Below are 57,470 nucleotides of genomic sequence, written 5' to 3'. Positions count from 1 at the left end.
TCGCAAAGATGGAAGACGCCACCGCAGCTTCCGCGTTGGCGGGCTTCTCCGCCAAACTCAATTCGATTGTCACGCCACTGCGCCAGAGCTTCACTTATGACCAGGGCAAAGAAATCTCGCGCCATAAAGAGCTCGCTGCCGCAACCGGCGTGAACGTGTACTTTTGCGACCCGCACAGTCCCTGGCAACGCGGCACTTGCGAAAACACCAACGGGCTGCTGCGACAGTATCTGCCGTGAAGGCACAGACCTTTCGGTCTACAGTCAGGACGAACTCGACGCCATCGCCGACAGTCTGAATAGCCGGCCTCGTGCAACTCACAACTTCCATTCACCCTTCGAGGTCTTCGCCGCGACCCTCGCATCAGCAAGCCAACCTCAAGGCTCTAAACATTAATCCCGCTGTTGCGCTTCACCCTTGAAACCGCCTTTCCAAATCTTATCGGGTTCGCGGGCGGTAGGATCAGAAACCCAGCACGGCTATTCGCCGGGTCACCATTCAGTGCCCCTAACGGCCAATGTGTTGGCTAATTCGGCCATGTAATACTGACAACAGAATCAGATCTATAGCATGTTCCGATAAGAAAAAATCAGAGTCTTGGGGACAAGACTTTGCAGACCACACATTTCCGGGGAAAAATGAATGGACTTGGTAGATACTCTGCGGCATAGCTCGCGGCAAAGTGCCGTGCCGATGCAAACGACCGCGCTGACTCGCGTCGACATCGCACTGTTCAATGGATTTGCACTGCCTACGGTCGCAGCAATCATCGAGATCTTCCAGAAGGCAAACTCGCTCACCGCCGCGCAGCGATCGGGCCGTGCCCGCTACGACGTCTCGCTGCTTTCCGCTGCGGGCGGGCGCATCGCCAGTTCGTCATCGGTATTTGTCTGGACCGACGACGTCCAGTCGCACCGAGGCACGAACGAGACGCACCTGTTGTTCATTGCCGGCGGTACGGGCGTACAGCAGGCATGCCGCGACGAGCGGTTGAGCAACTGGCTGCGCCGCCGGCATCCGGTCAGCGAGATCGTGCATCCGATCGCAGAGGGCCAACTGCTGCTGCAAGCTGCGGGGTTGCCCAGTCGCTACTGCCCGCTTTTCTATGGCGGTAGCGAAGTGCAGGCCCTGCCTCCGGCGCGGTCGCTGACAGAACCGCCTGGTGCCGTATCCACGGCGTTACGCATTGTAGAAGAGGATCTCGGCGCCGATCTGGCACAGCAAGTCGCCGAATCGATCGCCCCGCAACCCACGACACCTTTCAGTTCGGCAGCCACGTTTGGCCTGACGCCACAGGTCAGTGAGAAGATCCTGGCGTCGGCGCGCTGGCTGGATGCGAACGTCGATCGCCCCATCTCAATCGACGATGCGGCGAAGGTTGCGGCGATGAGCGAGCGGAACTTCCTGCGCCGATTCAAGAACGAGATCGGCATCACGCCCTCCGACTATCTGCTTCGCGCACGTTTGAACATGAGTTGCCGGATGCTTGTTGAGTCGCGTTTGCCGGTCGACAAGATCGCGCGCCGCTGCGGTATCGGCAGCGGCGGGCAGTTGTCGAAGCTCTTCAGGAAATATCTGGCGACGACGCCGACGGACTATCGGATGCGCAACGAAGTGGCACCGTAGAAGGGTGGTGAACAGGGGCATGGATACCCGCCGCCGTTCTACGGGCGGTGGCCCTTGACGATATCGGCCATTATTGTGGTTCTTTCAGCCGCGCTTTCATTGCGCGGGTGCGGCTTCGGTAACATCAAAACCAGTCGACTCATTCTCCACTTCCGAAGAACGGTAGTCACAAGCGATGGCCGTCCGATGGCAACGTTCGAATCGGTGGCTCTCAATTTCAGGCTTGCTACTCTACCGGGTGCACAGGGAGTTATGGGCGAGTTTATTCCAGAGTATCTGGTCCGCGAACAGGCAGCTGTGGGTTCACTCGTGTTGTTCGGCATTCTGCGCATCGTCGCCGCTGCTGTTGCCTTTGAGAAGGGCTGGCGTATATCGACCGTGCAAGGTTATTGCATTGCGATGGCGGCGCTCTACTGCCTACCTCAGCTATTCGATCTGTTCACGCACCTGTATGGAATGCGGGCCGCGGTTGCGGCCGCGGAGTTCGAGGGCAAGGCAGCGGGCGCGGCGATAGCACTCTTTTTCGCGCCCATCCTGAGTCACAAGCTCGGCTACGAATAGTTGTCGTTCGCGTCTCAAGCCCATGTTGTACGGTGCCTGGCTTCGCGCGGCCGAATCGCAAGGACCGTGGGTAACCAATCGAGACTATCGCGACGCGAAGTCTCAAATATTTTCAGGCTCATTTGAGCGCCGACAGCCCGATCTCCCGCTTCCGCAGGTGAAAGCTATTTCGTTGTGGTTCCCGTGCCGCCGTGGCCGCAGCGGCTGGCCAACGAAGCCGCCGGCTGACCATTCGCGGTAATCGCGCCAGCAGTTTGCAAAGTGTCCAGATCCGCGTCTGCGCCGGGCTGTCCTGGGCTTGAACGAAACCGTCAAGAACGATGATGACGAAAGCGTTATCCCATACTGGGTCTTAGTCAACTGGGCGACAGCCGCCTGTGCGTTCGCGATTACCGTGCTGTTGGACAGCGCGCACTGAAACGCTGTGTTGCTAGAGATTCCCGACGGCTGTCCGCTAACGGTGGTTCGAAGCTGCCCCGCCGGATAGCTCGAAAGCAATTCGGTCAAGGGCGTCACGTTGTACGCGCCCGCGCCGGCCGCAAACGAATGGAGCGCGATGGCACCGCTCGACGCAGTGATCGCACACGGTCCGTCAAACGCGAACGTCGCCGCATACCCACCATTGGAATTAGCCGTCGCGGTACCTGAACCGTTCTTGCAAGTCAGCGTGATACTTGCGTTAGCGAGCGCCGCGCCAACCGCGGCCGTAGCGCTCACTGTCGACGTCGGCGAACTGCCGCTACCGGTCCCGCCACCGCATGCAACCAGTGCACTGGTCGCAAGCACTATGGATTCGAACAGCAGCGTGCTGCAGCGTGGCGCCGTTTAGAAGCTTCATCGCCTATCTCCAAAGAAAGTTATTCACAATTGACCGGCACCAACGCCCGTCCGCCGCCTACACGCTGAAAACCGCTTCCGCAGTCACCACGTGAAAGCGCGGCGCCAGTCGAAACAGCAGGCACACTCGCTTACGGCTTCGGCTTCGGCTTCGGCTTCGGCTTCGGCTTCGGCTTCGGCTTCGGCTTCGGCTTCGTTGCGTCACTTCCGGGCCGCCCGCAACGCAGGTATGCATCACGCATCCGGTAAAGCTGAGTCGAGAAGTACTCGCCGCTAAAGCGGCCTTGATTCAGCAGGAACCGCTGCGTGCTATACGGAAAGGTCACGTTCTCGGCCGCGTTAGTCGCCAGATAATTCGTCGATCCCACCCGCGCGTCAAGCAGAGGCACTCGGCCTCGGGCACGCCGTGCTTTGCGTTGAGAAGTTGGTGGGTGACCACCCGTTCGCCGTCATTCTCGCAGACGACCTTCTATACGGTACGCCCCCTGTCATGACGCAGATGATCGAGGTGTTCGATCACTATCACAGTTGTGTGATCGGGGTTGAGGAGATCGCACCGCAAGACACCAAGTCGTACGGGATCATCGATGGTAACGCGTGGGAGAAGGCGATCATCAAGATGTCGGGCATCGTCGAAGAGCCGGACCCGAGTGTGGCGCCGTTGAATCTCGGCGTGGTGGGCCGCTACGTGCTGAAGCCGCGCATCTTCGAACATCTGCACGCGCTGAAGTCGGGCGCGGGCGGCGAGTTGCAGCTGACGGACGCGATTCAATCGCTGCTCGCCGATGAACAGGTTCTGGCGTACAAGTACCACGGCACGCGTTTCGACTGCGGCAGCAAGCTGGGTTATCTGAAGGCAACAGTGGAGTTCGCGTTGCGGCACCCCGAGGTAAGCGTCGACTTCAGAACGTATCTGGAGGAACACCTCTCTCTGACGCTTGACTGACGGCGCCGAGCGCGCTCCACAGAAAGCGTCTCGAGATCGATTAAAAGAGGTTCTTTGCCATCGCCTGGTTGACTTGTCAGGGCGTGTCGCTGGAGTCGTGGTTCCACTCAATCTTCATGGATATGTGTCTCGGGCTGCGCTACGTCGCGCGACCTTTTTGTTGCTTCGATCAAGCAATTTCAGATTGCATAGGACCGCGATAAGTTGTCGAAGTAAGATTAGTCGTTGCAAGGGGCGCAGCCTGTAACGCCGCAATTCGAGTCGTCTGCTGCGATTTGTCCTCGATCGCCAACGTATCATCCTAATCAGCCATCTAGCGACGCTATGCGCACTGCATATGTACGATTCTCGAGGCAGTTGAAACGGCTCGAAACGTAGCTGTAGGAGGCCACTTATTTTCGGGGGATGGCTGGATGGCAGTTTTTTTGCTCGCGCTAGTCGCGATGCGGCTCAGCGTCAGGTTGTGCACGATGTGCGAGCAGTAAAACGTATCTGAATCGCACTGTTTAACGGCTTCGCGCTACCAGAGGCAGCCACGGTTGTGGAGATTTTTCAGTCAGCCAATGTGCTCGGTCCGTCAATGCGTATCAATGGACCACGTTACGATGTCCACTTGCTGTCGGTCGGCGGTGGCAGGATAGCGAGCTCGTCATCGATGTTCGTTTGGACTGACAGCATCGAATCACGCGGTCACGCGGGCGATCTCCACGCGCTCTTCATTGCCGGCGGCGCTGCTGTTCATAGTATGCTCACCGAAGAGCGCATGGTCGACTGGCTGCGCCGGCTCGACTTGCGCCACGAGCAGATTTTCCCCATTGCGGAAGGGCGCTTGCTGCTCGATGCAACTGAATCCCCGGAAACATCCCGCAAACTGCGGCGCGGCGAGGCCGCTCATGCGATTGCGTGGGACGGATTGAAAGTGTCTGCATCCCAACGATCCAGCACCCCACTGCGAGCTGCACCAACTTTGATTTAAAAAGACTTCGGTGCGGCAGTGGCGCTCGAAATTACTGGAGTGGTGAGGTTGCGCTTCGAGGCGCAATTTTTTTGCCGCCGCTCCGAATCAAAACGCGTTTGGAGCTCCGAGTGAAAAAATTCAGGCATCCGCGCAGTGGTTGGAAATGAACTGCGGTACATCGATCACGATCGAAGAAGCCGCGCAATTCGTCGCGATGAGTGAGCGGAATTTCCTGCGTCGCTGCAAGGTGAAAATGGGTGTGACGCCGTCTGACTACCTTCTATACGTTCGCATTGGCAAGTGCTGCCATCTTCTTTCTGAAACCGGCCTTCCAGTTGACAAGATTGCGCGGCGTTGCGGAATGAGCAGTGGCGGACAACTTTCCAAAAATTTCCGCAGATCTTGGTGTAACGCCGACTGAGTACCGGGCTAGCAAACGGTCTTTTAGCGAGACGCGACGAGAGCTGATTTGAAAATCATTCGAGGTGCTCCGGTGGAACGACCTGAAGTTGATCTACCGCGTGCGTGTCATTCGCCCATGAACAACGATGACTCTCAATACACCTCAGCCATACTGAAGCTTGTACCCGCCGCATCGCGTGCGGACATGATCGGCGCCTTGTCCAGCTCCCAGGCAATCGCGATATCGGGATCGTCCCACTGCAACGTGCGTTCGTGCTCGACAAAGCCACGCTCAGTTGTCTTGCAAAGTATCTCCGCGACATCCGACAATACCAGAGAGCCATGCGCGAATCCCGGCGGGATCCATAGTTGACAGCAGTTTGATGCCGATAGCCGCACACTGATCCAGCGGCCGAATGTGGGCGACCAGCGTCGCAAATCAACTGCCACATCGACCACCTCACCGTTCAGCGCCCGCACCAGTTTTCCCTGCGGGCGCTGGATCTGATAGTGCAGGCCGCATAGCACATTATGGGAAGATACGGAGTGGCGCTCCTGCACGAACTGGTAACCGCGCGCTACGTGCTCCTCGAATTCTTCTTGGTCGAAGCTGACAAAGGAAACGCCTCGCTTATCGGAGAGAATCGATGGCTCGATCAGCTTTATGTCGCGAATTGCCGTGTGCTTAACCCGAATTGGCATCTGTGGAAGATAGGATGAGAGATTGAATTGAACTTACAATGCTTGCCGCTCGACGGATGACGGTGAGCACAGCGCGTTGGCCAGCGTCTCGTCAGTACGAGTGGGGTGTTGTGAGTATGACGCACACCGGTCTAGCCGTTTCGCCACCGCCAAAATCTGGTTCTGTCGCGCTAACGATTACAGCTTGAGTAAAGCGTGATCGGTAGGACTACTTACACTGCCAACGAGTAGAATTGTTCGGCTGCAGTCGAGGCGACGCCATCGTCACACAACTGCCCCTTGCGGATCATGTGTGCGATCTCTATGCCAGACAGGATGATGAGCGCACAGCGGAAAGTCTTGAACCCCATCATCGGTTTGATGATGCGTTTGATGGCACGGTGATCCTGCTCGACGACATTGTTCAGGTATTTGTTTTGACGGACCTTGATCGGTGTTAAACGCTCGGCATTGAGCACTTCAAGCGCAGCCAGATCCGCTCCTCTCCTGTCCACGGTGATTGTCTCGGGCTCGCCGTTCTGTTCAATCGCCTTCTCGAAGTAGCGGCGCGCCGCGGCCTTGTTCCGATGGGCGCGCAGCAGGAAATCCACCGTGTTGCCTGTCTTGTCGACGGCACGGTACAAGTATTTCCATTGGCCTTTGACCTTGACATAGGTCTCATCGACGCGCCAGCTCTTGCCCACAGGCCGTTTGCGTTTGCGCAATGCTTTTTCAAGCACCGGCAGCAGCATGATAACCCACCGGTGCACGCTCGAATGATCCACCTCAATACCCCGCTCGGCCATCATTTCCTCGAGGTTACGCAGGCTCAGCGAGTACGCCACGTACCACCGCACGCACAGCAGGATCACGTCCAGCGGGTAGTGCAGCCGCTTCAGTACCTTGCCAATACCAGCGGGCAGCGTCTTGCGTGGCGCCTTCGTCTTTGCCATCATGCTTCTCATGCGTTGCGGTCGACGGATTTTACTTGACCGCGTTAATGCGACAAAACCCTATCTCGATCTCCGCTTCTGTCGACGAACCGATCCGCTCCGCCAGCGAATCGGATAGACCCAGCGCGTGCTGCGCCTGCGCCCGGTCTTCCCTGAGCATGCGTTGGGCAAGCAGGAGAAACGATTGGTTGAACGCGGCGATCGCCTGGAGGCTATCTGAATTTTTGTCCAAAAGATTGCGCCTCATAGGCAAAGGTTGACAGTTCCATCGCGCGCTGCGCGCCTGGCGATGCACGTTGCTGGAAGCTTACCTTCGGCGGCATTGGCGGGACTGACAAAACCTTGGTCCCATCCGCCACGAGTCCGAACCCGCTGCGCCCGATCCGCACATCGAATTTCAAAGGACACTTCCCCGAATGCGATTCGTGAACATGCCAGGCAAAGTACTGTGCCGTTCCGTCATTTGATTAGTGCGATCGGACAAGTCTTCACCTGAATAGACCATTGAACGGCAATACTTGCTATGGATTCGTCAACCCCGGTCGATCCGAACTGCCTCGGTTCAACTCGCCCGGCCTCGACATCGAGCGGGCGGGTTCTTTTTTATATCGGGCGCCGGCATTTCTGAATAGACGACTGATCATTCCACACGCGAGATTTAAGTCCAATGCTTAAAGTAACGAAAGCCGTTTTCCCCGTTGCAGGGCTCGGCACCCGATTTCTGCCGGCGACCAAAGCAAGTCCGAAAGAAATGTTGCCGGTTGTCGATAAGCCGCTCATCCAGTACGCGGTAGAGGAAGCGATGGCAGCAGGCATCACGGAGATGATCTTTGTGACGGGGCGCAGCAAGCGGGCCATCGAGGACCATTTCGACAAGTCGTATGAGATAGAGGCGGAGCTGGAGGCGCGCGGCAAGGAAAAGTTGCTGTCGCTCGTTCGCAGCATCAAGCCTAGTCACGTCCACTGTTTTTATGTTCGACAAGCCGAAGCGCTCGGTCTCGGGCATGCGGTACTGTGCGCTGAAAAACTCGTCGGGGATAGCCCCTTTGCAGTGGTACTGGCCGACGATCTGCTGGATGGAAAGCCACCGGTGTTGCGGCAAATGATCGACGTATTCGACCATTACCATACGTCGGTTCTGGGTGTCGAAGAGATCGCGCTGGAGGAGTCGAAGTCGTATGGCGTTATCGACGGCAAGCAATGGGAAGACAATATTTTCAAGCTGTCGGGTATCGTCGAAAAGCCGGCACCTTCGGATGCGCCTTCCCGCTATGGTGTGGTCGGTCGCTATGTGCTCAAGCCACGAATCTTCGAGCATCTGCGCGCGCTGCGCCCAGGTAGCGGTGGCGAGTTGCAACTGACCGATGCGATCCAGTCGTTGCTCGTTGACGAGCAGGTGCTGGCCTACCGTTACGAAGGCACGCGTTTCGATTGTGGCAGTAAGCTCGGCTATCTCAAGGCGACGGTGGAGTTCGCACTGCGACACCCCGAGTTGTCGGCGGACTTCGCCGCGTATCTGGCTACGCGACAAGTCGAATTGCCCGCGTAACATTTGCCTACGGAGATCGCGCCGTTACTTCCGTTGGTGCGTGGCGGCGAGACCGGTGACGGCGGCGCATCGCCTTCCGCCACCCGCCCGACGCGTCCTTGCGGCGCTTGTCCAACGCTCTTCGAGTGGCTAACCCGCGCCAATCTCCGTCCGGCCGCGGCCAATCCCTGTAATGAAATGTTTGAACTGATCGAGGTGCCATCCCGCCCGCGAATAGCGTTGTTCGCGGCCGCCACTGAGTAGCTCCGTGACATGCCCGACGCACGCTTCATCCGATGGCTGGGGCTCCTGAGGTCCGCGCAATGCGTTGTCCCGCAGGAATTCGGCGCACTTGGCCTGATAGCAGAACAGCATCACCGGGACGTCGTACACGAAGCTGACGATCGCTCCGTGCAGTTTCGACGTCACGACACAGGTTGCGCCCGCGAGCAGATCGACCACCTCGGTAATTGAATTGCCGTACTGGAAGCGGCTCACGCTGACGTTGGCCGGCGAGAACAGGCGGGCAATGTCCCCCGTGACCGCAATGCTTTCGTCATCCAGCGAAACGAACAGCACATGGTCGACGAGGCGTTGGCTGTCCACCGTGGCGAGTATCGCAAGCACCGCATCGATGTATTGCCGCAGATGAATGGACACCACCAGCGTGCGTGGCTCATCCGGTTTTCGTTTTGGCGTATAGATGGCGGGCAGGGCGAAAGCGAGATCCTTGAGGTTGAGGGGCGCCGATCCCGTCGCGTCGGCGACGGCGAGGACCGACGCTTCGTCACGGACCGCGATGCTCGGCATCGCTCTCAGCAGGTTCGCGAACGCATGGCGCCGTTCCGTCGTGGAAAAGGGGCCGACCGACACGCCAAGCGCGGAGACGGGGCGATTGAATCGACGCCCCGTGTTGACGATCAACCTGGCAAATTGCAAGGAGGCATTGGCGCCGAACAGGGAGCCGCCACCAAAGACCGCCGCCCTCGCACGCAGAACGGCTGCCACATAAGTTACTGACCGCGCAGCGGCGCCCATCGGCCCCCGGCGTGTCCACAACGCCCGCGCAATCGGTAAATGAAACAGATGCGTCAACTCCTGCGCGGACGATGCGCCGACGATCAGTGGCTGAATCCCTGGCGTTCTCGCCGCTATCGACTGCAGCAGGTAGCCGAACAGATCATCGCCAAAGTTGTGCCGCCCATAGAATCCGAAGAAGGCAATGCGTGTTTCGCGGACGCCGGTCACGGGTCGATCATCGACTTCGGTTGCATTCATTTGAGTACCTCATATGAAACTGCGGGCGTCGCGGTGGCAAGGTGGAGAGCGGGAACCGGCGTGAGCAGTCGGCGGTAGAGTCCGACATACGAGCGGAACAGCTGCTTGTCGCCGAACCGCGCGCGGGCGTGTGCGCTCGCGGCGGCACCCATGCGCTCGCGCAGGTCCGCATCGTCGATCAACCGGCGGATGTAGTGCTCCAGCTCGGCGTCGTCATTCGCGAGGAAGCCGGTCACGCCGTGAACGATCACATCGCGGTTGCCGACGATGCGGCTGGCGACCGCCGGCAGACCCGCCGCCTGAGCTTCAATCAGCGCGATCGGCATGCCCTCCCATAACGAAGGTAGAACAAAGATGTCGCAACCCAGCAGTCGTCGCCGGAGTTCCTGTGCCGGAATCCAGCCGCTCAGCTGCATCGCGTCGCGATCGATCCATTGGTCGATTGCTTCGGCCTCGCCATCGCCGAACCACATAAAGCGGGCATTGGATGTCGCGAGTCGTTGCGCGATACGCGTGAATCGCCAGGGTGCCTTCTGGTACGTGACGCGCGCCGATGTGCAGACGACTACCTGTTCGGCCATCCGGCTGCGGCTACCGTGATCGAATTCATCGAGTTTCACTGCGTTCTCGACCAGGCTCGTGCGCTCAGCGCGCTGAAGCAGCATGCGCGCGTAACGCAATTCGCTCTTCGAGCAGGCGACGATATGTCCACCCGACGCGTGCAGCAATCGCTCAACCAGCAAATACAGCTTGGCCTTGATGGGCGAGATATCTTCCTTGAGGAAAGCGAAGCCGTGCGGCGAGTAAATCGTATGTGCCGTGATGCCGAGCAGATGCGTCGCAATGCGCCCCAACGCCGCCGCCTTCGATGAGTGAAGATGGACGATGTCCGGCCGCTCACGCGACAGAGCGATGACGAGCCGGACTACGCTCGCAATATCGTGAGCGCCGATGCTGGTACGCATGCCCACCACCTGACGACGCACCCGTGGATCGAACAGGCCATCGAGCTTCTCTGACGGCGGTGTGTCCGGCCGCACCGAATGCAGCACGACGACGTCGTCACCGGCGGCGACCTGACGATTGGCCAGCAGCAAGACGCAATGCAACACGCCGCCGCCCAGTGCTTCCGTTACGTGTACGATTTTTTGTCGCATGGCCGGTCACCCTAATTCCTGGATTGCTGGAGCGGTCTGATATGGCAGGAACGGGGATTGGCCCTGGCCTTCCTCATCGGACATGTTGTGGATTCGTCCCGCTAGCCCGACCAGTCCAATGAGGAACAGCCACGCCGCCAGATTGGATGGCATGCGCCCGCTGCCTGGAGAGAACTGGCGCCACAGCACGACAAGCATCAGGTTCACGAGAATCAGCTGAAAGCGGATGCCCGCGTAGGTCACCTGGGTCACGCCGTATAGCGCCACCGCCAGCAAAGCGCAGATCAGCCAGCCGATGGGAGGGATCGTGAACTGCCGCCGGTAGACGATCATCACCGACAGCATCAGGATCTGGATCAGCAGGAAGAGGAGCCCCGACGACGCATTGGGGGCGGCTATGCCGGTGTAGAGACTGGTTTTATCGGAGAAGTAATCCGGCATCACCAGCGATATGCCGATTACGCCAATCGCCACGCCGACGATCATCAGTGTGTGTCCGCGCCGGGTCGTCGCGATATAGAGCAGGAAAAGCAGTGCGGATGAAAAATGGAAGCAGGTGCCGATCATTGCGTAAATGACGTATCGAACCGGCTTCCGATGCGGCGCGATGCGGGTCGCGAGCAGGAAGATCGCCGATGCGAGACCGAAGCGCATCACGTTCATGGTCAGCTCGTAGAACATGGCCGGCACGAGCACCAGGCCGCCGAACCAGATGCCATAGCGGCTACGGGAAATGGACCACAGCAAGAGCAGCGCGGTCGTCATCGAAATACTATTGACGACGAAGCGCGGGTCGGGATAAACCGCCCAGAGAAGCTGCGCGTAGGCATTAAAGAGCGGCTCCGCGCCGTATCCATTGCCTTGGCCCAGGTCTGTAAAGGCTTGGTAGTACGCTGCGGTGTCGGTGCCGCTGTGGCCGCGCAAAACGGCGAGCGCGACGATCGGTAGCGAGCAGGTGAGGATCACCGCGGGATTGGTGCCGCCATACGCTATGCAAAGCGCTACGCCGAAGTAGAAGATCAGAAGAGGCAACAGATAGTAGCTCATTGCACATGCCTGGCCGGGTGATGCTGCTGATTAGCGGAGTGCGTCTGATTCACGTGAATCTCCGCGACAGCAGGCAGCGCCGGAAATACTTGGCCGCGCTCAACAGCGAAAAGCACAACCACTCGACAGGACTGATCACGCCACGTTGGCGGAAGCCAAGGTAGTTGTCCTGTTCGCCTTTCTGGATTTTCCAGAGTTGTGCGCTCAGGCCGGTTTCCGCGCCAAACTGGGCCTTGTAGACATACGAGAGCGGAGAAGGAAGCAGATAAGCCTGGCCGCCATCCACCAGCACTACTTCGAGCAACATGAAATAGTCTTCGGCATACCGCTTGGCTTCGTCGAAACGGGCGCCGACATCCGTGCGCATCAGGATGCTGGAGGGCGTGAAGCGGTTGGAGAAAAGGATCCGCCGACGCGACATCGGGCGCGGCGCGCAAACCTCCGGCCACGGCTGGCCGTCGGCCCGTTCGCCGGGGTCGAGTTGCGCGACGGGATGACCGGTGATGGTCGCCTCCGGATGGGCTTGCATCCATCCGTACTGGATCGCCATCTTCGCCGGATGCCAGCTGTCGTCCGAGTCAAGAAACGCGATGTAGGGCATCGTTGCCGCCGCCCACGCCGCATTGCGGGCAGCGCCCGGACCGGCATTGCGAGGCTGCAGAATGACGCGGATCCAGTTGGCGGGATACTGATTTGCCAGTTCGCCGAGAAGCTCACGCGTGCCGTCGGTGCTGCAGTCGTCGACCAGAATCAATTCCTGTGGACGGGTCGTTTGCTGGAAGACGGACTGAACGGCTCGCCCGACCGTGTCGCGACAGTTGAAGCACGGAATGATGACGCTCACCGGAATCGGCCGGCTTCGCAGAAGCGGCGTGTCTTGGGAGAATGGCTGATTGCCGGCGGCCGATTCTGGCTTGCGCCGCGTAGCGGCCAGGAAATGGCGCGCGCACAGCACGGACAGCACTGCCCACACGATCTCGCCCGAGACGGACGCGACCGCGGCGCCCATGATTCCTGCGACCGACACACCAATAACCGTCGCTACCACGCTGAATAGCAGCGCGATCGTCGCGCAGCAGTTACGCACGCGAATCAGATTGCGGGTCGTCATGACGGAGGACGCGCTCACCGTCAGGAACCGGAACGGCGTGCTCAGCGCCATCAGCATGACGACATTCACCGATTGTCCGTATTGCCGGCCGAACACCAGCGGAACCAGCACCGGCGCGAGCAATATGGCCATGCCGGCGAGGACGACACCGGTGCCGAACATCCATTTGTTGCCGCCCCGATACATCCGTTCGAGACGTTCGTCACCCGACGCGGCCCAGCGATGCAGACGCGGCATCAGAAGTTTCTGAAACAGCACGGTGGGCAACAGATATAGAGCGCTTAGAATAGTCACGGCGACGCTATAGATGCCGACATCCGGCGACGTGCCGAGATGAGAGACGATCACCAGTCCACTTTGCGCATACGCGTAGAAGAGCAGGCTGGACACGCCGAAGGGCATGACGTTCCGCCATAGTTCGGCGCTCGACGGTGTCGGTAAATCCACGCCCGATGCCGCCACCGGCTTCGGCCCGTGTCCGACCAGCTCCGCCGCGCCGAGTCGCAGTACGATGACCGAGCGCCACGCGCCGAGCGTCACGATTGCGCCAATGCAGCCAAAGCCGAGCGCTATCGATTCGCTGTTCGACCCGAGCCGCCAGCACAGCAGCACCAACATGAGACGCCCGGCGTGTTGCAGCGCCTGCCACATCGCCACGCGGCCGAATTTCTCTTCCAGCTGGAGCTTCGCCGAGGCCATTTCGATGACGCCTTGCGTGAGCACCACCGGAAGCATCGACAGGAGCAGTTGTCCCGTGTGGGTGTCTGCGGTGCCGAGCCATGCCCAGAGCGCCGCGGCAGCGAGGCAGACGAGCGCGCTGCGGGCGATGAAGCGCACCGACACTTCCATCCAGCGCGTAGCGGCCCAGCCCTCGGTGCCGTAGGCCTTCAACCAGAACGACGGCACGCCGAAGCCGACCGCCGGCGCAATGATCGTCACGACCGCGAGCGCGGCGGCGAATTGCCCGTACGCAGACGAGGAAAGCGATCGCGCGAGCATCGCCTGAACGGCGAACGCCAGTCCGGCCGATCCCAGCGCACTGACCGACAGTAGGGAAGCCGCCCAGGCGTCGCGGCGTCGTTGCGTCATGACACCACCTCATTGATCACCGGACGCGCCTCTTCACCTCGGGAGCGGGCATAGCGGTAGCTGCCATAGCTCGCGCCATAGCGGAAGCGTCCCGCGTGCCGGTCGATCCCGTTGAGCACCACGCCTTTCACCTCGACCCCTACCTGCCGCAAGCGTCGCGCGCATTCCTCCAGTTCCGCCGGCTTCGTGATGGACGCGCGCGCCACCAGGAAGACGTTGCCATTGCAATACGGCGCGAGAATCGCTGCATCGGGCACCGCGAGCAGCGGTGCGGTGTCGACGATCACTACGTCGTAGCGTTCGGAAAGCATCTTGAAGAGTCCGGCGACGCCCGCACCACTCAGATGGTCGGCCGCGTTGGGCGGCATCGAGCCACTCGGAAGAAAGTCGAGGCTGGACCGTTCGATCTTGCGGATCGCCGCTTCGAGCGTGGTCGTCCCGGCAATTACGTCGGACAGCCCGACCGCCGAAAAACAGCCATTCGCGCGACTCAGTCCACTGCGTCTAAGATCGCCGTCGATCAGCAGGATGCGTTTGCCCGCACGCGCCAGGACAGCGGCCAGGTTCGACGCGATGAACGACTTGCCGATGTTGGGCGCCGAGCCGGTGAACATCACCATGTTGTTGCCGGCGTCGGACAGCGAAAACTGCAATGCCGTACGAAGACTGCGTAAGCTTTCGATGGCGGGATCGGCCGGATCGACGAACGCTAGCGGGCGACGCGATTGCGGCTTGCGACGCCAGTATCCGGCCCACGGGAAGCCGCGCCGGCTTGCCATCGGCACGACTGAGAACACGCTGAGATCGGTCTGTTCCTCGATTTCGCGAGGATCGGCGATCCCACGGAACAGCAGGTCGCGAACGAACGCCGCCGCCGCCGCCGCGAACACCGCGAGCACGATCACAACGACGCACAAGATCGGACGCCACAGTCGGATCGGCTGGTCGGGCAACAAGGCGCTATCGAGTACGCGCACATTCCCGATGCGGCCAACTTCTAGGATCTGCAACTGCTCGATATTGTTCAGCAAGCCGACGTAGAGATCGTTGGCGATCTTGACGTCGCGCTGCGCCTTGACCACCTGGCGCTCAGTTTCCGGCAGACGGTCGATACGCTGGTTGTATCCGGCCGATTGCGCCTGAAGCACCTTGATCTGATGATCGAGCGCGACTACTGTCGGGTTCGTCGGCTCGAAGCGGGTCAGCGCGTCTGCGCGCTTTTGCAATAGCGTGCTGATCGCGGTCTCGTTATCGGCGGACTGTTGAAGAACCGCGCGCGCCTCGCCGTCGAGATCCACCGAACCCAGTTTGGCTCGAACCACCGAATACGCGCTTTCCGCCGTATCGAGTTTCTGACGCAAGTCGGGAAGCTGACCGCGCAGGAACGCGAGGGATCGCGCAGCCTGCTCCGACTTGCGGTCCTCGTTCTGAACGACATAGTGATGCGCGATGTCGTTCAGGACCGCCGTGATCAATCCCGGGTCGCTGCCGCGCAGCTTGACCTGCATGACATTGGAGTCCTTGCCCAGCTCGCTGATGGAAAGACTGCGCTGCAGCTGATTGATCGTCTCCAGACGCGATTGCCGGGTGAGCCTGAAGCGCGCGCCCGCCGCCGCATGAATCGCGTCAACCTCCAGTGTGATCGGCCCCTCTTCGCTGACGAAGGTTTCAGTCTTGCCGATGCGCCCGATCACATTTCCGTCCAGCCCCCTTCCCGAAAGCTGATACGTTTTTCCGTTCAGAACGATCAGGCGGTAATGTTCGCCTTCGAGCTCGGTGGGAACGTCGAAGCGCTCGACGGTGGCATGCTCGTCGCCCCACGTATAGCCGCCCATGCCGAGAAATCCAGGGCGGGATAATCCCTTGTTCGAGCGCGCGATAGCGCGGCCGACAAACGGAAAACGCGCGGGTTCAGCTTCGATAAACAGGCGCAGATTGTCCACTGCCGACGAGACGACCAGCCGGGACTGGAGCACCTGCATTTCGGTATCGGCGGACGACTTGACGTCGAGCATCGACGAAAGATCCTGACCGAGCAGTGACGACGCGGTGGTCGCGGCCGAGCCCTCGTCGACCTGCGTGATGATGTTGACCTGATATTGCGGATCCGAAAGCAGTACCGCGACGATACCGAGGACGGACACAGTACCGAAAATCCACAGCATCATGCGCCGGTAGAGCATGAAAGTGTCGAGCATCGCCGCCAGGTTGAATTCCTTTTCGGTGGTGCGGACTTCATGCGGCATGATCGGCTGGTTCACTGTTCACCTCCAGCAATAGAGATCTCGCGAGAGACCGCGCGCTCGTGGGATCGGTCTTGAAGATCATTCAGGTTTCCCAATCGCCTGACCCAGTAGTCGATACCGCGTGTCAGGACGTCGCGGCATTGACGGAATCTGGAGAGTGGCAAGCCGATGGGATCGTCGATATCGACATCGTCGAAACCGCGAATGGAGAAGATGCGGCCGCGCATCGGCGGATAGAGCGATTCGAGGCTGCGCGTTTGGGCCGAGGTCATTGTCAGGATCAGCTCCGCGTCGTCCGCGAGTTGTCGTGTCAGTTGCGTGGCACGATGTGTCCGGATGTCGATGCCGATCTCGGACATCGCCGCGATGGCCTCGGCTTCGGGCGGCTGTCCCACTACGGCGGCGAGACCGGCGGAGCGAACATGTAGACCTTCGGCGCGTTGTCGAAGCATGGCGGCGGCCATCGGGCTGCGGCAAAGGTTTCCGTGGCAAACCGTAATAACGTTGGAAATCATCTGGTTTTGCTTTCGTTGTGTTGAGACGTCGTCGATTCGCCCGGGCGCTTGCGCACCCGGCGTTATCACGATCGCCATACGGCCAGTTCGTTGATCTCTAGCTTCCCCGTCCAACCGGTGAAGGTCGCTTTGAGGATGGCCTGAGCGGCTCCGCTCGGAACGGTTGCCTGGGCGGCTGGGAGTTCGTTCGTCACGCTTTGGGCTTCACTGAGGCTCAGCGGGACTCCTGCTGCGGCGTAGAACTGAAACGAGAAGGTCATGCTGCCGATCGTGCCCGTCGTGACGGCACTACAGGCGGCCATGACGGTTTCGCCCGGGCGCACCGGGAAAGGTGTTCGGGTGCTGAGGGAGAAGGGCACGTCGCTCCGATCCGCCAACATCAACCGCAATGCCTGGGGCGATCTGGCTGCTACGCCGTTCCCCACAACCGCATTCATGGCGACAATCTCGCCGGCAGGTGCGGCAGGTGCGGCAGGTGCGGCAGGTGCGGCAGGTGCGGCGGATGATGCGCTCCAGTGCGTGAGTTTGCCGACAGGTGTGCCCGCGCTGTCGAGCGCGAAAACGCTGTCGGGATTGACCACATGGCCCCGCCACGGCAACGCCCGAACTTTCTGGAAGCTCATGTTGTGCAACGATTCGACGGGCACTTCGTCGCCGATCAACGTTGTCAATGTTCCCCGTTGCGGTGCCTCAAAACGCCATTCGACGCCTGATGCGGAGAACTTCGCCCCACCCGCAATCAGTTGACGCGGTGCATTGACGAGGTCTTTTCGTTTCCAGTGCCTCGGTAAAACGATCGAGTCGCGCAGCACGGTGCGAAGACGGTCACCGCAGGCTGTTGCGTTGACCAGTAGCCCGTCGATTCCTTCGATATGGCAATGGCTCAGGGCCACCGTGCCGTAACGCGCTTCACGGCCGAAATGCACGACGTCGCCGTTGAAATCGAACGAGCACGCGTCGAAGACGAAATCCATGCTGTCGGAGTCGATTTCGAGCGCGCGCTCGGACCCGGCGAACGTGCAATCGACAAAGCTCATCCGCTCGCCGCTGTTCACGCTTCTGCCTGCACCGCCGGGCGCAACGTAAATGCTGTTTTCGCGGTTCTGTTCGAATCGCGACGAAAACCATGCCGTCAGATACGTATTGATCGGATCGATCCTGAGCGCGCCACGCCAGCCCGTCACGACGACATTGTGACCACTGGCATCGCGTACGGCGCCGGAGAATCCGGCTTGGCGGTTGCCCATCACGATTGCCCATCCTTCGGCCTTTTCCCTGCCGGGGCCTAGGATCGAAATCGTGCCGCCGGTCCCGTCGAGGAACGGTGAACGGTCGCCCGGAAACCGCAACGAGGTCGCAGGAAGTGTCGTTTCGTTCCGGCAGGTTAAACCGTTCCAGCCCGCGGGCAATTGCGAAAAGTCGAGCAGCACGCCACCCGCCGAACACAACTTGATCCACGGGGCGGTGTCGATCGTCCTGGTGAGCACATAGCGGCCGGCAGGAATCAGCAAGGACGGTAAGCAGGACGTGTCGCGCGTACGCAGAGCGATATCGCGCACGTAGTCGATCGCTCGCTGGAACGTGCCGGTGTCGTCGCTCGTGCCCGTGCCCTTGGCGGCGAAGTCACTGAGCCACAGAAATCCGTTCTGCGACCGGTCGACGGTGGACTCACCCCATCCCCGCGAAACGGCGGTTGCGCCCAGCATGGCCACGCCGGCGGAGAGACCCATGACCGAACGGCGTTTCATGATGGCCTCGCTGTCATGTGCACGCACGAGGCAGAGCAGTTCTTCGTGATCATTTCGTCACCAACCCGGCGTAAAGACCCGCAGTGATGCCCGGCAGCAGAAGATTCAGCACGCGGCTGAAGCGGACCAGACCGTTTCCATCGACATAGACGATGTCCTTGGGTTGCAGCTCGAACCGGTTGGCGAGGACCATCGATACCGGCGACGCAGCATCGAGGTGGTACACGTGAGCGCCCTTACCGACTCCGCGAATAACGTAGAGTTGGGCGGCATCGGCAGTCGTCGAATTGATGCTGCCGGCCTGCGAGATCGCGTCGCTCAAAGTCAGTTGACCACTGCGCTGCGGCAACGCGGTGAGCGGCTTGCCTACTTCACCGAGGACGAACACGCCGTTTTCTTCCCTGGCGGCGACACGAACCAGGTCGCCGGGACGCAGCATGATCTTCGAAGGATTCAAGCCACGCTGCAGCATCTTCGTGAAGTTGATGTCGTACGATTGACCGTTGCGAGTCAACGTAATACGGCTCTGATCTGCCGCCGAGCTGAACCCGCCAGCGTGACTGATGGCGTCGTACAGGGTAGTCGGAACATCGTTGATAGCTTGCGCACCGGGGGTGCGAACTTCGCCGTCGACGTACACCTGTTTCGCACGGAACGACGCAATGCGTGCCGTCACCTGCGGGTTGTGAAACGACTTACCTAGTTGCTCTGTTAGCCTCTGCTGGACCTCGTCGATCGTCATGCCCTCGACGCGCAAACTCCCAACGTACGGAAATCGCAGATATCCTTTCTCGTCGATGACGAATCCCGGCGGCGGGTCATAGGTACGGGCGTTGGCGGGCGGCTGCGCACCCAGGGCCGCCGCGAGTTCCGGATGGTCCCAGACGGTGATCTGAAGTACGTCGCCCGGGCCGACCGTATAAGCCTGAGCATGCGCGAGCAGGGCACTGATACTGGCGTCGCTGCGGTGTTCGGTCTCGCTACTGATCTGGTCGATCGACGACAACGTGATTTCGGTCGTTGGCACGGGCAGCTTCTCGGTCTGCGCTTGCCCCGCGGCACCGGACACCGGCAACGTGGCGGATTGCTGCATCTTCATGCCGGGCGCAATCGAGCAGGCGGCCAAGGCGAGTTGCAGTGCCGCGACGCCCGCCAGTCGACTCATCGAAAAGACCTTGATACCGCTGCGTGGTAGCACGTAGCACCTGGATTTCAATTGCTTCACTTCAATTCCTTTGTAGGGCGCACAGACCTCCCTCTCGCGGTCCGCTGCTCCACTTAATGATTAGTAAGCCTGATTGCTGATGAATCCACTAATGACGGTACGCAAGACGATCTTGATATCCATCGAGAACGATCGGTGACGCAGGTAGTACAGGTCGTACTCGACGCGTCCCGCCATCTTTTCCAAACCGTCCGTTTCGCCTCGATAGCCGTTGATCTGCGCCCAGCCGGTGATGCCTGGTTTGATTCGATAGCGGTCGAGGTAGCCCCGGATCAGCGGTCCGTAAAGGTCGTCGTGTTCGAGCGCGTGGGGACGAGGACCGACAATCGACATTTCTCCCCGCAGAACATTGATGAACTGCGGAATCTCGTCGAGGCTGGTGCGGCGCAGGAAGCGCCCCACTTTCGTGATTCGACTGTCGTTGCGGGTCGCCTGATGGAGAACACCGCGCTCCTGCGTATGAACCCGCATCGAGCGGAATTTGTAGATTGAGAACGGCAGCCCATTCAGTCCCTTGCGGCGTTGCCTGAAAAACACCGGACCGGGCGACGAGAGCCTGATTGCGATCGCGATCGCGACGAAAAGCGGTGAGAGCGCGATCAGCGCGACCAGCGCGAAAGCCCTATCGAAGATCTCCTTGCCGGTCATTGCCTCGTCGGAAAGGGCCGAGGGAGAGAGACTGATTGACGGGATGTTGAGTGCGTCGATTGATCCAATGCCGGCATACAGTCCCAGCGGCATGACGTCGGGCATCAGCCGTATTTCCACCAGCGTGCTCTTGAGCGTCTCGATGCAATGTGCCGTCGCTGCATGTGCGGACAACGGTAACGCGAGCCATACTTCGCGAATGCCGCCGGATTCCACTAACTGTGCGAGATGAGAAAGCTTTCTCTTGATGTGTTCGCCCGCGACCGCATCGGCGGTGTGCAACTCGACGACATCCGCGACACGGAAATCCCGGTACTGACCGGAGTCGACTTTCGCCACGATCTGCCGCAAATATTCGCCGTTGCCCACCACGACGATATTGCGCGCGCGCAACCCGGCCGGCCGAACCGATGAGCGCGTCGCGTGTGCGGTGAAGCGCCACGCGGCGAGCAGTACGATCCCAATACATGTCCACCATGCAATCCAGGCGAGCAGCGCGGCATCGAGCCGGTGAATGAAAAGCAGAAGCAGGAGTCCTGCGAATTGCACGGCCAGCCATGCCGGCAACACTCGCGTGCAGAAGCGATGGATTGAACGCATCGGCGAGACGGCGTGAACACGAACAGCCGGCATCAATGCGGTTGACGCCATCAGAATCACGATGATGAACAACAACCGAAGAGGGCTGCTTTCTCCGTTGCGGGCGGGCCCAATGTGAGAGGCGATGGCGGCAGCGAACGCAATGCACGCGCAGTCGGCCAGGCGTGAGGCAACTTTTTTCATGAGGATCTCCACGATGCTGGGGGGACGCAAGGTCCAGCTATCTCTCGCCTGTTACGAAGCGGGACGGCGCACGCGTCTGGCGGCGACCGGTTCCGACGAACCGTTCTCGGCCGGACGATTGCGTTCGGCGGTCCGATACTGGGTGGGTGACGTCGACAGACGCTGACGAAACAGCTTGGCGAGCCGGTCGCCGCTACCCAGGCCCGTACGGCGAGCGATCTTGTCGGCAGGCAGGTCGGTATCGACCAGCATGTGGCAGGCTTTTTCGAGGCGGACGCGCAGGACGAATTCGGACGGCGTGACACCGATCTCCTGCTTGAAGCGGCGCAGGAAATTGCGCTCGCTCATCGCTACAGCCTGCGCGGCTTCCGCAATCGATACGCGGTTCTCGCTGTTGACCCGCAACTGATTCGCCGACGTGCGAATCAGGTCGCTGGCACGCGACTCACGGGAATCGAGTACCGCGTGAGTGAATCGTTTTGGTGTGGCGCGCAGCAAGGTGTCGGCCACTTCGCTGGCCGTTTCGTGGCCGCAATCGTGTGTGACGATGGACAATGCGCTGGTTAGTGCGCATGCGGCTTCGGCGTCGATACCGGTCGTGCCGTGCGCATGCAGTTCCCCCAGCGGCAAGGAACTGCCCCCCGTTTTTGGGAACCCGCCATCTTTGGGCTCGAGGCCGGCCATGGCGAGAGCGCTCTGGCCGCCGCCGATTCCATGAACCACCTGCGCGTGAGGATAGGTGTGGCGCAACCACGAGAGTAGCCGCTCTTCTCTTTCGATGGACGGGGCCGTCCCGGCGAGCGCGAACAGCGCGTCGACATCTTTCGCGTAATGCACGTCGACCGCGTCGGTCCAGATCAGCACGCCGGACGAAGAACGAATGGCGCCGCCTCTGGCGGACACGAGTCGTAGCTCGTAGTAGTGGTGCAGCGCATTGTTCGAATGGCGAATACGACTCGCGAGACTGAATGTCTCTGCGAGGCGTCCCATATGAATCAACGAAAATCCCTCGGAAAGAAGGAGGACGATCTGTCTACGGCAGTGAACCACTTCAAGGTTGCGACCCGTCATAACATAAATCTTCTTTTCGGATCTATCCGTCCCACATTCCATACCGCTGGCCCCCGGCACTATTAGCGAAATCAGGTTTTCCGCGGTGCATCATATTCGCGACGGGGCATGCGTCAGGCGAAGTCGTCCGATTCGACCACTCTGTTGGCGGAATTGCTCAAGACCATCGGGTAATAGGAAAAGAGCCAATATGCCGATTGGTGGTTAAACGTTTGCGACCTTCTATAAATATTACTTGATCATTACGAAAGCATTTTCTGTTCATGCCATTATGAATAGAATGCTATTTCGCACTCTTTGTTTTCCTGTTGTTTAAAATGCGATGACCCTTACTTCTTCTATATTGGTAAGGTTTATGGGGCAATGCGAGTAGTTGCTCGGTCGACCGAGCGCGGGCGCATTGCTCGTCCGTGCCGCTGGTAGCCGCGATGCCGACGAGTGAGGGCGTTAGCCGCCCGTTACGCTGCGCTGCGCACCCCGTGGTGCTGCCGGCAGTCGGCAAAAGCGAAAGCCTTCGCGGTTGCTATGGGTGATGGTGGGGAGTGGGGCGGGTCCGCTGTTGCTGAACCGGGACTACGCCGAGTTGGACTTGCCGTGTGGGTCGAGCCGATGTGCGCGCTCAGGCAGTGATGTTCGACGACTCAGCGTTGCTCCGTCGATACTCGGTGGGAGTTGTCGCAAGATACTTTCTGAAAAGCTTCGACAACTGCCCACCGTTGCCGATTCCGCAGCGCCGCGCGATCTTGTCGATGGGCAAACTCGACTCCGCGAGCATTCGGCAGCTCAGATTCAGCCGCGAGCGGAGCAGATAGTCGGAGGGCGTCATGCCAATTTCGTTTTTGAAGCGACGTAAGAAGTTGCGTTCGCTCATGGCGGCGAGGCGTGCCGCTTCGTCGATCGAAATGGAACGATCGAGATTTGCCTCCATCCAGCGCGCCGATACCATGATCATTTCGCTGACCTGTGGCGCTGTGCCCCGTGCGATAGAAGAACTGAAGGGGGTTTGGGGCCGTGGCACGATGGACTCGGCAACCCGGCTCCCCAGTTCGGGACCGAGGTCGTGTTCAACGATATGCAATGCCGTACGTATCGCGGCCGGCGGCTTGCTTGGCGATTGCGCGGGCAGCCGATCGGGAAGAGCGTTGTCGCTCTGGGGAAACTGCCAGTAGCGCGTTGAGAGCCCAGCGGCTTCCAGAAGCAGGTGACCCTCTGCGACCGGGTGAACAAGTTTGCAGAATTGATGCCGATGGCGGAGCCAGTTGCGCAGGCGCTCGTCGTGGCATGTCTGCTGCACGCCGGGTCCGCCTGCGATGAACATCAGGTGCGTGTCGTTCGTGCCCTGGTGTGAGTCGACGCTGTCGGTCCAAACGAATACCGAGGACGAACTCGCGATGCGCCCGCCCTCAGACGAAAGCAGCGATATGTCATAGCGTGTGCGGCCCGATCCCTGCGACGCGACGAGCGCATTCGCTTTGGAAAATATCTCGATCAGGGCCGCCACTTTAGGCAAAGCAAATCCATTGAACAGCGCTATGTCGACGCGAGTCATTGCGTTTGCCTGCATCGGAACGACGGCGTTGAACCGCGAACCCAGCGGCGGAGTGTGTGTCAGGTCCATTGCCTTTTTCCCCGAAAATCTTTTTTGCCTGTAAAGCCTCTTTCAAGGCTTGTCATTTCTCTTATTGTCGCATTTTAGGCAAACGATGATCGGGCCAATATTACTTGGCGGAATAGACCAAGGAATTGACACCTCTGGACAAAAGGAGGGTGCGGAAGCGCACTGACGAGATTAGCGTAAAAGGATGAAATCTAATCGGTGGAATGAAATTTCATAGAAATTGAGACGGAGGGTATAGGGTAGTCGTTTAAATGAGTTAGAAAGGTCTGCATAAAGCCCAGGCGTTGACAAGTAGGTGAACTATCCTGGGTAGCATGGATGTTCTGGAGAGAGTCGATGACGCAACTCGGTCTTGGTCTGGATCTGACGACAAAACGGACGCGCAAGCGGGAGTTTCTGGATGAGATGGGCCGTGTCGTGCCGTGGTCAAGGCAGATTGCGCTGATTGAGCCGCACTATCCCAAGGGTAAAACGGGCCGACCGCCGTTCCCGATCGCGACGATGCTGCAGATTCATTTTATGCAGCAGTGGTTTGGTCTGTCCGACCCTGCAATGGAAGAAGCGCTCTACGACGTGCCGCTGTATCGCGAGTTCGCAGGTCTTGACGGCGGCATGGCGCGTTTGCCGGATGAAAGCACGATTCTCCGGTTCCGCCATCTGCTCGAAACGCACGGTCTGGCGGCGCAAATGCTCGCACTGGTCAATGAGATCCTGACGGAGAAAGGCTTGATGCTAAAGGCCGGATCCGCAGTCGACGCCGCCCTGATTGCCGCACCCAGTTCCACAAAGAACGGTTCCGGCACCCGGGATCCAGAAACGCACTCGACACAGAAGGCGGCAACTGGTACTTCGGAATGAAATCGCATATCGGCGTGGATGCAGACTCCGGACCGGTTCACACAGTGATTGGAACGGCGGCCAAGGTGCACGACATCACCGTTGTCCCGGCGTTGCTGCATGGCGAAGAGACGCATGTCTACGCCGATGTCAGGTATTAGAGGATCGCAAAGCATTGTGAGGCTCAGGCTCACGCAGCGCGTTGGCATGTGCGATGAGACCGGGCAAGCGCAGAACGCTGGATCCGAGTGATCCTCTGGACGCGATATACGATGAGATCGAACGGCTGTAGGCTGGAATTCGAGCCAAGGTCGAGCACCCGTTTCGCGTCATCAAGCGGCAGTTCGGTTATGCGAAAACCCGTTATCCTGGTTTGATGAAGAACACCGCCCAGATCACCACATTGTTTGCTTTGAGCAACTTGTGGATGGCACGCAGAGCCTTGCGAAAATCTTGAAATCGGTTCGGTGCGGCCACACGTTTCGCCGAAATTGCCTTGGACAGGCGGTAATGCAAAGTGATCTTCACCCCCAAAATGTTATCAACGGTCAGGCTGCGATGGATGCGAAAGATCATCGCGTCAAAAACGACTTCTGCAGGCCTTCCTTAAGACAAAGCTTTGCATTCTGGCCTTCTTGCAAATTCAGTGGCCTCGAACCAGGTTTTTCCGGTCCTATCCTTAGGAGGCGGCGGTCGTATTATGTGATCCTCCACGCACCTCGCTAACTGCACCGATGGCAGTTGGAACAACGGGATTCCGCGAGAATGCGCCGAAGTGAAGAGTTCCCTCAGCGAGCGATTGCGTGCGAGCCTAAATAATCCGGGTGCGCCGCCGATAACCTCCTCATGCACAGACAAGATATCAAGACAATTGTTGATGCCGCTAGGGAAACCGCCGATACCATCGTCAGCGCGCTACAGTGGAGGACGGCCGAAGATGCATGCGCACTGCGTGAAACAATTTTCTGGGACATGATAGCCAAGAAATTACCTGACATTAGTATTGACGATCTGCTGTCGAACTCAGATTAGATCGATCGCGATGGATCGAGGGGATTCGCTTCTAGTGTGACGCACGGTAGCCTGTCACCTCGTCCGATGTAGGTGCATGACTACTGGTCGTTGAGTCCGATGACAGAGAAAATTTTTACAACCGCGCCCTGCCGCGGTTGATTCATGCCCTGTTGCTGCATGAAGACTTGCACAGCGCGCATCCTTTCTTCCCAGGAGAGTGTGCGATAAGCACAAACGTTGTAGGTGATGCCGCGCTGTAGATCTTTGACAAGGTTATCGACACTAGGTAACTGCATGACTTCCTCAAATATGGCAATTGATATTCCAGCCTGAACTATTCTTTTTCAGCCACGGCTCGGGGAGGTAGCGTCCGCGTAAGGCGCCGCCCGAATACCTCTATCATGAAGCGGGAAGCGTTGATTCGCGAGGATGCTGGATAAGCAGTGAGGCAGTCAGAAATACGTCTTCCAGTGCGGCTGCGTACTCGCTTGAGGCGTCGCGGTTCTGTTCATCCATTGGGTGAAATGCGGCACTGTGTCGGATAGCCCGTCGCACGTGCTCCAATTCGCGGACGGTGGGCGATGTCTTCGCGAGCAGCACTGCAATCAGAGTCTGATACGCGAGAAGTTGCATTCGCACTTGTTGAATATCATCCATGAGATCGTATTCCTTAAAGATGAAGCGCATTTGCCTCAATTTGTCGCCGTGCGGCTTCTGCAACTATCCACTTCAGATCTGCTCACCTCAACGGAAGGGGCGTTCCATGTCGACTATGCGCAGGGTTCCTAATAGACAGTATGGGATAGGCGAAGCGTGACAGTCAGCGAGCCTGTTACATCGTATTCGAATAGTCGCGATTTCACTTTCAGAACATTATCAAATCCCATTTCCTCGACCTTCATCGCTACGTTGTCACCAACGAGAGGGAGTTGATGTACTGGCCGGGTGCCAGTAGTGCGATAGGTACCGAAACCACCCTCATATTCGTACGTGTAATTTACCTTCTCTTCCATGAGTCCCTCATGCATAGGCATGGAGTATTCCTCTGACACAAGTTTCGCATAATTCAGGAAGGTGTCGACTGTCCCTGTCGAATTGCCGCGGCGGGGGATCGAACCGCTTCGTTGGAACTTGTGGAGAGAGGCTAAACGAGTGAGACGCCTGTCATGTAAGGCGTTGCCATCATTAAGCGGTCTGTGGGGCGTGGCTAATTCGCTCGCTTTCCCGCCCGGCGAAGTACTCGAGCCCACTTGGTGTGGCGGATTCGATCATGCTTTTGGCGGCTTTGCCCAAGACATACAGGCATGAACAGCCGATGGAAGTGGGGAGGCGCATAGACATAAAAAATGCCTGCCGCCCGGGGGAGCGGCAGGCTGAAAGTTCGAGGGGGCGGGTTTGCCTGAGAGAAGCGCCCCTCGACAGGCCGAAGCGAAGTGTAGTCACTCGGAGCGAGCTGCAATCGCAAGCGGCGGATTAGAGCATGTTATTGACTGATCAGGACATGAAAGGGTCCACGTGGTTTGCCGAAAAAAAGATTGGCCGAATAACGTCATATAAAAAGCACTGCTTATGTCGAAAAGCGCTGGCATTGCCGGGGCACAGGCGAGTTTCGTGCGCATTCCACGGTAATGTCCGGCAGATGCGTGCCGCCGTTGTACGGCACGTTCAGCATGTAGACGTCGCCGCGCTGCATGGTCGCGCTGTGCTTGTGGATCACGCTCGCCACGCTGTCGCTCATCGAGCCGAGATGCACCGGAATGTGCGGCGCATTCGCGATCAGGCCGCCGGCGCGGTCGAAGACCGCGCACGGGCTTTGTCACCCATTGAAAGGCCGTTGGAAAGCGGTACAGCACTACCCACAAGGCGCGGCCTTGCGTTGTTGCAAAGCGGTCGCTGGCCCCGTGCGAAGCGAAACGTCGCGGCGCACCCGGTATTTCGTTCATCTGGTTGCGGAACTGATCCGCACCAGTCACCCATCGGGTTCAAGGCGAGTGCCGGTGTTCTGGCCTTCGCCCCTGGCTCACGTGGAGCCTCAGAAAACCGTCGGTACCAGGCCAATGTCCAGGGGGTGAGACAACAATGTGGTTACCCGTGTGGGTACCAGGCTTGCTCGGGCTCATGGTCTGGGCGTCTCAGCCGTTACGCTGCATCGGGAATGGCCGGGAGGTGTGTCCCAATCAACTTGCTGGTTTGATGCCAACAATGCCGCCGGGCTCGTCACCCCCCGCCAAGGTCAGCCGAAACATCGGTTGAGGTCAAAGGGTTTGCCCTCCCTCATCATGTAATAAGCGGCACGCGCGAGCTTGTGTGCGAGTGCCTTCATGGCCACGACGCGCAGGCGCTTTGACTTTTTGCGGTCATAGAAACGCCTGGCCTGTGGACAGCAGCGCAACGCTCCAGCGGCGGCCTCGACGAATGCCCAGGCAAGGTAACGGTTGCCATTGCTTGCATTGCCTTCGCCCTTTTTCTTGCCGTTGGAGATGCGCTTGCTGTCCACGCAGCGGCAATAGGAGCTGAAATGGCCAACGCTGGCGAAGCGTGCGATGGTGCCGGTTTCGAGCATGATGGTGGCCGCAAGGATGTTGCCGATTCCGGGCGCACTCTTGAGGATGTCGAACTGTGGGCGCAGCTTGACTTCCTTGTGGAGAGTGGCCTCAAGCGCCTGAATCTCTGTGCACAGCGTATGGAGCACGGCAAGGTTAGCCATCAGCGCGCGCTCGACGTGCGGCGGCAACACGAGTGCTCGCACCGCTGCGTCGTCGAGACGTTGCACGTGTTCTCCATTGATGCGTAGATTGAGCTGCCTGGCGAGCAGGCTTTCGATACTCAGGATGTTCAGGGTACGTTGCTGGACAAGCTGCATGCGCTTGCGCGCCAGGTCGCGTAACGCGCGTTCGTGAGACGGATAAATGTAGCCTTCGGGCAGCAATCCAAGCCGAAAAATGTGGGCAAGGAATACGGCGTCGTGTTCGTCACCGGAGTACTTCAGGCCCTCGTACTGCTTGATCGCTGCAGTATTGGCCAGATGTACGGCAAAACCGTCGGCCATCAGTCCGTCGACAAGCCAGTACCAGTTGAACGTTGATTCCACGACCACTTCCTGCAGTTCATCCCGATAGGGCTCCAGCGCGGCCACTATGAGTTGTAGATCATTGGCAAGCCGCTTGCAGTACAGCACCCGGTCCCGGTCGTCAATCACGGCGACTACGGCGTTGTTCGAGTGCAGATCGATGCCGCTATACTTCATTTCAGCCTCCTGAAAGGGTCGGTTGAGGGCTGCATCTCAATATAGATAGTCCGTCCCGCTTTCGGTGATACTGGTCACAGCTGGCAGGTAGCTGTCGGCGAAGGCGGGACATGCACCCATGGACTACGAATAGCATCTCGCAACGTTTCGGACGTTTCTAGAGTCAGTTTCGGGTCCCCGGGTGCGCCTGCGTTCAAACGAATACTCAGGGTTTGCCGTCCGACTGGCTTCCTATATCGCCTTCGGTGGACGCAGGCATGCATGTCCCTTCGCGTAATCTAGCACTTGCAGAGGTCCACATGTCACCGCTACCCGAGCAGCCATTCACGGCCTACGTCGGTATCGACTGGGCGGACACGAAACATGATATCTGCCTGCAGGCAGCCGGGGATACCCGGCGCGAGTCCTGCTGCATCCCACATCAAGTCGCGGCCATCGACGGATGGGCAAACACGTTATACCGCCGCTTCGGCAGTCCGGTTGCGGTAGCCCTTGAACTGGCGAAGGGACCGATCGTCGCCGCGCTGCAGAAGTACGACTTCCTCATGCTGTTTCCCATCAACCCCGCCACCCTGGCGAAATATCGCGAAGCGTTCCAGCCCAGTGGCGCCAAGGATGATCCGGCCGATGCGGAACTGGCGCTCGACCTGCTGGTGCGCCATCCGGAGCGTTTCCGTCCTCTCAGGCCGCAGAGTGCCGCCATGCGCTCGCTGGTGAGCCCGGTTGAGCGGCGGCGGCAGCTCGTTGGCGACCAGAACCGGCTGACCAACCGGCTGTGCGACACGCTCAAGCAGTACTACCCGCAGGCGCTGGAATGGTTCGATGACCGGGGCACAGTGCTGTTCTGCGACTTTCTCGACCGCTGGCCGACGCTGCGCTCAGTCCGGCAGGCCCGCACGGCGACCCTGGAGACGTTCTTCCATGCACACCACTGCCGAAGCGCCAGCCGGATCAGCGCGCGCATCGAATCCATCCGGGGCGCGGCGGCGCTGACTGACGATCCTGCGATTATCGGTCCGTGCCGTCTGCACGTGCTGGCACTGGTGGCACAGCTGCGCGCCGTGCTGGCTGCGATCGCGCAGTTCGACCGGGAGATCGCGGCGGTAGTGCACACGCTGCCTGACTATACGTTGTTCGAGGACCTGGCCGGTGCCGGCGCCCAGCTGGCCCCGCGCCTGCTGGCCGCCTTCGGTGAGCAGCGCGAGCGGTTTAGGAGTGCAGATGAACTGCAGAAGTACAGCGGCATTGCCCCGGTGACCGAGCGCAGCGGGAAGAAGAGCTGGGTCCACTGGCGCCGGCAGTGCCCGAAATTCCTGCGCCAGACCTTCGTTGAATGGGCGGCCCAGACTATCAACCGGTCATTCTGGGCGGGCGCTTACTACCGGCAGCAGCGCGCGAAGGGCGACTCCCACCACGTGGCACTCCGAGCCCTGGCGTTCAAGTGGATCCGCATCCTGTATCGCTGCTGGCAGACGCGGACAACGTACAACGAGATTGTCTACCTGAACGCGCTGAGAAAGCGCGGCTCGCCACTTCTCGTCAACTTCAGCCAGTTGCCCGGATAAGCGTCTGGGTTGGGACAGGTCTGCTGCTTTGTCTCATTGGGGCAAGCCGCGTAGCGGCGCGTCAGGCCGAAGGTGAAGCTCGCGGGGAGCCGGTGGGCAACGACGGAACCGCCTTCAGGCGGCTGTCCACCGCCTCGTGCTGTGGGCAGCGTCGCTGTCCACGGGCGGACGCGGGATGATCAGGTACTTGTAACGCCCGGAGATCGAGAGATGCCATGAGCCTGTATGTCGGGAAACAAAAAACTTGACGGACCACCTCAGGGCATGACTCTAGACCCTGGCCGCCCCCTTTTCTTGGGCGGCCAGGAGGCCTTTCAATGATTATCAACTTGCCGGTAGCGAGACGAAATGGTGGCAGAGGTCACCATTGCTCAGGAAGCATTCGACGGATTCTGGGTGAGGTCGGTGAATTCGTGCCACGCAGCGAATCGGGCCGCGAGGTGTTTGCGATAGAGCGAAGCACGCAGCAGATGCCGCTTGAGCGCGAAATGCTGCCGTATCGGACCGAAACACGAGAGGAATGCCTGCGTGCGGTTGCAGTCGCGAAATCCGCGCATGCGACGCTCGCGTTCGCGGGTAGGTTGGTGGCTGTTCTCCGCTCGATTGTTCACGCGCGCCGCGGCTTTAACGAACACGTGTCTGACGTTCGCCAATTCGGGAATATCGGCCTTTGCGGCCGGGTAGCTGCGCAACTGGTCGGTCACGATCTTGCGCGGCACAGGGCATGAGCGAGTACGCGGTTGAAGAAACGTTTGGCTGCAGCCTTGTCACGCCGCTTCTGCAACAGGATCTCGAGTTCGGCACCATGCTCATCGACGGCCCGCCACAGCAGGTATGGCTCACCGCGCAGCGTCACGAACATCTGATCGAGATGCCAGGTGCTGCCCGGTTTGCGGCGCGCAACCTTGACGCGATGCGCGAAGCCCACGCCGAACTTGTCGCACCATCGGCGGATCGTCTCGTAGCTCACCACCACGCCGCGTTTGAACAGCAATTCCTCGATATCGCGCAGGCTCAGTTGGAAGCGGAAATACCAACGCACCGCGCAGCTGATGACTGCGGCGGGAAAGCGGTGACCGTGATAGAGCGAGTTCGTCTTTTTCATCGCGACATCTTAAGCGACCGCCACGGTAACGTGACAACGCCCTTCGTGGGCCTGGACAGTGTGAACTACGGCAAGCTCACTTTGGGCGATCAGTATGACTTCATGGTTGACTCGCTCTTTTTCGGTGGCGTCGATGCAGCCATGTATGGTGGTGGACTTTGCAACTTCCGTGCGGGCCCGTTCAGCAAACTTGCGATTCCCTACGCACCGGCTTACGCCGGCAGCTTCGACTGGGACCGTATGTCGGGAGAAACGGTCACGAACTCGCTGAAATACCAGTCGCCGTCGTTCGGTGGTTTCCGTTTCGGTCCGATGTACGGGTTCGGCAACGTTCCAGGACACATGGGCTCCGGCAACGCGGTGAGCGCGGACCTGAACTACGATCAAGGTCCGCTGTCGCTGGCCGCCGCCTATACTGAAGTGAAGTACCTACAGGAAGCTGCTCCCCAGGTCGGCATTCGCAACTGGAGTGTGGGTGCTCGCTACAACTTCGGCAAGGTGATCGCCACGGCGATGGTCACTAATGCACGTAACGCGGCAAACGGTGCCGCCGTTGCAGAAGGCGAAATCGGTGCCTCGTACCGGGTTGATCCAGCGCTGAGCCTGAGTGCCAACTACATGTACATGAAGGGCAACGGGATTGTTGACAACAACCACGCTCATCAGGTGACAGCGGTAGCCGGTCTATGCCGAAGCGGTCTATCAGCGTACCAACTCGGGCGCGCAGGCGTTGATCAGCGGGGTGCTTGACCCGAATGGCACGTCGAGTGGGCCTAGCCAGTTTCTCGCTCGTATTGGCATCGAAAATCGCTTCTAACCGGGGAACAGGGCGCAGAAGCACTTAAACGGTGCTGCATCTGACGCTAACACAGGCGGGTCACGACCTCAGGGTACGGACTCGCCTTTTTTCGTCTGTGTCCGACCATAAGAACAGGAAATTCTGCATGTTCAATAATCTGCGCATCTCAGCACGGCTTCGATTGGCCTTCGGGATTCTGTTGCTGATGCTTGTCGTCGAAGCTGGGTTCGCTTTGCGGCAATTGCGGACCCTCAATGAGCGCATTGAGTCCATTGTTGACAGTGGCAGCGTGATGGTCAATACGGCTCAGGACATGTCGCGTGAGGTCTAACTGGGTGTTGTGGCGGTGCAGACCATGATGATCAACAATGATCCACAGGTACTCGCCGCGCAGGTTCAGATAGGGGCCAAGGGAAAGGATATGTTCCTCAAGCACTTGCAGATGCTTCAGGAGGCGACACGCAATGACCCCAGTATGGTTCGTGCCATCATCGACGCCCAGAACCAGAAGGTAGGTCCCGACTTCGGTCACTTCGTTGAATTGGTGCAGCAAGGTCCTGCGAGCAGGGAGACCGCAAGCGCCCTGCCAGTTCAGGCGTCGTACTTCAACAATGTGTGAGACAAAAGGCGTTAGAAACAAACCCCTTAAACCCGGACATAATGAAATGGCCAGCCCGATCCCAGCGACTGCTCTACCATAGGAAGTGCGGTCGAACATGGAGGAGGGCATCATGAACGAGGTCACGCTGATCGGCATTGATCTGGGCAAGCATGTTTTTCATCTGCATGCGCAGGATATGAAGGGTCGCGAGGTTTTCCGCAAAAAGCTCTCGCGCATGCAACTGATTCCGTTCTTCAGCAACCTGAAGGCGGTTACCGTGGTCATGGAGGCATGTGCCGGAGCCCACTGGCTCGCACGCAAGCTCGATACGGTGGGTCATCAGGCAAGGTTGATTTCACCCCAGTACGTGCGGCGTTTCGTGAAGAGCAACAAGAACGACTACATCGACGCCGAAGCGATCTGCGAAGCTGCATCCCGGCCCGCCATGCGTTTCGTCGAGCCTCGAACGGAGGCGCAGCAGCTACTTGCAGCATTGCATCGGGTGCGTGAGGGTCTGGTGACCGAGCGTACTGCCACCATCAACCGGATTCACGCTGTACTGCTCGAATTCGGCATCGTCGTTCCGTTAGCGAGAGCCACGCTACGCCGCTTACCTGATGTACTTGCAGTCCAGGACTCGCCGCCGCGACTGATCCAGCTTATCCACCGGCTCCATGCTCATTATCGTTACCTGGACCAGCAGATTGCCGATGTCGAGCGGGATCTGACCTCGCAGTTGCACGAAGACGAGAACGCGGCCCGGTTACTGTCGATTCCCGGTATAGGGACCATCACGGCAAGCCTTCTCGCGTCGGAAGTGGGTAACGTCACACAGTTTGCCGGTGGCCGGAATTTTGCGGCCTCGATCGGGCTCGTGCCACGGCAGCACAGCACCGGCGGGCGAAGCGTCCTGTGTGGAATCAGCAAGCGTGGCGACAAGCACCTGCGCCATCTGCTCGTGCAAGGTGCGCGAGCCGTTATCCAGCGCGTAGAGAAGCGTACTGACCGGCTCGGGGAATGGATCCGCTCAATGTTGACACGACGGCACTCAAACGTGGTCGCCTGTGCCGTTGCCAACAAACTCGCTCGCATCGCCTGGCGGGTGCTCACCAGACACACCACGTACGATGCCGCGCGCCTGAAGCTCGCGGACTGATTTGTCGTTTCACCCAACAAGGTTTTGCGACCGCTGGCAATTTGATGATCCAACGGCACAGCGACCGGACGAAGAACCTGACAAGTTGTACAGCTCACAGCAGCTGCCGACATTATGAGGATCGACCGGTGCGATTTTCATCGCGGAACATTGATTCCGGATAGATTTGCGCAAGCCACAAAGACGTCAGAACCAGAGGTTGCAAAATTCGGGCTGGCCATAGATTCAACTTAGCCAGAAAGCGGACATTTCAGAATGGCCTCGACATGACATGATTGATGTCAGAGCTTCATTCCATATCCTATTGTCGTGTTCTGCGTAGGCTCAGTGTTGGGCATCCAGTTCAGTGCGTCGGCGACGAATACGACGCGTACGACCACGCATGACGATGCGGAGGCAGCGCGGACGACCCTCTGGAATTCAAGCGTTGGCCCCCTGGGCGCCCAAAACCGGCGCAAGCCTATCCTGCAATACCGTGTTTTCAGTGCGCATTTTGTCGCCCGGCGTAAACGTTTTGCGTTGAGGTTTCCGCCGCCGCGAAAACGTCTGTTCAGGCCCTGCACCATCATGTGCGAATGGGTGAGCAAGGGTGTGCGTAGAGGTCTCCCCTCCGGAGTAAACGGCATGCGTATCCCTGCGCGTTAAAGGATGCGTAAGCCGTGCGTGATGCTTTCCCGTTCAGTCGTCAATCCCGTGCGTAAGACATGGGTGCTGCGTGTGCATGTCTTTCGAATGGACACGCGCGTAACGTGTTCAGGGGTGGCACGGCTGCGTGCGTATCAGATCCGCTGACGGTGTCGCAAGCTATGCGCATGACGGGCGCATTGATGTTCGATTCGCTACGCTTGCGCGCGTCCTGAGCTTCTCCTGTCCGATGTGCATACGCTGCGTATTGGTGATTGAGATCCGTGCGTAACCGGGGACGATGCTGCTCGAACAGCATGCGTGTCAGGAGTAAGCCTGGATGCGTAACGGCGGATGTGTCGCACGCGTACGACAGGCGCAAAAAAAGTGCGTTGTTCTCACGGGCTCCCGTCGCTTCCCGTGTGTTCCCATGTGCGCCTGCCATGCAAAAAAAGGTGGTTGACGCGTGTGCGTGGCGTGCGCAGGATGGTGTGAAGGTGGTACATGACGGTGTGCGCAGGAGGGTGCCTCATGCCTGTCGCGAGGGTCTATACAAAGTCGCAATGGGAGGCGTTCGCCTGCGCACTGGATGTGCTACCTGAAAAGCCCGAGGCTGAACGTGGGGTCACGGTGCGCGATGCGATGAAAGACATGCGCGCACATGTACGCGCGGCGCAGGCGAAGGGCTACACACTGGAGCAGATCGCGGAGCAGGCGAAACCGCACGGCATCGACATCACGGCGGGAACGATCCGCTACGCGCTGCGAGCAGCCGGGAAGGGCAGCGGTGCCGGAAATGGAAATGGCACACGTCCGTCGTCGGGCGCGCGTACGGCACGGCAGGCGGGCGGCGCAGCGGTGCGTCAACCTGATGCACCGGCGCGCAAGGATCAGGTCCGCAAGGACGGGGGAAAGACGGTAACCAGGCAACCCATGCCGGTGCAGGGCACGCTCGGATTTGCGATCCGGCCCGATACCGACGATCTGTAGGGAGGTCGCGATGGACGCAACAGCCGACACGACAGTCAATCCCATCTATCTCGTTGGCGGCGGCAAGGGCGGCGTGGGCAAGAGCGTAGTGGCGCTGGCGCTCGTGGATCACCTGCAACGCCGGGGCGTGAATACCGTGCTGGTGGAAAACGATACGTCGAACCCGGATGTGATGCGCGCGGTGCACGACGAAATCGATTGCGCATCATTCGATCTGGACACGGCGGGTGGCTGGATCGACATGGTGAACTACTGCGACGGGCGTCGCGATGCGGTCGTGGTGGTCAGCACGGCGGCACGCAATCAGGATGGAGTCACACGATACGGCGCGACACTGGGCAGTACGCTCGATGAACTCGGACGGCGCCTCGTCGTGTTCTGGGTCATCAACCGGCAGCGTGACAGTCTTGAACTGCTGCGGCAGTTCAGCGACACATTCCCGGACGCGACCGTGCATGTCGTGCGCAACGGCCTGTACGGTACGGCTGAACGCTTCGTGCTGTATCACGATTCGAAACTGCGCAAAACTATCGAGGCGAGGGGCAGGTCGCTGGATTTTCCGGAACTGGCCGACCGTGTTGCAGATGACCTGCGCAGCCAGCGGTTGTCGGTCCGCAAGGCGGTTGAGACGCTGCCCATCGGGCAGCGCGCGGAACTGCTGCGCTGGCGATCGTGCTATGACGTGATGTTCGCGCAGGTGACCGGCGATGCGTGAGCGGCGTACGCGGCGGGAGCGGCACCCGCGCCCGGCTGATCCGCTCGCGCGGCTGTTTCTCGATGTGAGCGGCGAACCACTGGACGACGCAAGCCTGCTGCGCATGCGCCGCGTGTCGGCGGCGCTGAACCTGCGTGACAACGATGCATTGTGGTCGGTGCTGGCGGTGCTCGAATACTACGTGCGCCTCTACGAAGCGATGCCTGAGCGCATCCGGCAGGCGGGCGCGGGCGGCATTGATGCGGCGCGCGCCGAAGCGCACGCGGCGACGCAGGCGCTAATGGCGCAGCATCGCGACGCGCTTGCACGCTGCAAGGAAACGATCACTCTCGCGGAGAAGATCACCGCCGAGCACGAGGCGCGCTACCGGGCGGCGCTTGCGCAGTTGAACGATGAGGCGCTTGCTGCGCTCACCCAGCGGGCGGCGAACCGGATTGCGCGTGTTGCCGGGAACCGGCTCGTGGCGGCGACGGCGGTCGCGGCCCGTGAACAGCGGCGACGGCTCGACGCAGCGCTCGCGTCATTCGGGCGGGTCGCCGTGCGGCGGTTCGTGAGGGCGTGCTACGGGCTGGTGGCGGGCGGACTGATGGTGATGCTGCTGGCGGCTCTCGCGGGCGGCCTGGCAGCGTGGTGGGCAGGGGACCATTGGGTGCGGACAGACGGCTTGCGGTCCGCCCGGACAGGCTACACCGCGCCGGTGTCACCATCGGTCAAGCCGCAATGAGTCACGAAGTGCGTCAGTGAGGGCTTGCCGTGCAGGAAGCCCTACGGGCGGCACATCCTGCTGCGATTTTTCCGGCCGTCTGCCCGCACGGGTTATCCCTTGGTGGTGTCGCCTTCGATGAACGCGGCGGCGCGGCGGAGCATGCGAGCCGCCGCGGCGTGCTGGTCGAAGGCATCATCGGGGTGCTGTCGCCTTCATCGCGGGCGCGCAGCAATGCCATGTCGTAATGGCGGCCATGCCGGTACTGCGTGTCGGTCGCCCTGACGGAAGTGGGGCAAAGATCGGGCGAGCCCGCGGCGTTGGTCGCGAGCACGACCATGCGGATAGGGTTGAACATGACGGACTCCCCGGTTCAGGTTGGATGCGCAGGCGGCAGGGCGTGTTGGGGTGCCACTCCGGGTGCCGCTCCGCCTGCCTCGCCCCGTTACCGGGGCGAGGGTTGGGGTTACGCTGCGAGCGGGCCGGATTGCCCGGTACTCACGGTGCCTATGCTGTCAGCGGTCGGGAAAGGCCATGCTGGCTGCGGGCTGGCTGCGACGGGCGCGTCTGGTGCATCGGGCGGGGTGTCATTGACCTGTTCCGTGCCATGACCAGCACCCCGTTCCTTGTCGGCGTCTTCGCCCTCCGGCGTTTCTTCCGCATCGGCTCCGGTATCCGCACCGTCGGGTCCGTCCTCATCCTCATCGTCGTCGTCGTCCCGGCTCGCCCATGAGGGTGCGGCGGGGATTTCCCGGTCGGTGAAGATTTCCGGCACCCAGGCGACTTTCGCGAGGCGCAGTTCGGCGGCGGCTACAGCGTCGGCCTTCTTCATCCTGTCGAGGTCGGCTGCAGCCTTCGGCGAGACGGCGGCAGCGACGACCTCTGCAATGCGCGCCTTGCTGACATGGTCGAAATACGTGGCGCGGGTGGGCGTCCAGTACGCGGTCATGTCGAGATTGAGCGCACCTGCGAGCGCGTTGATCGCATGCGGCCTTTCTTCGCACGCGACCCCGTCAAGCAGGGTGCCGATGCAGAACGCGAGCAGATCGAGCAGCGTCGTGCCGGGGTCCTGCTGGACCAGCCAGGGCAGCAGGTCGGCCCGTTTCGCGGGCAGTTCCGCGATCCATCGCGCGCGTTGCATCTCGATGGCGCTCCATGCGGCGCTGGTGCCCAGGTCGTCTGCGGCGCGCAACAGTCCGTCGTGATTGTTCGTTCCGGTCAGGGCAAGGAAGTCACGCACGCACGTGTGCCCGAAATGCTCGGGCAGCGCCTTCGGAACCAGGTGATGCAGCAGTGCGGCGAGCGCCACGGCAGGCTGTGTGGCAAGTTCCGCACGCATGGCGGCGGTGCGGTGCGCGGTGAGCCGCTGGCAGAGCTTTGCGCTGTGAACCGGTTTGATCTTCGGGGCGGTTGCGGACACTGCATCTTGTGCTTCGGCTTCAGGCGTGCCGGTGACATGCGCACCTGCCGCTTCGAGCGCGTCGGCGTTCTCGCGGCGCACGAGGCCGCGCTCGATGACGAGTTCGCCCTGCGGTCCGACGATGACAAATGCGCCAGCTTCGGCCATCTGCTGTTCGTCCCATACGAGTGCGACGCTTTCGAGCGCGATCAAGGCGGCACTGACGCGCCCGATCTCGTCATTCAGCCGGTCGTCTTCCTCGTAGGCGTTTTCGCCATCCTCCGACAGCGTTTCCAGTTTTTCGGCGAGTTCGTCCTGCTGTGCGGTGAGCGCGTCCATCTGCCGTTGTTCGTCATCGGTGTACGGGCGCTGGACCGGACGCAGCCTGCCGTAACGGTTCTGTTCCAGAAAGTCGCGCTCGACACGCGTTTCAATCCAGCCCAATCCTTCGCCGCGCACTTCCTCGGCGGCGGCGTCGAGCTTCTGTGCGACGAGCTTCTGCAACAGTTCGGCGTCGGCGATGTAGCCTGCGTTTTCGTCGTCGCTGAACAGATCGCGGCGAACGTAGCCGCCCGCTGTTTCATAGGCGGCAACGCCGACGAAGCGCACGAGCCGGCTGCGGCTCGCGTCGATCTCGGCACGCGTGATGGCCTGCCGCAGATAGTTGGGCTGGCGCTGCCAGTCGTTCGCGTCGAACCAGATGTGTTCCTGCGTTTCGTGATCGTCCGCGAGTGCGAGGGCCGCAAGCTGGTCGAGCGTAATCGCATCCTCGCGCAGCAGCGCGAGCAGCTTTGGGGACACGTTGCCGAGCTTCATACGGCGCTTGACGGTGAGCGGCGACGCGGAGAACAGCGCGGCGATGTAATCGACGCTGCGCCCTTCCTCGGCCAGCATCCGGTACGCGCGCAGCACGTCGAACGGGTCGAGTCCTTCTCGTTCGCTGTTCTCGATCAGCTAAATGGCGAGGGCTTCGCCTTCGCTGACAAGGCGCACGGGTACCGGATAGTCGCCAGCGATGTGCTTCTGTTCGTACAGCAGGTCGAGCGCGGCCTCGCGGCGCTGGCCCGCGCAGACACCATAGCGGCGCTGTTTGCCCCGCCCGCCCTTCATTTCGTGAACGACGAGGTTCTGCAAAAGGCCCTTGGCGCGGATGTTGGCGGCGAGGCCCGGAATACCTGAAAGGAGTTGGGTGCGGGCGTTCAGCGGCGAGGGCCGCAGGCTGCAATACGGCACGGTGATGACGGGCTGCTCGTTGCCGAAACTGGTTTCGAGCGGCGATGCGGTTTCAGTGGTTTCTGCCACGGTGGTTTCAACTTGGGTTTGCATGACTGACTCCAGAAGGTCGGAAAGAAGGTGCCGGGTCGGGTACTGCCGGATACGTCAGGACTTGACCCGGAGAGGAGTCCTGATCGAATGGAAGGGACAGCGTAGGGAGGCCGCCCCTGCGGTGCTTACGCCTTCATCTGGCGCATTGCTTCAGCGAGCATCCACAGCGCGCGGTTGAGCTTCACGTTCTGGTCAATGCCGGTGATGGGACGGGTGGACATGGAGCGTCCGCTGCGCGAGCGTCCATGCAGCCCTCCCTTGGTGAGGTTTTCCTGGACCCTTTGAAATACCGTCCAGAGATCGTCGCGCCGATCCTCGAAGCGGCGCGGGGCGAGCAGTTGGCGGTCGGTGACAGGTGCGGGCGCTTCGACGTCGGTCGGTTCGTAACGCAGCGCGAGCGCCGAGCGCGCAAACGCGTGCTGCTCGTCGCGCTCGAGCGTGAGGGCCTTCATGCCGTCTTTCTGTTCGCGGATCAGGTCAAAGCCGTCGAGCACGTCAAACGCGCCGTTAATGACGTTCTGCACGATGTTGCCCCTGTGGGGGACGCGGACCTCACCGACGGTTTCACCCGCAACCATGCCGTTCTGGCAGACGAAGCGATAGACGCCACCGAGTAACTGGAACCCGCTGGAGCCGTCGTGCGAATTGAGGAGGATGATTTCGTTGACGTCCTCGCCGGTAATGTCGCTGGCGGGGCGCATGCGGATCAGATGCTTCGTGAATTCGCGCTTATCCTGATCGCGTACGCGGGTCTGGCAGACCATGAATGGCTGGAAGCCTTCGTTGCGCAGGCCGCGCAGCACATCGATGGTGGGAATGTAGGTGTAGCGTTCGGAGCGGCTTTCGTGCTTGCTGTCCGCGAAGATCGAAGGGGCAACACGGCGGATCTGGTCGTCCGACAGCGGCGAGTCGGAGCGGAGCATCGGGGAACCGTAACGGAAGGAGGAAGCGAGTTGCATGACACTCTCCACAGCAAAAATGGTTGAGGGGTGTTGCGCTGACCGGGCCCCAAGATTCCGCCCGCCTCGTAGGGGTTGGGCTCGTCCCGGTGGAACCCGGGGTTGGCAGTGCTGCCGCCAGTCCCCTGAGTTCGCGCCCGTGCGACTCAGGGAGCCGATGGCCGCCCGGTGTCAAGGAAAAAAGGCGAGGGAGGGGTGCGGGCAACACGGTCCCTCGCCCCTTGAGACCGGGCGGCCATCGGCTACGGTCGCGGGTGTCGGGCGGGAACTCAGGGGCAGGCCCCTGCGAAGCGCCGGGTTTGACCGGGATGAGCCGCCGCGCGGCGAGCGCGATCGTGGAGGCCGCCTGCGGCCTTCACCTGACTGGGGGGTAAAGGTGCGGGTGTTAGGTGTCGGAGGTTGAGGTTTTGCGCCAGGGATTGAAGCCCGGGAGGGCCGGGACGCCGCCGGCGGCCCGGTGCGAAGCACGAAAGCCCGCCCGCAGCGCAGCGTGGGGGCGCCCGGAGAGGGTTTCAGGACTGTCATGACACAGCCTGCTGCACCGAACCACTGGCACTGGCCGTTGAGGACAACGCCATGGCGGCTGTGGCGACGTCAGGCTGGACGTGCCACGTGCGGCGAGGCCTTCAAGGTATGTGCGACGGACAGCCTGTGCTCGCACCGGGTACATGGCGGCAGAGCCGGGATCGCCCACATCGTTGCTAGAATGCCGGACTGGAGAACAGACCGTTATGACCGATGCCTTTGCCAGCCGATGTTGAACTGCTCGCGGGTTTGAGCATGAACGACCGCGATGCTGCCTCGAAGCTACGTGACCGCGTACCCGGGCGTTCACGGACCAGCGCGTTCGCCGGGTCGCACATCAGCTTCCGGGACCACGAACTCGTGGTGGTCGCGATTGGACCCTTCGCGCATGCGCAGGGCGCCACCGTGACATTTCGCGCGCGATCGGTGGGCGCGCAGGCCGTGCGGGTGGGTGCAATCATCGAGACGCGCTGGGGCGTCTGCGAAGTGGTGGCCTGAACAGTGAAGTGAGCAGGCGGGAGATCCCTCGCTGACTGCTCATGTGAGGCTAACATGGCCGCCTTCCCCGTCTGGCCAGCATGGTTCCCCGGCAGTCTAGCGCGCCGCAGTGGCAGGCGTACTGCTCGCGAAGCAAACGGGTGTGCCGTCCTTCCGCGAAGAGCGCGTAGTCGATGCTCAGTTCTTCGCCGGCCTGTACCGGGCTCACGGTGCGAATGAAGATGCGGCCCTCGCAGTCCTCGGCTTCGCAGTTGGGGCGACATGCGTGGTTGATCCATCTGGCACTGTTACCGCCGATTGCCCCATCGATGACGGTACCGTTGCCGACGTCGAAGTAGAAAGTGTGATCCGGCTGTGCCGGATCACGCGGGTGGCGGCGCACGGCCTCGTCCCACGAGATCCGTTCGCCCAGGTACTCACAGATGAGTTCGCCGGCTACAAGCGCGCACGTCGCGAACACCCCTTTGCCGTGAATGGTCGACCGCCGCACAGTAATCCGGCGGCGATGACGCAGGATACTGGCAGGTTTCAACGGGAAGATATCAAGGGCGTTCATCAGCGGCATCGTCGATACGGTTGCGAGGGTCCAAGTAATGGATCAAGGGAATGAGCATAGATTGCACGACCGAAATTTCCATTGCAACCGGTGCCGCGCGTTATCTGGGTCAACGCCGGCGACGGTAGGGGAAACAGCTGTGTAGCATGACCCGCGCTGCGCCGCGGTTGCTTCTGGCCGGAAAGCGCTACAGGATTCGCAGGTTATGGATCCTGCCGATCTGGGGTGATCGTTTGAGGATCAGGTCTGTGATGAACTCGGGGAGCACGGCACGCGGGATGTTTGGGGGGACGTTGTCGACCAGTTGCGAGGCGATGCGCGCGATAAAGTCATTGGGGGCGCTTGCCAGACTGTGCTCATAACTGACCCGGTATTCCATGATGAGCCGCGCTCCGACGGATATTTTCTGTGCGACTGGTTTTATCAGCAACTGGCGTGACGATTGGCGATGGGGCCACCGGATCCCGGTGAATGCAGAGAGATGGGGACTTCTGAATGGTCGGCGAACGTCCCGGATCGGTCTGGCAAGGTGCTCGATATACCAGCCAGGTCGTTGTGCAAGGAGCGGCGCCGTGCGAGTTCTTCCTGTATGTCAGGCTATGTATGGCCCGACGTGTGCGTCGGGGACCCCGCGATTCAGGTGTCGTGATCGTCGTCCGGCGCAATCGGCGACAGCGCGTCGGTGACAAGAAAAATGTTCAACCGTTCATCGGCCTGTGCGATCCGATGCGAGGGGAGCGTCCAGAGCTGTTCGTCGTGCAGCGACAGAACGCATTCAAGGGCTCGCCCGTCAGTTTCAGGCAGCGGACCAGTCACCTGCGGCCTTGATGCGCGCGGCGACCGTGTGCAGCGCCGCCTCGGAAATCCGGAAAGGCTCGAGGGAGCGACGGCCAGTCAACGTTTCGTGAACGAAATAGGCGAGGTACACGGGCCTGAATAGCCGACCGATCAGTTCGATATTGCAGTTTCCCGCGCGCAACGCGGCGAGCGCCACATGGTGCTCGAGTGAACGGTGACGCGAGATCGTCGCCGGGAGCGGCAGTAACATGTCCCGCGTCATCGGTGGTCTGCCGCCAGATTGTCTCGACTTGCGGGGCTTTGGAGTCGGTGCCATAGAATGGTTTCCAGTCCGTTGCATTCTACGGCACGCGCAAGATCCGGGGGCCGTCCGCAAAAGGAGCATGGCAGGGCGTGCTGGTTAAGCCTTGCAACACGTTTCGCGTGGTTTATCCGCAGCGAATGACGCTGGCGGCCCGGGTCTGATCCCGGATTGCCGGGGGAGCCGATGCAATCCGCGCATCCTGCGCCGATTCGCGTTCCGAACTACTTTCCGTGTCGCCCCGCCTTATGTTGGCATTGACGTGGGAATAGGCTCAGGTCTTTGTAGCGGGTCGCGTCCCGGTAAATTCGGAGTAGCCATCCTTGTATGAACGGATACCGTCCTTGTCGAAGTCAAGCAGTTGATCCGCGGGTATATTGACCGTCACGCACCATAGGCGGACATACCTGTTCCGGCTCGCGAGCCGGGTCTTGCCGGCTTCCCAGGGCGACTGTAACCAGCTGGCGATTGAATCGTCACACTGCCGCGCAGCGATGATACGCTGCTTCGGATCTCCGTTTGTAAAGTCACGAACCGATTGCTCCCGGGTCAGGAGAACCGGTTTCTGGCTGAGGGTCGCGGGAGGATCCGGCAGGTCGGCGGAAACTGCAAGTCCTGCGGTGTTCAGCGCCTTGTCGATGTCGGGTCCTTGACGCCGGATCTGGAGTTCCAGTGTGGCTGTCGATCCCAGCCGGTTCAGACGTTGACGTTTGTCACGACGATGGCATCGTCCTTTTTGGCTTCGCATTCGATTCCGTACATGGCAAGGCGGGGGCACTGGAGGGAGGACAGCAGAATCGCGGAGGAGTGGAAATTGCCTAATCCCAGTGCAAACACGACACCCTTCGGAATGACCGTTGGACGTTGCGTGGGTACCAACACCGTAACTGCAAGGAATCCGACGGCGATCAGACACGTCTTGAAGAAATCACGCTTCATGCTTGCCATTGAGAAAAAAGCAAGATTGAAGACCGCGAGGTACAGGACTATCGTGCCCAGCGTTCGGATCGCGTGCGCCGGTCCATTCAGCTTCGCAAATTCAAGTGCGAGCATCAACGGAGAGAAACTGAGGGCGACGTAGATCAGTGTCAACCACAGGCGTATGTTGAACATTGAGGGGGGCAGTTTGGGGCGCAGCGGCCCTGAAATAGTATCGCGCCGTATACGGCGACGCTCAGCCACGATTGCAGCGTATGAAAGAATCCCCGTTGCCATGGCAGCAAGCGAAAGAGCGAGCACATAAACGTGGACACGCAGGAAGTGTCCGGATAGGGAGGGTCCAGCAATGTCAGGAATCGTACCTCCTAGAAGACTGAACGAAAGCAGCGGAGTCGCTGAATCAAGTCCGGCTTTATGAAGGAGAAACAACGTCGCAATGGCGCAGACCCCGAATACGACGAGCATTCGAAGTGCGATCCTGGGCTTGGTGCGCAAATGGGCGCCTGCGAATACCACGGCGAGCAGGGCAGACACCGCCACTGCGTAAATCGCCATCACGAGTTCCGGGTCACTCGGCCAGAAAAAATCCGCAAGAGATCGGAGTCCGATGCCGCTCCACGCCAGTACTGAAAGCGTGCTGAGTTCAACTACAAAGTCTCCTCTCAGCAGTTCAGCCCGCATTCGCGACGTCACTTTCGCTGCCTGTTCTGCTCTCGCCTCGCCAGACAACCAGAAATGCGAGGAAGTCGGGTTTTCCGGAAGCATTGCATCCAGTGCATATCTTGCAGAGGCGGCAGGCGCCACGCAGGTCAACGCAAGGGTACCGATAACGATAACCCCGGCGAGGAATGCTGCAGAGAAAAGCCCTGTTGTTTGCGCGAGGGTGAAATCTGGCATCTGGCCAAGCAGCATGTAATACCAGAAAAGCGTTCCGCCGCCCACTATCCCGCTGAGCAAGCCCAGTGAGGCGATCGGATTATTCCTGGCATACCGTTTTGCCCAGAACGCGGACCGCACCATCCAATTTCGTTCAGTTTGATTTGACATTTTGTTTCGATATATGATAAGCAGTGCATTTTTTATGAAGGGCGGTTTCAAGGGTGAAGCGCAACAGCGGGATTAATGTTTAGAGCCTTGAGGTTGGCTTGCTGATGCGAGGGTCGCGGCGAACACCTTGAAGGGTGAATGGAAGTTGTGAGTTGCACGAGGCCGGCTATTCAGACTGTCGGCGATGGCGTCGAGTTCGTCCTGACCGTAGACCGAAAGGTCTGTGCCTTTGGGCAGATACTGTCGCAGCAGCCCGTTGGTGTTTTCGCAAGTGCCGCGTTGCCAGGGACTGTGCGGGTCGCAAAAGTACACGTTCACGCCGGTTGCGGCAGCGAGCTCTTTATGGCGCGACATTTCTTTGCCCTGGTCACAAGTGAAGCTCTGGCGCAGTGGCGCGACAATCGATTGAGTTTGGCGGAGAAACCCGCCAACGCGGAAGCTGCGGTGGCGCCTTCCATCTTTGCGAGCAGCACCAGGCGGCTGGTCCGTTCAACCAGAACGCCTACCGCGGACTGGTTGCCAGCCCCCTTGATGAAGTCGCCTTCCCAGTGTCCAGGCAGCACCCGGTCTTCGATTTCCGGCGGCCGCACATGAATACTGACCATGTCCGCAATCTGTCCGCGCCGGTCGGTGCCCCGTGTACGCGGCATGCGTGTGCTGTGACCATGGCGCAGACAGGCAATGAGCTGGCGGCGCAGTTCGCCGCGCGGCTGAGCGTAGATGGCCGTGTGGATGGTTTCATGCGAAACCTGCTGGGTCGGGTCAGTCGGATACATACGCTTGAGTGTGCCTGATATCTGCTGGGGTGACCATTTCCATTCGAGCAGGGTGAGAACGATACGCCAGCAGGCACCTTGCAGGCAAAGCTTTGTGCGGCGGCGGCCGGCGCTTCGGCGTGCGGCGCTGAGCGCTTCAGCCGGCACCGATGCGTAGCCTGCAGGAGAGCTGTTTCGCGTCAGTTCACGGCTAACGGTGGCCGGCGAGCGCCCGAGTATCCGGGCCATGGCCCGAATACCCGAACCCTGCAGATGCAGGCTTGCAATGATGAGACGCTCTTCAGGTTGAAGTTGCTGGTACTGAGTTCTTTCGCGCATCGCAACACCTTATACGAAACGGTGTTGCACTTCAGATTTGAGGCCGCCCAGTTAAACATGCAGTTTATTTGTGAGAATGTAGAGATATTGATAGGTCACAGGACTGTTCCTGGCGCTGTCAGGTTGGTAGGGAGGCGGCGGCAGAATGAATGAAAAAAACAAAATCGCCTTATCAACGGCCACCGCTTCCCTGAGGTCATCATCAGTTGCGCGGTTCGCTGGTATTTCCGGTTCAGCCTGAGCTTGCGCGACATCGAGGAGTTGATGCTCGAGCGTGGTGTCGTGGTCACGTCCGAAACGATCCGTTGCCGGTGCGACAAGTTCGGCGCTCGATTCGCCCAGTGCGCGAAAGCGGCGCGGCGCGAGCCGGGCAGCACCTGGCATCTGGACGAGCTGTTCGTGACGCTGCGCGGCGAGCCGTATGTGTTGCGGAGGGGCACGAGGCGGTTGAGGCGTTTCTCGACCAGTTCAACCACCGCTACGTCGCGCTGCTGTACCGCGCCTGGAAGAAATACCGTTACCCGGAAAGTTTCCGTCCTAGCGGCACCGATGCGCAGTCGCGCAACCTGCTGTGTCTCGCCGGCTTCGGTGGGGGCGACAAGCCTGCCCGGTCGGGCTTGCCGGATTCGCGCGTGCTCGCGCTGCTCGGTCTGATGGTCCAGCGCACGCGCACGCCCGAGGGACTCGCCGGTGTGGTGGCGCTGGCGGTGCCCGGTGTCGAAGTGCGTGTCGACGAGTTCTGGCCGACGCTCAGGCGCGCAGGACAGCCGCAGCCGCTCACATCGTCAGGCAGGCTCGCCGGTCCCCCAGGGGGACTTCCTTCGGGGCGCGCTGCGGAAGACAGCCAGCGTCGCGGACCCGGCGGGGGCTATGTGCTCGGCAATCGCCTCGCGTATCGCAGCCGCGCCGTGCGGGTGACGCTGTGCCCTTCGGACGGTCAGCAGGCGCACGACCTGCTGCCCGGCGCATGGCTGCATCGCGAGCTGATGGCGTTCATCCGCCTGTATGTGGGCACGAAGGCCGACGTACACCTGCGCATGGAGGTGTCGTCGCGTCTCGCGCCCGCGCCGTCGGTCAGCATAGCTGCGGCCGGTCCGGCACCGCGGCTTGGATGGACCGTCGTGTTGCCGTCTGATGAGGCACGCACCATCACCATTGCGCTCGGCGTCTACGAAGTCTCTCCCACGCCCGGACCGAACCCGCATCTGGTTCCGCTCGTTACGTGAACCTGGAGAAACCATGTCTTTACGTTTAACCGTGGCCGTCCTCGCGTCAGGTCTGCTGCTTTCCGCATGCGGCGCCTGGCAGTCCGTATCTGCACGACTTCCAGCGCGTATCACTCGGTGTTTTACAGGCAGATCAAGGTGCTTGACGTCGACCTGACCGCGCGTGCCGAGCTGAATCCGGATGACGCGGGCCCGTTCGACGTCACTCGCGGTCCGCGTCTATCAGCTCAAGGATCGAAAACTCTTTGATGGCGTGTCGTATGACGATCTGCTGAAAAACGACAGGACCGTACTCGCGCAGGACCTTCAGGCCAGTATGGCAGCTGTCGTCAATCCGGGCGCGTCGGTCAGCCTGTCGCAGCGCATGCAGGCAGACACGAAGTACGTGGCGATCGTCGCGTTCTATCGCAATCCCGGCAATGGCGACGGCTGGAAATACGTGATCGTAAAGAAGAAGCTGTCTGCCGATGCCCCGCTGAAGCTCACGCTGATGGATCACGAACTGGTCGCATCCGGTGATCGCCAGAAGGACCAGCCGGAATGACACGACGTCCGGGAATGTCTGAACTGAACGTGTCTGCATGACGGGGCGGCCCGATGAAGAAGACGCTTCGCGAACTGCAGCAGGAACTCGATCAACTGGATATCGACATCCGGCTTGCCCGTGAGCGTGAGGTTGGGTCGGGCACCGAGCCTGATTTATCAGGCCGCCCGACGCGATCGATCGCCACCGCGGCATGGTCGCGCCGCGTGGCCGCGCGTAAGCGACAGCGTGTGCAACTCCGCCCGATTATTCATGCGCGCGGCGGCTCTGACGAATGCATGTTTGACGTTCGCCAGTTCGGGGATGTCGCCCTTGGCGGCCGGGTAGCTACGCAACTGGTCGGTGACTATCTTGCGTAGCATCGGGTTCGAACGAAGAACACGCTTGAAGAAGCGTTTAGCTGCACTCTTGTCGCGCCGCTGCTGAAGCAGGATGTCGAGTTCGGCGCCATGCTCGTCGACCGCGGCTGACTTTCAATCGCGGCTTCGAGATACAGCCGCAGGTTCATACGCTGGTGCACGCGGTTGCATTCGAATCGCTCTATCGCGGGAGCGGGCGGACGGCGAAGCGCTACCCTGAAATCTCGCAGGCCGATCGCAGGCCGGATCGACGCAGACTCGCTTTGCGACCCCAACGCTGCGCTGAAGGCACGTGACGAACAGGCCGCGCGCCAACGGCCTATGGTTCAGCAGGCGTACAATCCTCCAGGCGTACGGGGTGCCACTGTCGTTCTTGACTGACTCGTCAATGGCGGGCGGCGGAGATACGCGCCCCTGCGAAACCGCCGTCCACAGGCCCGGCGATTTCCGGTCCGGCAGTACAGCGGAGAAAGAGCCACATGGCTGCTTATATGACGCCCAACCAGCTCATTCAACTGATCGTCCCAACCATCACGCTTGTCTTTTCGCTCAGCTTTGCGTGTGCATGGGCTTATGACAAGCGGCTGCGCTATCTGCTGTTTCTCGCCGCTTCATTTGGTGCTTTTGCACTTGGCTCAGCAGCGCAGATCGCTCACTTGCCGGATGAATGGCGATTGAACGCGCTCATATCAGCGAGCTTTTACGTACTCAGCACCCAACTGCTGGCAGAGGGCATCTTGCGCAGAGCTGGGCTTCACTTCCCGGTCACGATGCACTCGTTGATCTTTACGCTCGTGATGAGCGGCATGTATTACTTCTCCTACGTCGCGTCGAGTCTGCTCGTGCGCATCTACATTCTGAATTTCACCGCCGGGCTGTTGTTGTTATTTAGCGCAGCCCGTTTCCGGAAGCGCTGCAATGGCCGCACCATCAATCACATTCTATTTTGGGTGCTTCTGATCTGCGGCGTCAGCTTTTTCGTCAGGACGCCGCTCACGGTCATTCAGCCATTGCCCCATAGCACCGCGCCTTTCGGGCAGACCATTTTCTGGGTCCTGCTGCAGTTGTCGCTCGCATTGATGGGCGCAGTGTTGGGACTAGTTCTGCTGGCCGCCGCGATGTCGGACGTGATCGACCGGCTCATCCTCGAGCGGGACCGTGACTCGCTGACGGAGACCCTGAACCGGCGCGCATTCGAACGGCTGGCGGGGCACCGAATCGCGGATAGGAAAAGCTACCCGCTTGCACTCATCGCTTTCGATATCGACAACTTCAAATCCATCAACGATCGTTACGGGCATGCGGCCGGTGATGCTGTTCTGCGCGAGTTCGGCGCAATCCTGCGGGCCGCGGTGCGCGAAAAAGACGTGGTGGGACGGATCGGCGGCGAGGAGTTCGTGCTTCTGCTGCCGGGCACCGACGGGGAGTTCGCGTACCGGATCGCCGAGCGCTTGCGCATCGTGCTCGAGTCTTCGCGCTTCGATGAAATCGATGCAACGCTGGGCGTCACGACGAGTGCCGGCATTGCCCGGTATCGGCCTGGCGAGACGGTCGCGGCGTTGCTGGCACGCGCCGATCATCTGCTCTACGCGGCGAAGCGTGCCGGACGGAACCGCGTGCTCACGGAGTCGTCGGGGCAGACATGGGACGCCTCGACGCTTGACGCCGCGTGATCGGTCGCAAGGGCAGTGCCGTTCTGGGAACTCACCGCTCCTTACATCAAGTGTTGTGCGAGCCGAGGTTCGACGCTATCGGGGCACGGGACAATGCAATTGCCCCTGGGGCACGCGCGGTTCACACTGATGACCGAGCACGCACAATCGGTTCGGCCAGTCGAACAAGTTCGGCAAGCGAATGCGCGTGGAGCTTGCGCATCAGATCAGCCCGGCAGGTCTTGATGGTTCGCTCGCTCAGGGCCAGTTCTGCTGCAATCTGCTTGTTGAGCCGCCCCGCGACGATGCCACGTAGCACCGTTTGCTCGCGCGCGTTCAGGCCGAAATCGTCGTCCACCCTGGTGGGCACTCCCACAACAGGCTCAACCGTTATCGTCGCGAGCGCAGCTTCGATTGCGGCGAACAGTGCCTGTGAATCGATTGGCTTGAGCAGGAAGTCGCTCGCGCCCGCCTTGATGGCCATCACCGTTCTGGGAATATCGTGGTGCGCGCTGATGAACACGATCGGCATAGATTTGCCCATCCTCTGCAGCGTGTGTTGCAAATCCAGACCGCCCGGGCCGGGGAGCTCCAGGTCCAGCACGAGGCACCCATGCGAGGCCTCAGGCTCCGCCACGAGAAAATCGCCGGCGCTCGGATAGCCCTTTGCTCTGAATCCCGCGTGATTCAGTAGCCGCATCAAAGCGGTGCGTGTTGCGTCGTCGTCGTCAACGACATGGATGACTGCTTCGGCGTGAGCTGTCACGGGTGTCCTCCCTGTGTTGTGAGTGAAGCTTCGAATGTAGCCTTTCCAGCGGCGTTATCAAGCTCGGGCCCAGCCCGCAATACCGCCCGCTCCGCAGCCGGGGGAAGCCAGACAGTGAACACGCTGCCGCCGCCCTCTCGGGCCGCCGCCGAGACACGTCCGCCGTGCGACTCGACGATGGTGCGAACAATGGACAGTCCGAGTCCCATGCCGTGCGGTTTAGTCGTGTACAGCGAATCGAACAGGCGGGCGCCCGCCTCCGGCGAAATGCCGTGTCCGCGATCGGCCACGGTTAGTTCGTAGCCGTGCTCCGACACCCGCGTTGAAATGGACAAGATGCGGTCCCCAGGGGGCGTGTTCTCCATTGCGTCCATGGCGTTAATGGCCAGGTTGAGCAATACCTGCTGCAGTTGCACGCGGTCGCCCAGTACCAGAGCGTTTTCGGCCGACAGATTCGGGTCGATGAAGATGTTTCGCCGGCGGGATTCGAGGCCAAGCAGTGCCAGCGCTTCGTCGAACGTCTCATTCAGATCGAGCGGACCCAACAGGAGCGTGTGCTTCTGCAGCAACGCGCGTAGCCGCTGCACCACCTGATTCGCGCGCAGCGCGTCGCGGCGGATATCGGCGAGGATCAAGTGGACTTCGCTGACCTCGGGCTGATTGGAGAGCATCATGCCTGCCGCGTCGGCGTTGCTCAGGATCGCGCCGAGCGGCTGTCCGACTTCATGAGCAATCGATGCACTCAGTTCGCCTGCCAGAGCGAATCGCCCCGCGCGAGCCAGTTCAGCCAGCCGTAGCGTTGCTTTGTCTTCGGCGATCTGGCGGTGTCGGCGCTGCCAGAGCAGGGCAGCGATGGTCAGTGCCTGAAGGAGCACGACAGCGACTGTGATCAGCACAATTGCGCGATACTCTCGCCAGAGCGAGGGAGGCACGTTGATCAGTTCGCAATTCGCGGGCAGATCGCCCGCGCGCAGCCCCAATCGTTCGATCGCGCCGGCGTCTGCAGCGCATTGAGACGCGCTTGCGGCCGTGGTCGCGCCTCGAGGTACCACCTTGCCGAGCAGAATGGAGGCGGCGAGCCCGCCTGTGAGCCGCCCGTTCTTCTCGAAGCTGATCACCGATCCCGCCGCCAGCCCGTGGCCGAGATAAGTTGGATACCAGCCGTAGATAGGCACGCTGGACGCTTTCGCCATTGGAGCGACGAGTTCGTAGGGGAAAAAGGTCCGACCGGTCCGGTCGCGATACATCGTCGTGTAGAGCACGGCGGTGTCGCGGTCTAGCGTGGCGAGGCGTTGCTGCAGTTCGGACACGGTCAGGCCGCTCCAGACGTCGACGGCCCACGGGCGAGATTTGCGCGCGCGCGCCGCGTCCACCGCACGCCGCGCGAAGCGCAGATCGAGTTTTGCTACGCCAGACACCACCACCAGATGTCGCGCATGCGGCTGAAGCGCCTCCGCCAGTTGCAACGTGCCGTCCAGGTCGAGACGCAGGGGCACGAAGGCGAATTCGGGCGGAATATCTTTTTCGCGCGCATCAGTCACGCTGGAAATCACAACCGGTACACCAGGCCAGATTTCGTTGTGATAGCGTTTTGTGAAGTCCAGTGCAAAGTCGGCCAGTCCGATTACGACGTCGACTCGCGTGTTCTCGTACTTTTTCCTCATGAGCGCGAGAAAGCTGGGCATTAACTCTGCGGAGTCGAATCGGAGGTCGTCGAGTGCATCTGTGTAGAACTCCACACCGTCTGGCGCGACCGCAGCAATCGAACTGCGGACTGCGCGAATCTGTTCCTGAGCGGCCGGCTGAGTAGGGTCCGCACCGGGCAGGATTACTACTCGCCACGGGTGTCCCGCGTAGGCGCACGTGGACAATCCAAGCATCGCTAAAAAAAACCACCGGATAACATGTACGCGCAACTGCGCACGGCGCACGCGGCTAGTCGCAACGATTCGGGAATTGTGTTCCTCGTTCATGGTATCCGCGAAGACTGGCGTTGCAGTCACTATGCCAGAGCAGTTGGCTCGGGAATAGCATTCTGTAAGAAAAATACCCGCCGTGAATGACGAACTTAAGGGAGGCTGTCCCTTTCAACTGAGCTGAATTCGCTATTTACTGATGCTGCCCAATGCGAATTCGATAAAAAATTCGCAAGCTGTAATTAAACTGACCAAAACACCGGCGGTTTTCTGCCGTTGGGCGAGGCTGGAGTCCGCGGCAGCGCTTTCCATGTGAAAAGCCTGATCATCCGAGCCTCGAACGCTATGCTAGTTTCGGTAGCGATTTTTGTGCGCTAATAAGATTCTGCGGGACGACCCGAATGATCCCGTTACGCAGATCGCTAAGGCCCATCTCTTCATTATGCTCTCGCGAAAAGCGTGGGCGAGGCGCGTACCGCAACGGTCCGCAATGCACTTGCGCAGGCAATGTAGCGGTCATTCGAGCGAAAGGGAAGGACGGAATCGGCTATTGCCCCGAAGGGAAATCAGGTTGCCCCAAGTCCCTATGGTTGTATGCCGGCATCTGGATAACACTCCGACAACAGACGATCTGTTAGCGCGTGCGTTTATCGCGCGGGCAACTTTGTATGCGTGCGCTTGAGACGTTGCGTCCCCATCATTTGGCATGAAATGCGCCGACTGCGGGAAAGCCCGACGGTGTGTTGCGGTTTCGCCCGAAAGGGAAGTCGGCTTGCTCCAGGTACCTATGGTGCCAGGCAAGCTGATGTGCAACAAACTGCGAGTGGCCAGCAGATCGCCTGTAGGGATGAAATGCCGAACCTGATTGTGATCATCGAAGACGATGCCGGTTTGCGACGGGCAGTCGAGCGTTTGCTGAGTGTAGCGGGATTTGTTGCGCGCTCGTTTGGAAGCGCGGAGGAGCCTGGCGCGGTTGAGAGTGCTTCAGCAGCGGATTGCCTCATCCTTGACATGCAGTTGCCGGGCTTATCGGGTTTTGCATTCTATGAAACGCTGGGTGCGCCTCGCCCGCCTGTGGTATTCACCACGGCTTTCGACAGTGCGGCTACGCGTGAGGCAGTGGAAAGGGCGGGGCCACACGCGGCGCTGATCAAACCGTTTCTGGGCATGGCACTGCTGGATGCCGTCCGCAACGCAACTCGCGGGCCGCCCTGAGATGGCAAGGGAAGGTGTTGTATCTGCTTGCCCAATTTTTAGCCCCGCGAAAAACGCCGTAAACCAGCTCTCGTCGGAGTACAGGGTGCGCGACGTCCATGCCGGGCTTCCCGATCCAGTGCGCGTGGATTGCTCCGGCCATCCTCCTCCATGCGATGCGTTTCGAAGAGAAGTTCACCAGTCGGGCGTTGAACGATTCCTAGGGGAACATGATGAAACCTGAAACATGCCTCACGCCGCTTGCCAGGCCCGTCAAATGCGCGCCTTTCGCTCTGGTGGCGGCGGCTCTGTTGAGTGTCGCAATAAACGGGCAGGCACAGACGGACGGGCAGCAGCCCACGAAGCCCAATATCGTGCTGATTGTGGCAGACGATGTGGGTTGGGGCGATCTTGGTGTCTATGGTGGCGGAGAGGGGCGCGGTATTCCTACGCCCAATCTCGACAGGATGGCCGACGAAGGCATGACATTTTTCGATTTCTACGGCCAGCCGAGTTGTACGCCGGGCCGCGCCGCTATGCAAACGGGCCGCAATCCTAATCGCAGCGGCATGACGACCGTCGCGTTCCAGGGACAGGGGGGCGGATTGCCACACGCGGAATGGACCCTCGCTTCCGTATTAAAGCTTGCACACTACAACACGTATTTCACGGGTAAATGGCACCTTGGCGAATCGGACTATGCGTTGCCTAATGCACAAGGCTACGACGACATGAAATACGCCGGGCTGTATCACCTGAACGCCTACACCTACTCCGATCCAAAGTGGTTCCCCGACATGGACCAGCAGACCCGCGACCTGTTCGTAAAGGTAACGAGGGGAATGCTTTCGGGCAAGGCCGGAGAAAAACCGCACGAGGACTTCAAGCTGAACGGCGAATATCAGAACGAGCCCGACAAGGGAATCGTCGGCATCCCGTTTGTGGACCGTTACATCGAGAAGGCAGGGTTAGACGATATCGACGATGCCGCGCAACGCGGACAGCCATTCTTCATCAACATCAACTTCATGAAGGTCCATCAGCCGAACATGCCCGATCCGGACTACATCGGCAAGTCGTTATCGAAGGCGAAATATGCGGACTCGCTCGTTGAACTGGACGCACGTGTTGGACACATCCTGGACAAGCTGCGCGAGAAGGGGCTCGACAAGAACACGCTCGTCTTCTTCACGACGGACAACGGCGCATGGCAGGACGTGTATCCGGACGCGGGATATACGCCATTCCGCGGCACCAAAGGAACCGACCGGGAAGGTGGTACGCGCGTGCCGGCTATCGCCTGGTGGCCCGGCAAGATCAAGCCGCACACGCGAAACTACGACATCCTGGGTGGACTTGACTTCATGGCGACATTCGCTGCGATGGCGGGCGTCGACTTGCCCAAGAACGATCGGGAAGGCAAGCCGATCATCTTTGACAGCTATGACATGTCGCCGGTGCTGTTTGGCACAGGAAAGAGCAAGCGCACCGCCTGGTTCTATTTCACCGAGAATGAGCTGACACCAGGGGCGGTGCGCGTCGGTCAGTTCAAGGCGGTGTTCAATCTTCGCGGAGACGGAGGCGCGGACACCGGTGGCCTCGCCGTAGACACAAACCTCGGCTGGAAGGGGCCCGAGAGTTATGTGGCGACGGTTCCGCAAGTGTTCGATCTCTATCAGGACCCTCAGGAGCGCTACGACATCTTTATGAACAACTACACGGAACACACCTGGACCCTTGTGGCGTTCAACGCCGCCGTCAAGGATATGATGCAGACTTATGTGAAGTATCCGCCGCGCAAGCTGCAGAGCGAAGGCTATTCGGGCCCGATTACGCTGACCCAATATCAACGACTCAGCTATATCCGCGACGAACTGCAAAAGAATGGCTTCAACATTCCGATGCCAAGCGGGAACTGATGGGCTGAACGCGCCGGACGATCGGAACGCATCGATTGTCCGGACGCGGCAATGCGCAGTCTGCGTACTTTTCAGCGGCCGGGGATATCAATGCGCTTCTTTGAAGATTACTTGTGGTCGCGACGGCTCACGGGAGTCCTCGTTTTCGCGTGCGCGGTTTTGGGCGGCTGTGCCAGTCACGAAGGACCGTCGGCGGCGACCCCAGCGGCCACGCAGCAGACGCTTTCCAATGAGCCATCGGCAGCGGCGTTGCCCTCGTGGCAGGACGGCGCGGCGCGTGCCGCCATCCTCAAGTTCATCGCTGACGTAACGCGCGAAGGTTCCACGACCTACGTCCCGGCCGAGGCACGCATCGCGGTGTTCGATAACGACGGTACGCTCTGGAGCGAGCAGCCCATGCCGTTCCAACTGTCGTTCATGATCGAGCAATTGAAGGCTGCAGCGCCCCGGCACCCGGACTGGCAGAAAAATCCTGCTTTCAAAGCGCTCCTTGCGCACGACACCGCAGCGCTCGCTCAGAACCGCAAGGCGCTCCTTCAGATGATCGCGGTCGCCAACAGTGGCATGACGACCGACGAATATGACCAGTCAATTCGCACCTGGCTTGCAAGTGTGAAGCACCCGACCCTTGGTCGACCCTATACCGAACTCGTCTATCGGCCACAACTCGAGTTGCTCGACCTGCTGCGGGCGAATGGGTTCAAGGTCTGGATCGTCTCTGGCGGTACGGCTGAATTCATGCGCGTGTGGGTGAGCGAGGCCTACGGTATTCCGCCCGACAGGGTGGTGGGCACAGAAGAGAAGCTGAAGTACCAGTTGCGTGCTGGCAAGCCCGTGCTCGTGCGCCAGCCCGGATTCGATTTCATCGACGATGGTCGCGGAAAACCAGTCGGCATATTTCGCGCGATTGGCGGCCGCCCGATCCTCGCTTTCGGCAATTCCGATGGCGATCGGGAAATGCTCGAGTACACGGCGGGTGGCCCCGGCGAAACGCTTGCACTGCTGCTGCATCACGACGATGCTGAGCGTGAATTCGCCTACGACCGGCAATCGTCGTTGGCTCGGCTC

48 protein-coding genes and 11 pseudogenes (1 of these 59 running past the window's edge) are annotated in these 57,470 nt (G+C 60.2%); 25 read left to right on the top strand and 34 right to left on the bottom strand.

The window, feature by feature from the left end; all coding sequences use genetic code 11:
• The 3 genes and pseudogenes from HV770_RS35575 to HV770_RS35565 all read left to right on the top strand — a co-directional run.
• Positions 1–396 (top strand): annotated as a pseudogene (locus tag HV770_RS35575) (IS30 family transposase) (its annotated part extends 64 nt beyond the left edge of the window); the annotation flags it as partial.
• A gap of 246 nt (positions 397–642) precedes the next feature.
• Positions 643–1,626: a GlxA family transcriptional regulator gene (locus HV770_RS35570; protein WP_175166119.1), complete on the top strand. Its 984-nt coding sequence runs from the start codon at positions 643–645 to the stop codon at positions 1,624–1,626.
• A gap of 252 nt (positions 1,627–1,878) precedes the next feature.
• Positions 1,879–2,187, top strand: a complete 309-nt coding sequence (locus HV770_RS35565; protein WP_175166125.1) for a hypothetical protein — start codon at positions 1,879–1,881, stop codon at positions 2,185–2,187.
• 968 nt (positions 2,188–3,155) lie between these two features.
• Here HV770_RS35565 and HV770_RS35560 read toward each other — a convergent pair.
• On the bottom strand, positions 3,156–3,413 hold the full coding sequence (locus tag HV770_RS35560; protein WP_217468692.1) for a hypothetical protein: 258 nt from the start codon (positions 3,411–3,413) through the stop codon (positions 3,156–3,158).
• On the opposite strand from HV770_RS35560, the pseudogene HV770_RS35555 reads away from it, so the two are divergent.
• The 3 genes and pseudogenes from HV770_RS35555 to HV770_RS39195 form a co-directional block, all read left to right on the top strand.
• Positions 3,398–3,970 (top strand): annotated as a pseudogene (locus HV770_RS35555) (UTP--glucose-1-phosphate uridylyltransferase); the annotation flags it as partial. The gene HV770_RS35560 and the pseudogene HV770_RS35555 overlap by 16 nt on opposite strands.
• Before the next feature lie 541 nt (positions 3,971–4,511).
• Positions 4,512–4,946 carry a type 1 glutamine amidotransferase family protein gene (locus tag HV770_RS39200; protein ID WP_246291518.1) on the top strand — a complete coding sequence of 145 codons (435 nt, stop codon included), beginning with the start codon at positions 4,512–4,514 and terminating at the stop codon, positions 4,944–4,946.
• Between the two features lie 145 nt (positions 4,947–5,091).
• Complete coding sequence (locus HV770_RS39195; protein ID WP_343048407.1) at positions 5,092–5,349, top strand: helix-turn-helix domain-containing protein; 258 nt, start codon at positions 5,092–5,094, stop codon at positions 5,347–5,349.
• Positions 5,350–5,483: 134 nt separating this feature from the next.
• Here HV770_RS39195 and rfbC read toward each other — a convergent pair whose 3' ends face one another.
• From rfbC to HV770_RS35535, 3 genes are all read right to left on the bottom strand, one after another.
• The gene (gene rfbC / locus HV770_RS35545) at positions 5,484–6,032 is read right to left on the bottom strand and encodes a dTDP-4-dehydrorhamnose 3,5-epimerase (protein WP_175166118.1); all 549 of its coding nucleotides are present in this window, start codon (positions 6,030–6,032) and stop codon (positions 5,484–5,486) included.
• Between the two features lie 212 nt (positions 6,033–6,244).
• Positions 6,245–6,967 (bottom strand): IS6 family transposase, encoded by a 723-nt coding sequence (locus HV770_RS35540; protein WP_425497550.1) that lies wholly within the window; start codon positions 6,965–6,967, stop codon positions 6,245–6,247.
• 28 nt (positions 6,968–6,995) lie between these two features.
• The gene (locus tag HV770_RS35535) at positions 6,996–7,211 is read right to left on the bottom strand and encodes a flagellar transcriptional regulator FlhD (protein ID WP_217468691.1); all 216 of its coding nucleotides are present in this window, start codon (positions 7,209–7,211) and stop codon (positions 6,996–6,998) included.
• Positions 7,212–7,631: 420 nt separating this feature from the next.
• Between HV770_RS35535 and galU the strand changes: the two genes are divergently transcribed.
• Positions 7,632–8,513: a UTP--glucose-1-phosphate uridylyltransferase GalU gene (gene galU / locus HV770_RS35530; protein ID WP_175166116.1), complete on the top strand. Its 882-nt coding sequence runs from the start codon at positions 7,632–7,634 to the stop codon at positions 8,511–8,513.
• A 129-nt stretch (positions 8,514–8,642) separates the two neighbouring features.
• Here galU and HV770_RS35525 read toward each other — a convergent pair whose 3' ends face one another.
• The 11 genes from HV770_RS35525 to HV770_RS35475 form a co-directional block, all read right to left on the bottom strand.
• Complete coding sequence (locus tag HV770_RS35525; RefSeq protein WP_175166115.1) at positions 8,643–9,770, bottom strand: polysaccharide pyruvyl transferase family protein; 1,128 nt, start codon at positions 9,768–9,770, stop codon at positions 8,643–8,645.
• Complete coding sequence (locus HV770_RS35520) at positions 9,767–10,927, bottom strand: glycosyltransferase (protein ID WP_175166114.1); 1,161 nt, start codon at positions 10,925–10,927, stop codon at positions 9,767–9,769. The genes HV770_RS35525 and HV770_RS35520 overlap by 4 nt, the downstream gene beginning before the upstream one ends.
• Positions 10,928–10,933: 6 nt before the next feature.
• Positions 10,934–11,974, bottom strand: a complete 1,041-nt coding sequence (locus tag HV770_RS35515; RefSeq protein WP_175166113.1) for an EpsG family protein — start codon at positions 11,972–11,974, stop codon at positions 10,934–10,936.
• Between the two features lie 49 nt (positions 11,975–12,023).
• Positions 12,024–14,174 (bottom strand): glycosyltransferase, encoded by a 2,151-nt coding sequence (locus HV770_RS35510; protein ID WP_175166112.1) that lies wholly within the window; start codon positions 14,172–14,174, stop codon positions 12,024–12,026.
• A complete protein-coding gene (locus HV770_RS35505; RefSeq protein WP_175166111.1) occupies positions 14,171–16,435 on the bottom strand; it encodes a polysaccharide biosynthesis tyrosine autokinase in 2,265 nt (754 codons plus the stop codon). Before HV770_RS35505 ends, HV770_RS35510 begins: the two co-directional genes overlap by 4 nt.
• Positions 16,432–17,013 carry an arsenate reductase/protein-tyrosine-phosphatase family protein gene (locus HV770_RS35500; RefSeq protein ID WP_175166110.1) on the bottom strand — a complete coding sequence of 194 codons (582 nt, stop codon included), beginning with the start codon at positions 17,011–17,013 and terminating at the stop codon, positions 16,432–16,434. The genes HV770_RS35505 and HV770_RS35500 overlap by 4 nt, the downstream gene beginning before the upstream one ends.
• Positions 17,001–18,665 (bottom strand): glycoside hydrolase family protein, encoded by a 1,665-nt coding sequence (locus HV770_RS35495; RefSeq protein ID WP_217468690.1) that lies wholly within the window; start codon positions 18,663–18,665, stop codon positions 17,001–17,003. Before HV770_RS35495 ends, HV770_RS35500 begins: the two co-directional genes overlap by 13 nt.
• Before the next feature lie 67 nt (positions 18,666–18,732).
• Entirely contained in the window at positions 18,733–19,848 is a 1,116-nt protein-coding gene (locus tag HV770_RS35490) for a polysaccharide biosynthesis/export family protein (protein WP_175166108.1), read from the bottom strand.
• Positions 19,849–19,968: 120 nt separating this feature from the next.
• The gene (locus HV770_RS35485) at positions 19,969–21,339 is read right to left on the bottom strand and encodes an undecaprenyl-phosphate glucose phosphotransferase (RefSeq protein ID WP_175166107.1); all 1,371 of its coding nucleotides are present in this window, start codon (positions 21,337–21,339) and stop codon (positions 19,969–19,971) included.
• A gap of 51 nt (positions 21,340–21,390) precedes the next feature.
• Positions 21,391–22,329, bottom strand: coding sequence for a helix-turn-helix domain-containing protein (locus HV770_RS35480; protein WP_246291516.1), 939 nt, complete (start codon positions 22,327–22,329; stop codon positions 21,391–21,393).
• Between the two features lie 700 nt (positions 22,330–23,029).
• Complete coding sequence (locus tag HV770_RS35475) at positions 23,030–24,028, bottom strand: GlxA family transcriptional regulator (protein WP_175166105.1); 999 nt, start codon at positions 24,026–24,028, stop codon at positions 23,030–23,032.
• Between the two features lie 336 nt (positions 24,029–24,364).
• On the opposite strand from HV770_RS35475, the pseudogene HV770_RS35470 reads away from it, so the two are divergent.
• A pseudogene (locus HV770_RS35470) lies at positions 24,365–25,322 on the top strand (IS5 family transposase).
• Here HV770_RS35470 and HV770_RS35465 read toward each other — a convergent pair.
• Positions 25,229–25,441, bottom strand: coding sequence for a hypothetical protein (locus HV770_RS35465; protein ID WP_175166079.1), 213 nt, complete (start codon positions 25,439–25,441; stop codon positions 25,229–25,231). The pseudogene HV770_RS35470 and the gene HV770_RS35465 overlap by 94 nt on opposite strands.
• 270 nt (positions 25,442–25,711) lie before the next feature.
• Between HV770_RS35465 and HV770_RS35460 the strand changes: the two genes are divergently transcribed.
• A complete protein-coding gene (locus tag HV770_RS35460; RefSeq protein ID WP_175166104.1) occupies positions 25,712–25,897 on the top strand; it encodes a hypothetical protein in 186 nt (61 codons plus the stop codon).
• 80 nt (positions 25,898–25,977) lie between these two features.
• Here the strand turns inward: HV770_RS35460 and HV770_RS35455 are convergent, their stop codons facing one another.
• The 5 genes and pseudogenes from HV770_RS35455 to HV770_RS35440 form a co-directional block, all read right to left on the bottom strand.
• Positions 25,978–26,175: a hypothetical protein gene (locus tag HV770_RS35455; RefSeq protein ID WP_175166103.1), complete on the bottom strand. Its 198-nt coding sequence runs from the start codon at positions 26,173–26,175 to the stop codon at positions 25,978–25,980.
• A gap of 103 nt (positions 26,176–26,278) precedes the next feature.
• Positions 26,279–26,536, bottom strand: a complete 258-nt coding sequence (locus tag HV770_RS35450) for a hypothetical protein (protein WP_175166102.1) — start codon at positions 26,534–26,536, stop codon at positions 26,279–26,281.
• 128 nt (positions 26,537–26,664) lie between these two features.
• A complete protein-coding gene (locus tag HV770_RS38320; protein WP_217468689.1) occupies positions 26,665–26,892 on the bottom strand; it encodes a hypothetical protein in 228 nt (75 codons plus the stop codon).
• A 608-nt stretch (positions 26,893–27,500) separates the two neighbouring features.
• Positions 27,501–27,686, bottom strand: a pseudogene (locus HV770_RS35445) (hydantoinase B/oxoprolinase family protein); the annotation flags it as partial.
• Between the two features lie 426 nt (positions 27,687–28,112).
• Entirely contained in the window at positions 28,113–29,126 is a 1,014-nt protein-coding gene (locus HV770_RS35440) for an IS110 family RNA-guided transposase (protein WP_175166101.1), read from the bottom strand.
• A gap of 299 nt (positions 29,127–29,425) precedes the next feature.
• Between HV770_RS35440 and HV770_RS35435 the strand changes: the two genes are divergently transcribed.
• Positions 29,426–30,691, top strand: a complete 1,266-nt coding sequence (locus HV770_RS35435; protein WP_175166100.1) for an IS110 family RNA-guided transposase — start codon at positions 29,426–29,428, stop codon at positions 30,689–30,691.
• 545 nt (positions 30,692–31,236) lie between these two features.
• Here the strand turns inward: HV770_RS35435 and HV770_RS35430 are convergent.
• Positions 31,237–31,796: pseudogene (locus HV770_RS35430) on the bottom strand (IS6 family transposase); the annotation flags it as partial.
• Between HV770_RS35430 and HV770_RS35425 the strand changes: the two are divergent.
• The 7 genes from HV770_RS35425 to HV770_RS35395 all read left to right on the top strand — a co-directional run bounded on the left by HV770_RS35425 (position 31,764) and on the right by HV770_RS35395 (position 37,405).
• Positions 31,764–32,546: a porin gene (locus HV770_RS35425; RefSeq protein WP_175166099.1), complete on the top strand. Its 783-nt coding sequence runs from the start codon at positions 31,764–31,766 to the stop codon at positions 32,544–32,546. The pseudogene HV770_RS35430 and the gene HV770_RS35425 sit on opposite strands and share 33 nt — an antisense overlap.
• A gap of 194 nt (positions 32,547–32,740) precedes the next feature.
• Complete coding sequence (locus HV770_RS35420) at positions 32,741–32,926, top strand: hypothetical protein (protein ID WP_175166098.1); 186 nt, start codon at positions 32,741–32,743, stop codon at positions 32,924–32,926.
• A gap of 24 nt (positions 32,927–32,950) precedes the next feature.
• Positions 32,951–33,214: a hypothetical protein gene (locus tag HV770_RS35415; RefSeq protein ID WP_175166097.1), complete on the top strand. Its 264-nt coding sequence runs from the start codon at positions 32,951–32,953 to the stop codon at positions 33,212–33,214.
• Positions 33,215–33,326: 112 nt separating this feature from the next.
• Complete coding sequence (locus tag HV770_RS35410) at positions 33,327–34,352, top strand: IS110 family RNA-guided transposase (protein WP_175166096.1); 1,026 nt, start codon at positions 33,327–33,329, stop codon at positions 34,350–34,352.
• Between the two features lie 1,155 nt (positions 34,353–35,507).
• Positions 35,508–35,966 (top strand): hypothetical protein, encoded by a 459-nt coding sequence (locus HV770_RS35405; protein WP_175166095.1) that lies wholly within the window; start codon positions 35,508–35,510, stop codon positions 35,964–35,966.
• Between the two features lie 10 nt (positions 35,967–35,976).
• Positions 35,977–36,681, top strand: a complete 705-nt coding sequence (locus HV770_RS35400) for a nucleotide-binding protein (protein ID WP_175166094.1) — start codon at positions 35,977–35,979, stop codon at positions 36,679–36,681.
• Positions 36,674–37,405: a hypothetical protein gene (locus HV770_RS35395; RefSeq protein WP_175166093.1), complete on the top strand. Its 732-nt coding sequence runs from the start codon at positions 36,674–36,676 to the stop codon at positions 37,403–37,405. The genes HV770_RS35400 and HV770_RS35395 overlap by 8 nt, the downstream gene beginning before the upstream one ends.
• Positions 37,406–37,850: 445 nt before the next feature.
• On the opposite strand, the pseudogene HV770_RS35390 reads toward HV770_RS35395, so the two are convergent.
• A pseudogene (locus tag HV770_RS35390) lies at positions 37,851–40,109 on the bottom strand (ParB/RepB/Spo0J family partition protein).
• A gap of 125 nt (positions 40,110–40,234) precedes the next feature.
• Positions 40,235–41,068, bottom strand: a complete 834-nt coding sequence (locus HV770_RS35385) for a DUF932 domain-containing protein (protein WP_175166092.1) — start codon at positions 41,066–41,068, stop codon at positions 40,235–40,237.
• A 780-nt stretch (positions 41,069–41,848) separates the two neighbouring features.
• Between HV770_RS35385 and HV770_RS35380 the strand changes: the two genes are divergently transcribed.
• A complete protein-coding gene (locus tag HV770_RS35380; protein WP_175166091.1) occupies positions 41,849–42,091 on the top strand; it encodes a hypothetical protein in 243 nt (80 codons plus the stop codon).
• Positions 42,092–42,140: 49 nt separating this feature from the next.
• On the opposite strand, the gene HV770_RS35375 is transcribed toward HV770_RS35380, so the two are convergent.
• The 7 genes and pseudogenes from HV770_RS35375 to HV770_RS35345 form a co-directional block, all read right to left on the bottom strand.
• On the bottom strand, positions 42,141–42,647 hold the full coding sequence (locus HV770_RS35375) for an SET domain-containing protein (RefSeq protein ID WP_175166090.1): 507 nt from the start codon (positions 42,645–42,647) through the stop codon (positions 42,141–42,143).
• 187 nt (positions 42,648–42,834) lie between these two features.
• Positions 42,835–43,026 carry a hypothetical protein gene (locus tag HV770_RS35370; RefSeq protein ID WP_175166089.1) on the bottom strand — a complete coding sequence of 64 codons (192 nt, stop codon included), beginning with the start codon at positions 43,024–43,026 and terminating at the stop codon, positions 42,835–42,837.
• Positions 43,027–43,283: 257 nt separating this feature from the next.
• Positions 43,284–43,463 carry a hypothetical protein gene (locus HV770_RS35365; RefSeq protein ID WP_175166088.1) on the bottom strand — a complete coding sequence of 60 codons (180 nt, stop codon included), beginning with the start codon at positions 43,461–43,463 and terminating at the stop codon, positions 43,284–43,286.
• On the bottom strand, positions 43,444–43,695 hold the full coding sequence (locus HV770_RS35360) for an RNA-binding protein (protein WP_175166087.1): 252 nt from the start codon (positions 43,693–43,695) through the stop codon (positions 43,444–43,446). The genes HV770_RS35365 and HV770_RS35360 overlap by 20 nt, the downstream gene beginning before the upstream one ends.
• A gap of 325 nt (positions 43,696–44,020) precedes the next feature.
• Positions 44,021–44,494, bottom strand: coding sequence for a hypothetical protein (locus HV770_RS35355; RefSeq protein WP_175166086.1), 474 nt, complete (start codon positions 44,492–44,494; stop codon positions 44,021–44,023).
• On the bottom strand, positions 44,443–45,732 hold the full coding sequence (locus HV770_RS35350; protein WP_175166085.1) for a hypothetical protein: 1,290 nt from the start codon (positions 45,730–45,732) through the stop codon (positions 44,443–44,445). The genes HV770_RS35355 and HV770_RS35350 overlap by 52 nt, the downstream gene beginning before the upstream one ends.
• Positions 45,733–45,804: 72 nt before the next feature.
• Positions 45,805–46,826, bottom strand: a pseudogene (locus tag HV770_RS35345) (IS30 family transposase).
• Between the two features lie 171 nt (positions 46,827–46,997).
• On the opposite strand from HV770_RS35345, the pseudogene HV770_RS39190 reads away from it, so the two are divergent.
• The 3 pseudogenes from HV770_RS39190 to tssJ all read left to right on the top strand — a co-directional run.
• Positions 46,998–47,261 (top strand): annotated as a pseudogene (locus HV770_RS39190) (IS6 family transposase); the annotation flags it as partial.
• Positions 47,258–48,052, top strand: a pseudogene (locus HV770_RS35340) (type VI secretion system baseplate subunit TssG); the annotation flags it as partial. The pseudogenes HV770_RS39190 and HV770_RS35340, both read left to right, overlap by 4 nt.
• Before the next feature lie 13 nt (positions 48,053–48,065).
• Positions 48,066–48,596 (top strand): annotated as a pseudogene (gene tssJ / locus HV770_RS35335) (type VI secretion system lipoprotein TssJ).
• Between the two features lie 236 nt (positions 48,597–48,832).
• Here the strand turns inward: tssJ and HV770_RS35330 are convergent.
• Positions 48,833–49,060, bottom strand: a pseudogene (locus HV770_RS35330) (DDE-type integrase/transposase/recombinase); the annotation flags it as partial.
• 374 nt (positions 49,061–49,434) lie between these two features.
• On the opposite strand from HV770_RS35330, the gene HV770_RS35325 reads away from it, so the two are divergent.
• Positions 49,435–50,628 (top strand): GGDEF domain-containing protein, encoded by a 1,194-nt coding sequence (locus tag HV770_RS35325; protein WP_175166083.1) that lies wholly within the window; start codon positions 49,435–49,437, stop codon positions 50,626–50,628.
• Positions 50,629–50,749: 121 nt separating this feature from the next.
• On the opposite strand, the gene HV770_RS35320 is transcribed toward HV770_RS35325, so the two are convergent.
• Both HV770_RS35320 and HV770_RS35315 read right to left on the bottom strand, forming a co-directional pair.
• On the bottom strand, positions 50,750–51,373 hold the full coding sequence (locus HV770_RS35320) for a response regulator transcription factor (protein WP_175166082.1): 624 nt from the start codon (positions 51,371–51,373) through the stop codon (positions 50,750–50,752).
• Positions 51,370–53,304, bottom strand: a complete 1,935-nt coding sequence (locus tag HV770_RS35315) for a sensor histidine kinase (protein ID WP_175166081.1) — start codon at positions 53,302–53,304, stop codon at positions 51,370–51,372. The genes HV770_RS35320 and HV770_RS35315 overlap by 4 nt, the downstream gene beginning before the upstream one ends.
• Positions 53,305–54,141: 837 nt before the next feature.
• On the opposite strand from HV770_RS35315, the gene HV770_RS35310 reads away from it, so the two are divergent.
• The 3 genes from HV770_RS35310 to HV770_RS35300 all read left to right on the top strand — a co-directional run.
• Positions 54,142–54,504, top strand: coding sequence for a response regulator transcription factor (locus HV770_RS35310; RefSeq protein WP_175166080.1), 363 nt, complete (start codon positions 54,142–54,144; stop codon positions 54,502–54,504).
• 209 nt (positions 54,505–54,713) lie between these two features.
• Entirely contained in the window at positions 54,714–56,402 is a 1,689-nt protein-coding gene (locus HV770_RS35305) for an arylsulfatase (protein WP_246291514.1), read from the top strand.
• Positions 56,403–56,492: 90 nt separating this feature from the next.
• Positions 56,493–57,470, top strand: a 978-nt coding sequence (locus tag HV770_RS35300; RefSeq protein ID WP_175166122.1) for an HAD family hydrolase, incomplete at its 3' end; no start/stop codon positions are given.

The sequence above is a fragment of the Paraburkholderia fynbosensis genome (assembly GCF_902859935.1).
In the GTDB taxonomy this organism is placed as follows: Bacteria; Pseudomonadota; Gammaproteobacteria; order Burkholderiales; family Burkholderiaceae; genus Paraburkholderia; species Paraburkholderia fynbosensis.
This window is presented reverse-complemented; position numbering and strand designations above follow the sequence as displayed.

Excerpts from the sequence above, each read along its gene's own strand:
- HV770_RS35485 (WP_175166107.1), bottom strand. The coding sequence starts at position 21,339 with ATGAAAAAAGTTGCCTCACGCCTGGCCGACTGCGCGTGCATTGCGTTC.
- HV770_RS35400 (WP_175166094.1), top strand. The coding sequence starts at position 35,977 with ATGGACGCAACAGCCGACACGACAGTCAATCCCATCTATCTCGTTGGC.
- HV770_RS38320 (WP_217468689.1), bottom strand. The coding sequence starts at position 26,892 with ATGGAAGAGAAGGTAAATTACACGTACGAATATGAGGGTGGTTTCGGT.
- HV770_RS35310 (WP_175166080.1), top strand. The coding sequence starts at position 54,142 with ATGCCGAACCTGATTGTGATCATCGAAGACGATGCCGGTTTGCGACGG.
- HV770_RS35305 (WP_246291514.1), top strand. The coding sequence starts at position 54,714 with ATGATGAAACCTGAAACATGCCTCACGCCGCTTGCCAGGCCCGTCAAA.
- HV770_RS35375 (WP_175166090.1), bottom strand. The coding sequence starts at position 42,647 with ATGAACGCCCTTGATATCTTCCCGTTGAAACCTGCCAGTATCCTGCGT.
- HV770_RS35325 (WP_175166083.1), top strand. The coding sequence starts at position 49,435 with ATGGCTGCTTATATGACGCCCAACCAGCTCATTCAACTGATCGTCCCA.
- HV770_RS35540 (WP_425497550.1), bottom strand. The coding sequence starts at position 6,967 with ATGATGGCAAAGACGAAGGCGCCACGCAAGACGCTGCCCGCTGGTATT.
- HV770_RS35570 (WP_175166119.1), top strand. The coding sequence starts at position 643 with ATGGACTTGGTAGATACTCTGCGGCATAGCTCGCGGCAAAGTGCCGTG.
- HV770_RS35515 (WP_175166113.1), bottom strand. The coding sequence starts at position 11,974 with ATGAGCTACTATCTGTTGCCTCTTCTGATCTTCTACTTCGGCGTAGCG.
- HV770_RS35565 (WP_175166125.1), top strand. The coding sequence starts at position 1,879 with ATGGGCGAGTTTATTCCAGAGTATCTGGTCCGCGAACAGGCAGCTGTG.
- HV770_RS35370 (WP_175166089.1), bottom strand. The coding sequence starts at position 43,026 with ATGGAATACCGGGTCAGTTATGAGCACAGTCTGGCAAGCGCCCCCAAT.
- HV770_RS35385 (WP_175166092.1), bottom strand. The coding sequence starts at position 41,068 with ATGCAACTCGCTTCCTCCTTCCGTTACGGTTCCCCGATGCTCCGCTCC.
- HV770_RS35380 (WP_175166091.1), top strand. The coding sequence starts at position 41,849 with ATGAACGACCGCGATGCTGCCTCGAAGCTACGTGACCGCGTACCCGGG.
- HV770_RS35525 (WP_175166115.1), bottom strand. The coding sequence starts at position 9,770 with ATGAATGCAACCGAAGTCGATGATCGACCCGTGACCGGCGTCCGCGAA.
- HV770_RS35395 (WP_175166093.1), top strand. The coding sequence starts at position 36,674 with ATGCGTGAGCGGCGTACGCGGCGGGAGCGGCACCCGCGCCCGGCTGAT.
- HV770_RS35440 (WP_175166101.1), bottom strand. The coding sequence starts at position 29,126 with ATGAAGTATAGCGGCATCGATCTGCACTCGAACAACGCCGTAGTCGCC.
- HV770_RS35535 (WP_217468691.1), bottom strand. The coding sequence starts at position 7,211 with ATGAGGCGCAATCTTTTGGACAAAAATTCAGATAGCCTCCAGGCGATC.
- HV770_RS35360 (WP_175166087.1), bottom strand. The coding sequence starts at position 43,695 with ATGTTACTGCCGCTCCCGGCGACGATCTCGCGTCACCGTTCACTCGAG.
- HV770_RS35475 (WP_175166105.1), bottom strand. The coding sequence starts at position 24,028 with ATGGACCTGACACACACTCCGCCGCTGGGTTCGCGGTTCAACGCCGTC.
- HV770_RS35355 (WP_175166086.1), bottom strand. The coding sequence starts at position 44,494 with ATGCGAAGCCAAAAAGGACGATGCCATCGTCGTGACAAACGTCAACGT.
- HV770_RS35415 (WP_175166097.1), top strand. The coding sequence starts at position 32,951 with ATGATGATCAACAATGATCCACAGGTACTCGCCGCGCAGGTTCAGATA.
- HV770_RS35450 (WP_175166102.1), bottom strand. The coding sequence starts at position 26,536 with ATGGATGATATTCAACAAGTGCGAATGCAACTTCTCGCGTATCAGACT.
- rfbC (WP_175166118.1), bottom strand. The coding sequence starts at position 6,032 with ATGCCAATTCGGGTTAAGCACACGGCAATTCGCGACATAAAGCTGATC.
- HV770_RS35405 (WP_175166095.1), top strand. The coding sequence starts at position 35,508 with ATGCCTGTCGCGAGGGTCTATACAAAGTCGCAATGGGAGGCGTTCGCC.
- HV770_RS35480 (WP_246291516.1), bottom strand. The coding sequence starts at position 22,329 with ATGGGACGCCTCGCAGAGACATTCAGTCTCGCGAGTCGTATTCGCCAT.
- HV770_RS35455 (WP_175166103.1), bottom strand. The coding sequence starts at position 26,175 with ATGCAGTTACCTAGTGTCGATAACCTTGTCAAAGATCTACAGCGCGGC.
- HV770_RS35350 (WP_175166085.1), bottom strand. The coding sequence starts at position 45,732 with ATGTCAAATCAAACTGAACGAAATTGGATGGTGCGGTCCGCGTTCTGG.
- HV770_RS35465 (WP_175166079.1), bottom strand. The coding sequence starts at position 25,441 with ATGATCTTTCGCATCCATCGCAGCCTGACCGTTGATAACATTTTGGGG.
- HV770_RS35410 (WP_175166096.1), top strand. The coding sequence starts at position 33,327 with ATGAACGAGGTCACGCTGATCGGCATTGATCTGGGCAAGCATGTTTTT.
- HV770_RS35490 (WP_175166108.1), bottom strand. The coding sequence starts at position 19,848 with ATGAGTCGACTGGCGGGCGTCGCGGCACTGCAACTCGCCTTGGCCGCC.
- HV770_RS35520 (WP_175166114.1), bottom strand. The coding sequence starts at position 10,927 with ATGCGACAAAAAATCGTACACGTAACGGAAGCACTGGGCGGCGGCGTG.
- galU (WP_175166116.1), top strand. The coding sequence starts at position 7,632 with ATGCTTAAAGTAACGAAAGCCGTTTTCCCCGTTGCAGGGCTCGGCACC.
- HV770_RS35420 (WP_175166098.1), top strand. The coding sequence starts at position 32,741 with ATGTTCAATAATCTGCGCATCTCAGCACGGCTTCGATTGGCCTTCGGG.
- HV770_RS39195 (WP_343048407.1), top strand. The coding sequence starts at position 5,092 with ATGAACTGCGGTACATCGATCACGATCGAAGAAGCCGCGCAATTCGTC.
- HV770_RS35500 (WP_175166110.1), bottom strand. The coding sequence starts at position 17,013 with ATGGCGATCGTGATAACGCCGGGTGCGCAAGCGCCCGGGCGAATCGAC.
- HV770_RS35435 (WP_175166100.1), top strand. The coding sequence starts at position 29,426 with ATGTCACCGCTACCCGAGCAGCCATTCACGGCCTACGTCGGTATCGAC.
- HV770_RS35460 (WP_175166104.1), top strand. The coding sequence starts at position 25,712 with ATGCACAGACAAGATATCAAGACAATTGTTGATGCCGCTAGGGAAACC.
- HV770_RS35510 (WP_175166112.1), bottom strand. The coding sequence starts at position 14,174 with ATGACGCAACGACGCCGCGACGCCTGGGCGGCTTCCCTACTGTCGGTC.
- HV770_RS35495 (WP_217468690.1), bottom strand. The coding sequence starts at position 18,665 with ATGGGTCTCTCCGCCGGCGTGGCCATGCTGGGCGCAACCGCCGTTTCG.